This window comes from Shewanella sp. 6_MG-2023 (assembly GCF_030547195.1).
In the GTDB taxonomy this organism is placed as follows: Bacteria; Pseudomonadota; Gammaproteobacteria; order Enterobacterales; family Shewanellaceae; genus Shewanella.
On sequence record NZ_JAUOQU010000030.1, the window covers coordinates 1 to 57,671 of the forward strand.

The 57,671-nt window shown below is 40.6% G+C and carries 43 protein-coding genes, 3 tRNA genes and 1 riboswitch (1 of these 47 running past the window's edge); of the genes, 19 read left to right on the forward strand and 27 right to left on the reverse strand.

Annotated features, from left to right (window positions below):
• Positions 1-2 precede the first annotated feature (2 nt).
• From Q4533_RS15885 to Q4533_RS15950, 14 genes are all read right to left on the reverse strand, one after another.
• A tRNA-Cys gene (locus tag Q4533_RS15885) sits at positions 3-76 on the reverse strand.
• 15 nt (positions 77-91) lie between these two features.
• A tRNA-Gly gene (locus Q4533_RS15890) sits at positions 92-167 on the reverse strand.
• A gap of 183 nt (positions 168-350) precedes the next feature.
• Positions 351-899, reverse strand: a complete 549-nt coding sequence (pgsA, locus tag Q4533_RS15895) for a CDP-diacylglycerol--glycerol-3-phosphate 3-phosphatidyltransferase (protein ID WP_076539933.1) — start codon at positions 897-899, stop codon at positions 351-353.
• 45 nt (positions 900-944) lie between these two features.
• A complete protein-coding gene (uvrC, locus tag Q4533_RS15900; RefSeq protein WP_303503282.1) occupies positions 945-2,777 on the reverse strand; it encodes an excinuclease ABC subunit UvrC in 1,833 nt (610 codons plus the stop codon).
• A gap of 51 nt (positions 2,778-2,828) precedes the next feature.
• The gene (uvrY, locus tag Q4533_RS15905; protein ID WP_102440278.1) at positions 2,829-3,473 is read right to left on the reverse strand and encodes a UvrY/SirA/GacA family response regulator transcription factor; all 645 of its coding nucleotides are present in this window, start codon (positions 3,471-3,473) and stop codon (positions 2,829-2,831) included.
• Between the two features lie 264 nt (positions 3,474-3,737).
• A complete protein-coding gene (locus Q4533_RS15910) occupies positions 3,738-4,334 on the reverse strand; it encodes a hypothetical protein (RefSeq protein WP_102440279.1) in 597 nt (198 codons plus the stop codon).
• Between the two features lie 276 nt (positions 4,335-4,610).
• Positions 4,611-5,633, reverse strand: a complete 1,023-nt coding sequence (locus Q4533_RS15915; RefSeq protein ID WP_303503284.1) for a two-component system response regulator — start codon at positions 5,631-5,633, stop codon at positions 4,611-4,613.
• A 45-nt stretch (positions 5,634-5,678) separates the two neighbouring features.
• Positions 5,679-10,469: a response regulator gene (locus Q4533_RS15920; protein WP_303503287.1), complete on the reverse strand. Its 4,791-nt coding sequence runs from the start codon at positions 10,467-10,469 to the stop codon at positions 5,679-5,681.
• A 155-nt stretch (positions 10,470-10,624) separates the two neighbouring features.
• Positions 10,625-11,275, reverse strand: a complete 651-nt coding sequence (locus Q4533_RS15925) for an ion channel (RefSeq protein ID WP_157936096.1) — start codon at positions 11,273-11,275, stop codon at positions 10,625-10,627.
• Positions 11,276-11,295: 20 nt separating this feature from the next.
• Positions 11,296-12,414 carry an AI-2E family transporter gene (locus tag Q4533_RS15930; protein ID WP_102440283.1) on the reverse strand — a complete coding sequence of 373 codons (1,119 nt, stop codon included), beginning with the start codon at positions 12,412-12,414 and terminating at the stop codon, positions 11,296-11,298.
• A gap of 223 nt (positions 12,415-12,637) precedes the next feature.
• Entirely contained in the window at positions 12,638-13,690 is a 1,053-nt protein-coding gene (locus Q4533_RS15935) for a DUF2955 domain-containing protein (protein ID WP_102440284.1), read from the reverse strand.
• Entirely contained in the window at positions 13,680-14,861 is a 1,182-nt protein-coding gene (locus Q4533_RS15940; protein ID WP_102440285.1) for an HlyD family secretion protein, read from the reverse strand. Before Q4533_RS15940 ends, Q4533_RS15935 begins: the two co-directional genes overlap by 11 nt.
• Positions 14,862-15,382: 521 nt before the next feature.
• Positions 15,383-16,354 carry a phosphoribosyltransferase family protein gene (locus Q4533_RS15945; RefSeq protein WP_303503292.1) on the reverse strand — a complete coding sequence of 324 codons (972 nt, stop codon included), beginning with the start codon at positions 16,352-16,354 and terminating at the stop codon, positions 15,383-15,385.
• A 982-nt stretch (positions 16,355-17,336) separates the two neighbouring features.
• The gene (locus Q4533_RS15950) at positions 17,337-17,615 is read right to left on the reverse strand and encodes a hypothetical protein (protein ID WP_102531542.1); all 279 of its coding nucleotides are present in this window, start codon (positions 17,613-17,615) and stop codon (positions 17,337-17,339) included.
• Between the two features lie 846 nt (positions 17,616-18,461).
• On the opposite strand from Q4533_RS15950, the gene cobS reads away from it, so the two are divergent.
• The 13 genes from cobS (at position 18,462) to Q4533_RS16015 (ending at position 31,454) form a co-directional block, all read left to right on the forward strand.
• Positions 18,462-19,235: an adenosylcobinamide-GDP ribazoletransferase gene (cobS, locus tag Q4533_RS15955; RefSeq protein ID WP_102475834.1), complete on the forward strand. Its 774-nt coding sequence runs from the start codon at positions 18,462-18,464 to the stop codon at positions 19,233-19,235.
• A 908-nt stretch (positions 19,236-20,143) separates the two neighbouring features.
• Positions 20,144-20,310, forward strand: a riboswitch (cobalamin riboswitch).
• A 118-nt stretch (positions 20,311-20,428) separates the two neighbouring features.
• Complete coding sequence (locus Q4533_RS15960; protein WP_303503294.1) at positions 20,429-22,252, forward strand: TonB-dependent receptor; 1,824 nt, start codon at positions 20,429-20,431, stop codon at positions 22,250-22,252.
• Positions 22,253-22,308: 56 nt separating this feature from the next.
• The gene (locus Q4533_RS15965; RefSeq protein ID WP_102475831.1) at positions 22,309-23,121 is read left to right on the forward strand and encodes an ABC transporter ATP-binding protein; all 813 of its coding nucleotides are present in this window, start codon (positions 22,309-22,311) and stop codon (positions 23,119-23,121) included.
• A complete protein-coding gene (locus tag Q4533_RS15970) occupies positions 23,108-24,121 on the forward strand; it encodes an iron ABC transporter permease (protein WP_102530697.1) in 1,014 nt (337 codons plus the stop codon). The genes Q4533_RS15965 and Q4533_RS15970 overlap by 14 nt, the downstream gene beginning before the upstream one ends.
• Positions 24,118-24,657, forward strand: a complete 540-nt coding sequence (gene cobU, locus Q4533_RS15975; RefSeq protein ID WP_303503297.1) for a bifunctional adenosylcobinamide kinase/adenosylcobinamide-phosphate guanylyltransferase — start codon at positions 24,118-24,120, stop codon at positions 24,655-24,657. The genes Q4533_RS15970 and cobU (Q4533_RS15975) overlap by 4 nt, the downstream gene beginning before the upstream one ends.
• Before the next feature lie 2 nt (positions 24,658-24,659).
• A complete protein-coding gene (locus tag Q4533_RS15980) occupies positions 24,660-25,517 on the forward strand; it encodes a helical backbone metal receptor (RefSeq protein ID WP_102475828.1) in 858 nt (285 codons plus the stop codon).
• Positions 25,514-26,038: a bifunctional adenosylcobinamide kinase/adenosylcobinamide-phosphate guanylyltransferase gene (gene cobU / locus Q4533_RS15985; protein ID WP_102475827.1), complete on the forward strand. Its 525-nt coding sequence runs from the start codon at positions 25,514-25,516 to the stop codon at positions 26,036-26,038. The genes Q4533_RS15980 and cobU (Q4533_RS15985) overlap by 4 nt, the downstream gene beginning before the upstream one ends.
• On the forward strand, positions 26,031-26,720 hold the full coding sequence (locus tag Q4533_RS15990) for a histidine phosphatase family protein (protein WP_102475826.1): 690 nt from the start codon (positions 26,031-26,033) through the stop codon (positions 26,718-26,720). Before cobU (Q4533_RS15985) ends, Q4533_RS15990 begins: the two co-directional genes overlap by 8 nt.
• A gap of 1 nt (position 26,721) precedes the next feature.
• Entirely contained in the window at positions 26,722-27,798 is a 1,077-nt protein-coding gene (locus Q4533_RS15995) for a hypothetical protein (protein WP_102475825.1), read from the forward strand.
• Between the two features lie 86 nt (positions 27,799-27,884).
• Positions 27,885-28,469, forward strand: coding sequence for a cob(I)yrinic acid a,c-diamide adenosyltransferase (gene cobO / locus Q4533_RS16000; RefSeq protein ID WP_102475824.1), 585 nt, complete (start codon positions 27,885-27,887; stop codon positions 28,467-28,469).
• Positions 28,470-28,595: 126 nt separating this feature from the next.
• A complete protein-coding gene (locus Q4533_RS16005) occupies positions 28,596-30,065 on the forward strand; it encodes a cobyric acid synthase (RefSeq protein ID WP_102475823.1) in 1,470 nt (489 codons plus the stop codon).
• Positions 30,065-30,439, forward strand: a complete 375-nt coding sequence (locus Q4533_RS16010) for a hypothetical protein (protein ID WP_241904959.1) — start codon at positions 30,065-30,067, stop codon at positions 30,437-30,439. Before Q4533_RS16005 ends, Q4533_RS16010 begins: the two co-directional genes overlap by 1 nt.
• 37 nt (positions 30,440-30,476) lie before the next feature.
• Positions 30,477-31,454: a TIM barrel protein gene (locus Q4533_RS16015; protein WP_102475822.1), complete on the forward strand. Its 978-nt coding sequence runs from the start codon at positions 30,477-30,479 to the stop codon at positions 31,452-31,454.
• A gap of 281 nt (positions 31,455-31,735) precedes the next feature.
• On the opposite strand, the gene Q4533_RS16020 is transcribed toward Q4533_RS16015, so the two are convergent.
• The 4 genes from Q4533_RS16020 to Q4533_RS16035 form a co-directional block, all read right to left on the reverse strand.
• On the reverse strand, positions 31,736-33,745 hold the full coding sequence (locus Q4533_RS16020; protein ID WP_303503299.1) for an MtrB/PioB family decaheme-associated outer membrane protein: 2,010 nt from the start codon (positions 33,743-33,745) through the stop codon (positions 31,736-31,738).
• 12 nt (positions 33,746-33,757) lie between these two features.
• Positions 33,758-34,672 (reverse strand): DmsE family decaheme c-type cytochrome, encoded by a 915-nt coding sequence (locus Q4533_RS16025; RefSeq protein WP_102475820.1) that lies wholly within the window; start codon positions 34,670-34,672, stop codon positions 33,758-33,760.
• A gap of 397 nt (positions 34,673-35,069) precedes the next feature.
• Complete coding sequence (locus tag Q4533_RS16030; RefSeq protein WP_303503301.1) at positions 35,070-36,053, reverse strand: ABC transporter permease; 984 nt, start codon at positions 36,051-36,053, stop codon at positions 35,070-35,072.
• Positions 36,050-36,931: an ABC transporter ATP-binding protein gene (locus Q4533_RS16035; RefSeq protein WP_102475818.1), complete on the reverse strand. Its 882-nt coding sequence runs from the start codon at positions 36,929-36,931 to the stop codon at positions 36,050-36,052. The genes Q4533_RS16030 and Q4533_RS16035 overlap by 4 nt, the downstream gene beginning before the upstream one ends.
• A gap of 281 nt (positions 36,932-37,212) precedes the next feature.
• Here Q4533_RS16035 and Q4533_RS16040 point away from each other — a divergent pair, with 281 nt between their 5' ends.
• Complete coding sequence (locus tag Q4533_RS16040; RefSeq protein WP_157936254.1) at positions 37,213-38,010, forward strand: ABC transporter substrate-binding protein; 798 nt, start codon at positions 37,213-37,215, stop codon at positions 38,008-38,010.
• 839 nt (positions 38,011-38,849) lie between these two features.
• On the opposite strand, the gene Q4533_RS16045 is transcribed toward Q4533_RS16040, so the two are convergent.
• A complete protein-coding gene (locus Q4533_RS16045; RefSeq protein WP_303503304.1) occupies positions 38,850-40,844 on the reverse strand; it encodes a hypothetical protein in 1,995 nt (664 codons plus the stop codon).
• A gap of 495 nt (positions 40,845-41,339) precedes the next feature.
• The gene (locus Q4533_RS16050; protein WP_303503307.1) at positions 41,340-43,337 is read right to left on the reverse strand and encodes a hypothetical protein; all 1,998 of its coding nucleotides are present in this window, start codon (positions 43,335-43,337) and stop codon (positions 41,340-41,342) included.
• 910 nt (positions 43,338-44,247) lie between these two features.
• On the opposite strand from Q4533_RS16050, the gene Q4533_RS16055 reads away from it, so the two are divergent.
• Both Q4533_RS16055 and Q4533_RS16060 read left to right on the forward strand, forming a co-directional pair.
• On the forward strand, positions 44,248-44,934 hold the full coding sequence (locus Q4533_RS16055) for a hypothetical protein (RefSeq protein WP_102476977.1): 687 nt from the start codon (positions 44,248-44,250) through the stop codon (positions 44,932-44,934).
• Positions 44,921-45,616 carry a hypothetical protein gene (locus Q4533_RS16060; RefSeq protein ID WP_102530705.1) on the forward strand — a complete coding sequence of 232 codons (696 nt, stop codon included), beginning with the start codon at positions 44,921-44,923 and terminating at the stop codon, positions 45,614-45,616. The genes Q4533_RS16055 and Q4533_RS16060 overlap by 14 nt, the downstream gene beginning before the upstream one ends.
• Positions 45,617-45,687: 71 nt before the next feature.
• On the opposite strand, the gene Q4533_RS16065 is transcribed toward Q4533_RS16060, so the two are convergent.
• A complete protein-coding gene (locus Q4533_RS16065; RefSeq protein WP_347230774.1) occupies positions 45,688-46,005 on the reverse strand; it encodes an ATP-binding cassette domain-containing protein in 318 nt (105 codons plus the stop codon).
• Between the two features lie 612 nt (positions 46,006-46,617).
• Here Q4533_RS16065 and Q4533_RS16070 point away from each other — a divergent pair.
• The gene (locus tag Q4533_RS16070; protein WP_303503312.1) at positions 46,618-48,486 is read left to right on the forward strand and encodes a hypothetical protein; all 1,869 of its coding nucleotides are present in this window, start codon (positions 46,618-46,620) and stop codon (positions 48,484-48,486) included.
• Between the two features lie 382 nt (positions 48,487-48,868).
• On the opposite strand, the gene Q4533_RS16075 is transcribed toward Q4533_RS16070, so the two are convergent.
• The 3 genes from Q4533_RS16075 to Q4533_RS16085 form a co-directional block, all read right to left on the reverse strand.
• On the reverse strand, positions 48,869-49,654 hold the full coding sequence (locus tag Q4533_RS16075) for a helix-turn-helix transcriptional regulator (RefSeq protein WP_303462493.1): 786 nt from the start codon (positions 49,652-49,654) through the stop codon (positions 48,869-48,871).
• A gap of 876 nt (positions 49,655-50,530) precedes the next feature.
• A complete protein-coding gene (locus Q4533_RS16080; RefSeq protein ID WP_303503314.1) occupies positions 50,531-51,850 on the reverse strand; it encodes a tyrosine-type recombinase/integrase in 1,320 nt (439 codons plus the stop codon).
• 87 nt (positions 51,851-51,937) lie between these two features.
• Positions 51,938-52,028, reverse strand: a tRNA-Ser gene (locus tag Q4533_RS16085).
• A gap of 379 nt (positions 52,029-52,407) precedes the next feature.
• Between Q4533_RS16085 and Q4533_RS16090 the strand changes: the two genes are divergently transcribed.
• The gene (locus tag Q4533_RS16090) at positions 52,408-54,147 is read left to right on the forward strand and encodes a S16 family serine protease (RefSeq protein WP_102437653.1); all 1,740 of its coding nucleotides are present in this window, start codon (positions 52,408-52,410) and stop codon (positions 54,145-54,147) included.
• A 73-nt stretch (positions 54,148-54,220) separates the two neighbouring features.
• Positions 54,221-54,736, forward strand: a complete 516-nt coding sequence (fabA, locus tag Q4533_RS16095; protein ID WP_102437655.1) for a bifunctional 3-hydroxydecanoyl-ACP dehydratase/trans-2-decenoyl-ACP isomerase — start codon at positions 54,221-54,223, stop codon at positions 54,734-54,736.
• 128 nt (positions 54,737-54,864) lie between these two features.
• Here the strand turns inward: fabA and rmf are convergent, their stop codons facing one another.
• From rmf to Q4533_RS16110, 3 genes are all read right to left on the reverse strand, one after another.
• Positions 54,865-55,041: a ribosome modulation factor gene (gene rmf, locus Q4533_RS16100; protein WP_076539913.1), complete on the reverse strand. Its 177-nt coding sequence runs from the start codon at positions 55,039-55,041 to the stop codon at positions 54,865-54,867.
• Between the two features lie 179 nt (positions 55,042-55,220).
• Positions 55,221-57,122, reverse strand: a complete 1,902-nt coding sequence (locus tag Q4533_RS16105; RefSeq protein WP_102437657.1) for a DUF3466 family protein — start codon at positions 57,120-57,122, stop codon at positions 55,221-55,223.
• Positions 57,123-57,147: 25 nt separating this feature from the next.
• Positions 57,148-57,671, reverse strand: partial view of an ABC transporter ATP-binding protein gene (locus Q4533_RS16110; protein ID WP_102476871.1) — the 3' end only. It continues 1,402 nt past the right edge of the window; the window shows 524 of its 1,926 coding nt (coding positions 1,403-1,926); its start codon lies beyond the right edge, outside the window; the stop codon is at positions 57,148-57,150.

Below are 57,671 nucleotides of genomic sequence, written 5' to 3' on the forward strand. Positions count from 1 at the left end.
TGTGGAGGCGCGACCCGGAGTCGAACCGAGGTCGACGGATTTGCAATCCGCAGCATAGCCATTCTGCCATCGCGCCGATATAAACATGATTTGGAGCGACATATCGGGTTCGAACCGATGACCTATACCTTGGCAAGGTATCGCTCTACCAACTGAGCTAATGTCGCGTAAATCATTTGTTTATCTTTTCAAATAAACCTGATGTCTTGTAGCTAAAACCTTTTGGTTATAAGCCGAAGCATCCTTGTCTACGGGGGTGCATTCTACCGATTTCAGTGTCGGTGTCAATTGCTGTTTTCAACAAAATTAACTGAGTGAACACTAAGTAAACGTATTGAAGTTTTATTGCGCTACTCAGCCGTTAAGTCTTTCCATGCTGCAGAAATATAGCTCATCATCGACCAGAAAGTCAGCACTGCAGCAATATAAAACAAGCCATAAGCCACATCGGTCAAAAATTCATTCGGCTGCCAGATCAAACCAACAATCGCCGCCATTTGCGCCGCCGTTTTGTATTTACCAATCCATGATACTGCGACAACACCGCGTTTACCGATTTCTGCCATCCATTCACGTAGCGCAGAAATCACAATTTCTCGGCCGATCATGAATAATGCCGCTAAGGTTAGATAAATATTATCATTTTGCTGCACTAGTAATACTAACGCCGTGGTCACCATTATTTTATCGGCAACCGGGTCAAGAAAAGCACCAAAGCGAGTCGACTGCTTTAATTTTCGCGCCGCATAACCGTCTAACGCATCAGTTACCGCAGCAAGCCAAAAGATAAATGCCGAAGCAAAAGGGGCCCACGAATAGGGAAGATAAAACACAACAACAAATACCGGCAATAAAACAAGCCGAAATAAAGTTAATGCTATAGGTAAATTAAAAGGCATGAACGAAACCAAATAGTCAGAAGCAGCGCCAATCTTGCCTTAATTTTATCCCCCTCGCAATGCATCATGGATTGTTTGTGCCATTTCTAGGCTAATTCCAGGAACTTTTGTTAATTCAGCGACACTTGCGCCCTTCACTTCTTGAATACCGCCCAAATGTTGTAACAATAGTTTGCGCCGTTTAGGCCCCACACCAGCAATGGATTCTAGCGTCGATGTATTTCGGGTTTTCTGGCGCTTATTTCTATGGCCTGTAATTGCAAAGCGGTGGGACTCATCACGGATATGCAAAATTAAATGAAATGCTGGTGAATCACTGGGTAATTCAAAGGTATCTTCCGAGCCACCAAACACAAAGGTTTCAAGCCCTGCTTTACGACCTTCGCCTTTCGTTACCCCGATCAGTAAAGGCGCATTATCTAAATGCACACATTTTTCATCAACTATTTGCTGTGCAATACGTAACTGGCCTAAACCACCATCAATAAATACAATATCTGGCACCTTACCCTTGCTATCAATTTTATCAAATCGGCGACTTAAGGCTTGTTCCATGGCAGCATAGTCATCACCATCGGTAATGCCATTAATATTGTAGCGGCGATAATCGGACTTGTGAGGACCCTCACGGTTAAACACCACACAAGAGGCAACGGTACTTTCGCCCATGGTATGGCTGATATCAAAACATTCCATCCGCTGGATTGGGTGACCTAGCTCTAATGCTTCTTCTAATAATTGAAAGCGCTGCTCAACGGTATTTTTGTGGGACAGGCGCGTATTAACCGCATTGGTGGCATTGGTTAGTGCTAGGCGTAAAAAGTTTGCTCGCTCACCTCTGACATGTGTTTTGATTTCAAACTTTCGTTCTAATGCCGCAGATATAGTTTGTTGTAATCTAGTTAGTTCTTCAAAGGAGTGACTTAATAATACTTCTTTAGGAATTGTGCGCTGGATGTCGGCATTTAAATAAAACTGCCCCATAAAAGAGACGAGTACTTCTTCAAGCTCAGTTTGTGCTGGCACGGTTGGATAATAGCTGCGACTGCCAAAGATTTTACCATCTCGTATAAATAATAAATGAAAACAAACGATACCTGATGCGTAATGTACCCCTATCACGTCCATATCGCCTTTGTGATTAGACACTTCTTGCTGCTCAGCCACTCGCCTTAGGGCGGTGATTTGATCGCGAAATTGCGCTGCATGTTCGTACTCTAGCTCATTGGCAGCCTTATCCATCTTCACCACTAGCTCACTGATCACTTGCTGATCTTTGCCTTTTAAAAACAGGCTGGCTAATTTCACTTGCTCGGAATATTCATCATCGCTTACGCGACCAACACAGGGTGCACTGCAGCGATCTAATTGATACTGCAAGCAAGGTCGAGAGCGCGACTTATAATAAAGATCATCACACTGACGAATAGGAAACAGCTTTTGCATCAGATGTAAGCTTTCTCTAACTGCACCGCCATTTGGATATGGGCCAAAATAATGGCCTTTTTCACGCTTAGGGCCACGGTGATAAGCAAGTCGTGGATGCTTATGGCCACTGAGCAAAATGTAAGGATAGGATTTGTCATCACGCAGCAATACATTGTATTTGGGCATGTATTGCTTGATGTAATCATTTTCGAGCAATAACGCATCGGTTTCACTGTGGGTCAGTGTGACATCAATATTGGCAATACGCGCCACTAATGCTTGAGTTTTTACATGGGGAATATTGGCTCTGAAATAAGATGATAAGCGCTTTTTAAGATCTTTTGCTTTACCAACATAAATGACTTCGCCCTTGTCATCGTACATCCGATAAACACCTGGCGAAGAAGAAACATTCTTGAGAAATAACTTTGGATTAAAACGAGATGGCATCAACTATCCTAAAATAGGTGTGAAATACCAGTTTGACTCAACACCTATTAACTAAAAAGAACTGGCATCAAGCATTTTGTAGCGAATCGCCAAACGGGTCAACTCTACATCACCACCAATATTCAACTTGGCAAATAAACGATAGCGATAACTGTTAACGGTTTTCGGGCTTAAATTGAGCTTTTCAGAAATGTCGTTGACTTTTTCACCATTGGTGATCATCAACATAATTTGAAGCTCACGTTCTGACAGGCTGCTAAAAGGGTTTTCGTCTGTTTGACTAAACTGACTCAAGGCCATTTGCTGGGCAATCTCTGGAGATAAATAACGTTGCCCCCGAGATACCTGCTGAATGGCTCTTAATACCTCAGGCTGTGTTGCCCCTTTGGTTAAATAACCAGAGGCGCCAGCTTGCATGACTTTGGTAGGAAAAGGGTCTTCAGTTTGTACGGTTAATACGATGATTTTAGCTTCAGGTTGATAACGTAAAATTTTACGGGTCGCTTCTAAACCGCCCATACCGGGCATGTTCATATCCATCAAAATAACATCAGCTTCATTTTGACGTGACCACTGCACGGCGGTTTCGCCATCCGGCGCTTCGCCAACCACTTTTATACCACGCTCATCTTCCAATAAACGTCGAATACCGGTTCTCACTAGCTCATGATCATCAACTAAATATACTGAAATCAACTTCAACCCACCTTAAGCGTATTCTTCCTGAATTTTTATCATATCCTTACCGTTGTAATTTAGCCTATTGAACGAGTATCGCAAAGCAATATTAACCACAATAATGGCATAATTGTTCACTCCTTATGCAACCACTAACAACTAGCCCCTGTTGGCGGTTAATTATTAGACTGTTGCGATATACAAATATAACAACCAACAAAAAACCGTAGCAGTTGCCTACTACGGCTTTTAATTTTTTGTGCTTCAAGTCATTAGAAAAAATTAGTCTTCACTATTTTCCATGAAATCATCAGAAAAATCGGTTTCCCAATACTTATAACCTTGTACGGTTGCCTGAGCTGCGGCGCCCATTAAGTTAACTTGATAGGTTTTTACACCTGTTACATCAACTGATTGGTTAGCTGAAGCTTGATCGCCACTGTCTTCATATTTAGCGCTCGCTTCTGCTTGAGCTTGGCCTTCATAGCCTGACTCTTTAAAACGTGTCATAGCATTATTATTCATAAATGCTTGCACGAATGCCATTTGCTTCCAGCCAATGCCAGCACCGACGCCTCCGGTTGCAAAACGGTAATAGGAGTTTTGGCCTTTAGAGGTGAGTACGCAAACACCGCCACCGGTTGATAATGCAAATAAGTAACTATTGCTGCCAGTGCACACGACATATCCCACAGAGCTCGCTACCGCAGCTTTAGCTTCATTGTGCTCAGCATAAATTTCTTGCAATGCGGCTTGGGTTTCTTTGCGGGCATTGGCTTTTTTAGCCTCTGGTGTATCACCTGTAGCACAGCCGGTTAACAGTGCTGGAAGCATAACCGCAGCCAGCAGCATTTTTTTACTGAAAAGCGTATTAGACATTGATATTTCCTCTGTTGAACAAGTATTGCGATATGTATTTAGCCATAGCAATTATCGAGTGTATTTAATGACGGCATTTAACGGCACATCAAGAATATGAGCCGCTTATATTCGGATCATACTCGCTATTCATCGTTTAAAATCACAAATGGCTTATTTAGCCAATAACTGCTTGTGAATCCAACAATAACTGACGATAACAGCACCTAATTCATAGCAAAATTTTGACAAACACTCCCAACACCTCAACTTTTATTACAAGCTTTTAAACTGCTACTATGTATAGCTTTCATTAAATTTAGCCTTTATTTCAAGAATTTGATCTAATTTTTCAACAAAAAGTGGCACAAGCTGCGGATCAAAGTGTGTTCCAGCTTCTTTTTTAAGTAATTCAAGCGCCTTTTCAACGGGCCAGGCTTCCTTATAAGGACGCTTACTGGTGAGTGCATCAAACACATCTGCCACTGCCACAATACGGCCATAAAGCGGTATATCCTCTCCGCTTAAACCATTGGGGTAGCCACTGCCGTCCCACTTTTCGTGATGGGTTAAGGCTATAGTTTGCGCAACATCCATTAATTCAGAGTCTTGCTCGCCTAAAATTTCAGCGCCGATTTCACAGTGCTTTTTCATTTGTTCAAATTCGTCAAAATCTAATTTGTCGGTTTTTTTTAAGATGGCATCCGATATGCCGATTTTACCCACATCATGCATGGGGGCGGCGTGCATTAATAGCTCGGCATCGTCTTCGCTTAACCCTGCTGCAAGGGCCAATATATGGGTGTAATAACTCATACGGATAACATGCATGCCGGTTTCGTTATCTTTATATTCAGCAGCGCGCCCAAGGCGGCGGATCACGTTCAATTGATTTTGGGCAATTTCAGCTGTTTTTTGCCTTACCTGTAAGGCCAACAAGCGGCTTTGACTGGTTAAGGCTAACTGGGTTTGCACTCGCCTAAGCACTATGGGGGGATTAAAGGGTTTGGTGATGTAATCTGCTGCCCCTAACTCGAGCCCTTTTAATTCATCTGCCGCAGATATTTTTGCGGTAACAAATATAATCGGAATGTGCTGGGTGCGTTTATCTTGTTTCAATTGCCTGCAAACTTCAAAACCGTCAATACCGGGCATCATAATGTCGAGCAAAATGAGGTCTAATGTCATTGCCTTAGCAATTTTTAACGCGAGTTTGCCGTTCTTGGCAATTTTAATCTGATAGTCAGATTTTAATACACTGGCTAACACATCGATATTTTCAGCGGTATCATCGACCACTAAAATGGTTTGCCTTTCCATTTGAACTCCTATTAAACGCAAAAATTTTTAGTGAATAAGCCTCAATTACATGGCTGTTACTTTCTCAAGCATTTGGTTGGCAATTTCGAGACCACGATCCAACTCGTATTCCGACAATTGATAATCAAGCTGTTGATACTCATGTATTAATGGTTTTAAGTTTAAGCATTGTCCGTGGCTAATAAAATACTCTGTGGCTTCCATATCAAAATTCGATAGCATTGAAATGAGGACTTCTAAGGTTTCAATTGCTAATGACTTATTCAAAGTTTGATTTTCTAATGCAGTTTGGGCGAAATCAGCACCTATTGGTTGTAGCTTTGATAATTGCAATGGCTCTGATATTTGTAGTCGCTTAGGCAATAGCCGTTCAATGTCATGACATACTCCTTGTAACTCTATTGATAGTTTTGTAAAAACCCGCTCATAGTGTGCTTCAGATAGACTATCAAGCGTTTGTTCAAACTTTGCTGCCAATGTGGCAAGCATTTGTGCGCCAATGCTGCCAGCAACCCCTTTTAAGGTATGTACCAACCGCTGAGTCAGTTCGGTATCATTATCTATAACAGCTTGTTCAACATACTGCGGAAAAGCTTTTTGCCCTCGGATAAATCTTACTAATAATTTGTGATACAAGCTTATATCACCTTGAATTCGGCTCAAGCCTAGGGCTACGTCAATATGATCACAGGCAATTGAATTGAGGTTTAGGGCAAACTTAACGACATCGGCATCTGTCGTTTCTATTGCCGATTTCGCTGGCTTAGTAGTGTTAGTGGCAACCGTTGGGCTTATCCATTTGGCCATAGTGATAAACATCGACTCAACGTCAATAGGTTTAGAGATATGATCATTCATCCCAGCGGCTAACGCTTTTTCACGGTCACCAGCCATGGCATTCGCTGTCATGGCAATAATGGGCAAGTGTTGAAATTGTGGCTGCAGCCTGAGTAACGAGGTCGCAGTGTAGCCATCCATCACCGGCATCTGGCAGTCCATTAACACCCCATCAAAATCTTGCTGCGCTAAACACTCAATGGCTTGTTGACCATTCTCAGCCAAAACAGTATCAATTTGCTTATTAATTAATAACTCTTCAATTAACTCTTGGTTGAGATCATTATCTTCAACAACAAGCACCTTTGCTCCTACCAAAGAGGTGATCGCCTTATCGAATGGGCTTTGAACCTTAGTTCGAGGATCTGCTAAAGATTTCCCAGACACTAATGAAGATAGGCTTTGGGTTAATGTTGTTAACGTTATAGGTTTAGTTAAAATATGGTCGATGTGAACAGACATTACACTCATGAGTAGCTCTTCTCTACCAAAAGCGGTAATCATGATGAGTTTAGGTTTAAGCTCGGGCGCAAGCTCACTAATAAACCTCGCAACATCAATACCATCGACCTCTGGCATTTGCCAATCAATTAAGGCGAAATCAGGCTTATTACCTGCCGCAATATATTGTATAGCCTCACGGCCACTGGCAACGGCTACTACTTGTAAACCTATTGAGCCCAATAGGTTAGTCAGTATCGAGCGAGCGATATCATTATCATCAGCCAGCAACACTGATTGCCCATCAAAGCGACGTTTTTCCAAGGTATCGAGAGTCACTGACGTTGAACGACTTAACTCAAAAGGACAATACAAACTAAACGTACTTCCCTGCTCAAGCTCACTTGTTACCGTTATGCTGCCCTGCATTAATTCGGCTAAATTCTTACAAATGGCTAAACCTAAGCCTGTGCCGCCGTATTTTCGGGTAGTTGAAGCATCAGCTTGGGAAAAGGCTTTAAACAATCTTGATTGTTGTTCTTGACTCATTCCGATACCGGAATCTGTTACTGAAAAGCGAATGAAAGCCTGTTGGCTGGTTAACCTTTCGAGTTTGACTGCAATAATAATATTGCCACGTTCAGTAAACTTTACCGCGTTATTGGCGAGGTTAATGAGCACTTGCCCTAGGCGAAGTGGGTCTCCTAATAGGTTTTTAGGGATAGTATTATCAATATCAAATAGCAGCTCTAAACCTTTATCTGCGACCTTGATCCCAATGAGGTTATTAACATTGTTTAACACTGCTTCGATATCTAATTCGATATGTTCTAAAGCTAGCTTACCCGCTTCAATTTTAGAAAAATCGAGAATGTCATTAATAATCCCTAATAAGGATTGTGCCGAGCGATGGGTTTTTTCAATATAATTGCGTTGCTGAGGGGTCAGCTGGGTGTCTAATGCTAAATGGGACATGCCAATTATGGCATTCATCGGTGTACGAATTTCATGACTCATATTGGCTAAGAAATCACTTTTTGCTTGATTTGCACTATCAGCGGCTGAAATAGCGGCGGCAAGTTTAGTTTGTAATGCTCGCGCTTCATTAATGTTGATATGAACCCCACTGATCCGATCGGGAACCCCATGCTTATCAAAAGAGTAAGGTTGTCCAACGCTTAAAATCCAATCGTAACTGCCGTCTTTTCTGCGCATTCTCAGTTCATGGCGAAGAATTTTATTGTCACTTGCAGCCAATGCTTGTTGCGGATTGGAGATCAAGTTTTGCTCATCGGGGTGGACTAAATCAATAAAGGTTTGCGCGCCATTGATTAATGGCGACCACTTGTCATCCTCTTGACATAAATCAGTTGGTTCATAACCTAGCATCTTTGAATACATGCGGTTAACCACGACTTGTTGCTCATTAGGATAAAAGTCCCACATTCCCATTTGCGCACTTTCTGAGGCCACTTCTAACTTTTCTTCTGATGCGAGTAACCGATTGGCAGCAATTTTTTGTTCGGTAATATCAAACACAATGCCATCAAAAAAACCTGACATGTTATTGCCATTACCGTCAAACTGAGCATTCATTTGTAAATAGCGTAGCTCACCTGAGCGATTAATAATTCTAAACTCCGCGACAATTTTATCTTGCGCTTTGATGGTTTGTTCAACCATGACTTTTAAATGCTCTATATCATTTTCAAAAGCAATATCAGCAAGTCTTCTAACTGGATGTTCACCGATAAAGTCTGCCATTTTATAGCCAGTTATTGGTTCTATGTTGGGGCTAATGTACTGTAAATGGTAATGGTTTATGTCAAAATCAGTGACTTTATATCTAAATACTGCGCCTTGAATATTCTCAACCAATGTTTGATATTGATGTTGATTTTGTAGCATCTCAGCACGGACAGTTTCTTGCTCATTAATATCTAATAGAGATAAACGGATTTCACTAAATTCACCCGCAACATCGGTTTCAACACGGGTCGATAATGAAACAATTAAGGTATGACCTGAATGATTAACAAGCTCTACACGTGCATCAGACGTATCAATGCCTTGCAACGCTTGGCTAAAGATTTGTTCGCCTTTAGCGTGCTTAGTGGCGAGTACGTCATGCCAAGTTAACGACGAGAAGTCTTTGCGGTCATAACCAGTAATCTGTGCAAATTGTTTATTGTGTTTAGTGAAGCGGCCTTGAAGATCTAATGTGGCATAAGCTACAGCAGAGTTTTCATATAAATCCCATAAACGCTCTTCACGCTCTTGTAAATCTTGGGTTCGTATTGAAATAGTTTTTTCTAACCTTTCATTGTCAGCTTTAAAGCGCCGATGTACATGACGACTTAGCCACCAACCACCAAATGTCAGAAGCAAGCAAGAAATGGCAATAATACCAATCAGCATCACGACAATATTTCGAAAAAATAAATAGTTTCGGCTGGCTTCTTCAAGGGTCATTTCCGTCACAATACCAAAACCGTAGCGCTCATCCCATTTCCAGACACCGATAACATATTGCCCCAAGTAATTACGATAAGGCTGATAACTATAACCATCGTGTTTAAGGCTAATTTCTTTTGCTGCTAGGGTTAACGCTCCCTTGCCCCGACGGCCGTTAGCAGGTTGCTTTTCTGATAATAATCTCTGCGGATTAGTCACAGTCAAATTAAGTACTGATACCTGACCTGCTTTTAATAAACCCAGTGACACCAAGTCATTTTCATAGCGACTGTGAGACTGCATTCTTCCTTGGGCATCGACAAAGTATGATTCACCAGTGTCACCCACCGCGCCACTTTGAGTCAGCTTGGCAAATTCAATGTAAGGGTCAATACGAAGTGACAAAATGCCACTGATACTGCCATCATCTTGAGTAATGGGGCTTAAGGCAAACATGGTGAGTGTTTCAGCTTGCTTCAACCCAAATGGGTTTGATAACGCCACTTCTGATGGCATAGGTGGAGTAATGACAATATTACCGGCCAAGACTTGATTAAATAGCATCGGATACTGTTGTTTAACGATATTGATTTGACCTAAATTGCTGTCACGACTTGAAGATATATTGACTCCATCAACTGAGATAACAAAAAATCCTAAGGTGCCAAAGGCCTGACTATAACGCCCGTAAGCTTCGCGAGACCAAAGCACATGTTGATTTCCGACAAGTGGCGCTTTTTTCGAGTCTAACTTAGCTAACATTGCAGTGCGCTTAAGTAATAAAGGATTTGTAGCCACTGCACTCACTCGGTTTTGCCAGCCCAAAAACCAAGATGCCAAGGCTGCATCAGTGGTTTTAGACACCGACTCCAAGGCTAAGCCACTTTTTTGCAAGTCATGCTTATAAGCAACATTCAAACTAATTGCAGCGATAGATGAGATGAGCAGTAAGAAAGAAACAATGATGAGGCTAAAGTAAATCCTATTTTTATCGCCTTCAAAATAGCGGGCAATATCATGATTAACTTGCGCCTTTAGACGCCAAAAACACCAACCTAGTAATAGCAATAACCCAACAATGACGAGGCTTAATAATAGATTCATGTTTATTGTTCCCCATACTGTTGTGCGAGACGGTTGACCTTGAATATCACGTCGCAATGAGTGCTTTTTGAGTAATAGTTAGTTGCGTAATCTCTCAGCTTTATTGCAGTTATCGCTATAAATATTGCGTACAGTTGATGATAAGTCACTCCAGGTTATTTCGGTTCGTGGTTGGACATTTTGGCTCCAACTAAACTGGCAACAATGATCGCCATATAAAACTGACCTGTAATCGCTTCAGAAAAAGCGAAAAAACGCGCCATTGGCACTGCTGGTGATATTTCACCATAACCGACTGTAGTCAAAGTGATGTAACTGTAATAAATCACAGTCGTTAAATTATCGGTCCAATTTTGGGCTTCAATACCATTGAAAGCCACACCAAAAATCTCAATCAGCAATAGATAAATAAATGCCCAAATAAGCCCTAGTAACAGAAATATACAAATAGATCCGATAATTTGATTAGTGGAAATAACCCCGCTAAACAAGACCTGCTTAGCGGCGCGCCAGGTGGCCAAAATAAAAAAAGTTAAAATGGTAAATAGCGCGATAATATCAAGGTTCAACAATTCAAAAACTGAGCCGATACTGGCTACCACTAAGATAGTAAACATCACCCCGAAACTTGAGCGAAACCAGTGTTTATTCGCGCCTAATCCAATCACTGAAATAGACAAACTCATCACAGTTGTCGAAACAACAATGAGCTGGCCCTGTTCAAAAAACTGTTCCACAAAAGCTGAACTTAACAGCACTAACACCAACGACCCCAGTAGGTAGCTGAAGTTATCTTCTTCAGACATAGGTTTAACCATTGCAACAACTACCCTTGTGAGTTCTCTGAGTTCGGTAACACTTCATCACCATCAACTTCAGCCGTTTCAACCACTAGCCATGCTGAAAATAATTTATAACTTAAAGCTAAAATCACCGCGCCAACAAACAAGCCAACAATACCCGAGAGGATCATCCCACCGATAGCACCTAACAAAATCACCAACATAGGTATATCAACGCCACGGCCCATCAACATCGGTTTTAAAAATGCATCACTGGCACTCACTAAAATGCTCCAAATCATAAAAATAATCGCGGTGGTTGATGATTCAACAGAAAATACATACGCAATAATAGGACCTAAAACCAAAATCGGTGGCAATTGAATAATCGCGAGTATTAGCACCAATAACATCCAAATCCCGGTTCCTGGCACCCCGACTAAAGCAAGCCCAACACCTGCTAATATTGATTGAATAAAGGCTACCCCAATCACCCCCTGAACCACACTTCTGACGGTTGCAACGGCCAATTCAGAAAACTCTTCACCATGTTTGCCAGCTAGCCTGACTGAGACTTTATGGAACATTTGGCTTGAGCCAGATGCTTTACCCATAAACACCCCTGCGATAATGATTGAAATTAAAAATTGCAAAATTGTCATACCAAAACTACCAAAAGCACTGGCAGCCTTAGTCGAAAAGCTTTTTATTTCATCGGCATAGGTTTTTACCACATGCTCGAGATCTGCAGAGACGTCTGACCAGAATTCATATAGTTTCTCACCAACAATCGGGAGTTCAGCTACAGAGCTTTTCGGCGCGGGGATAACTAAAGTGCCGTCATGTATTTCTGCGACAAAGTCCTGCGTGCTTGAAACTATCGCACCTGAAAATAAGTAGGTAGGTACCAATAATATGGCTAAGGCCAGCAAGGTAATTAACAGGCTAGATTTACTCACCGACAATCGCAACTTGCTACTGATAAATAACACCACTGGATACAGTGCAATGGCGATAATACCGCCCCATAAAATGGGCATAATGAAAGGCTGAATAATCTTAAAACACCATATGACCATGATAAAAATCAGGGCTATTTTAATCGCGGCATCCACTGCCGCATGAGTAAACTCTTTCGAGCTTGATATTGGTTTATCACTCATAACTTATCTATCCCTAATTAAATGCTGTTGCGTTTTAAAATTAAACCTTAGTTAATGTATTAACACCTTTATGAACATCGAACTTATTGCAGTGAAAAGCCATCACAACAATAGGTTATTTTTCAATAAACCTAGTATTGATAAACGAGAAAATTTGATTTCCGCCATTAAATCAACACTTAGCGTTCAATAAAATATAGCCTAGCGGCTACAATAAAACCGCCTAATCATGATTAGTTTGTAAGAACTTCCAATTTCTGGTTTCTAAAAAAAATGAAGCCACAACCATATAAACACCGACAATAAATAACTGCGCAATACGAATATAGAAGTTGGTTGCGACATCGGCATCTGTTGACGAAGCCGTAGAGCCGACAACCACTAGCAAGGCTGAAAATATCCCCGCAAAAATAGGCGCTTTAGCAGGATCATCATAAATTTTTTGTGCAAAAAATAACGCAGCTATCATAGTGAGCCCGATATAAAACGCTAACTCAGGCACGACAACTAACATGTTATAAAAAATAATCGCCAGCACACCACCTATGCCATTAGTGAGTAATAAAAACAAACTCACTTTAACGCTCTTAGTGCCGGCCGTTTGCAAAGATAAAATTGCAATAAATATCATGGTCAGTAATGCGCCGGTCACCTCAAATAAAAAGAAAAAGGTGATCACCGGAAATGAAATAATTAATGCCCTAACTGACTCGTAAAGCCGCTCGTCATTAGATAATTCTGACTCAGAATGAGTTTCTTTTTCTGGTGCTAAATCAGGCAACAAAATATGCAATAAAGTAAAAATGATGACCGCCACCACGCCTGAAAAGCTTAAGCCGACACCAAAAAAAATCGCCGCACCTGGATGTAAAATCCCTAAATAGGGTAATACTAATGTCGAGACAATTAATATAGTGGCGAAAAAATTCCACTTGGGATCAGAAAACAGGTAATAGGCCCATAGCATCATTAATGCGAGTAATGGCAACAGTACAAATGGATATTGAACCGGCCCAAAACTCACCATCCAAGCAATGGCAATAGTGACCACCATTGAAATAAGCAATTCGTAAATGGTTTGCACTGTCGGCACCACTCTATCAACTAAAAACTTAGCGACAAACACCGGTAGTATAAAAGCTAATTGCCAATCAAACACCGCAGCTATGGCCACTGCAATGCCTATCCCCAAAGTGAAGCGTAATACTCGACGGGTAAATATCGCCTCAGCAAATTGAGCATTAATGGCTTTAAAGGCTAGCTCGCTATCTGACATAGGAGAACCAGCTAACGACTCGGATCCAAAACTTACCAAATAAGTTCATCAGTGAACTTTCTTCGGTATACACCATGACATCCGCTTGACCGCCGACACGTCGCAACCCTTTAGCCTCTTCGTCATCAAAATGAATGGTTACAGGAAATCGCTGAGATTGTCTTAACCAACCTGTTTGGCCTGTTGTTTGAGCCAGCTTTCCCGTTTGTTCACTTTGTCCCCAATCAACACCATAATCGATATAGGCTACTTTCCCAGTAAAAACCTCACCCGGAGCATAATCCAGTGCAAACTCGACTTTATCGCCCGCTTGCATATTGCCTAAGCTATTTTCTCTAAAGTTCGCTTCAATCCACACATCTTCAGATGAAATAAAGGTCATTACCGGTTGACCAGCGTTAGCATAAAAACCTTCTTTTAAACGAAAGTTTGATGCCACGCCATCGGTGGGCGCTTTAATTTCGCTGCGTGCCAGGTTAAGTTCAGCTTGCTCTAAGGCCAATAACGCTGATTTTACCGCGGTATTGTTTTCACCTTCTGAGCCCAACCTTTCTTCTGCTTTGGCTAAATCTGCTTTAGCACTAGCGACACCCGCTTCTGCGCTAGCAAGTTCCGCTCTAGCATTGTCGGCATCAGCCTCTGACATCACCTGCTGCTCAACCATGGTAAAAATACGCTTAGATTGTACTTTTGCATTAGTAAAGTTTGCCTCCGCATTAACAACCTTTGCTTTTGCAGCGGTGACATTAGCGGTTAAAGCTCCCATATTTTGCCCAGCCTGCGTCACATTTTGCTCAGCGGTAAATAATGCAATCTCATAATCTCTTGGGTTAATTCTCGCAAGCACCTGCCCTTTACGGATCAAGGTATTTGGCGTGGTTAAAATTTCAATTACCTCCCCTGAGACTTGCGGGGTAATGGGGACCACAAAACCGCGAACTCGACCTAAATCAGTTGAAGGAATATAACGATCAGCAATAAGATGGAATACAAACAAAAAAGCGACCACTATCAGTATGATATTGGTCGCTTTTCTTATTTTCTGATTTTTGGACTTATCCGCTGCGCCATTAGCAACATGAATGTCATCTGTAGGCGTTGATAAAACGGCTTGCTCCGGTGTATTTGCCGGTAATTCAGTGGATGAAATATCGTTATGCTTATCTGCCATACCCTTCCCTTGCATTGAAATCAATTGCATTACTTTTTTAAATTAACGGCTTGCATGAGCCAATAATGTTAATAAATAGTAGAGTTGTTACATTAACGTCAGTATAGGATTATTTTTGCTCAAAACTCAACACTCTAGCTCAATGAACAAGCAAGAAAGCTGTGTTTAAGCCCTTTACTTAAGTTATTGATTTAACATTTTGATTTTAACTAATGATTTGAACGGCCGTTTGAGAAGGCCCTTGCCGGGGGAATTGCATTAAATTGCGATGTATATTGTTACTATTACTACTTAAGAATCTATTTTAAATTAAGTGTATTCTTTAAAAGCTGCTTGGCTTTAATTGCCTAATATTAAAAAAGCAAAGCAAGTATAAAGATCAACTCAAAAGGCATTCCTACAGAATGAAAAATCCTAATTAGACAAATCAAGACCTTAATTTCACCACTAAAAATCTAACATCTGCAGCTGGTAATAATCTGCCTATTTTTCACGCCAGATAAAGGTTTAGAGCTTATAGATTAAGCCCTAGCCAGATTTTTAACTTTTTTGTATATCGCTCTTAATGGCTTAATTTTTGAAAATTGCATTCTAATCGTCTCAGCAAGGTATTTTTTATTTTTAAACCGCTTAAGACCATTAGGCGCAATCATTTGGTTTGTATCAACACAATAAACAAACTTGTTAGACCGATTAGCAATTTCAATTGCTTGCTGATAATCACTTTCGATAAATAACACATTTGGGCTACGCTTAAAGTAGTCTGCCTTATGGGAAAAATAATCTACTTGGGCCCGTCTTGCGGCTTTTGAAGGCAAATCTAACATTTCTAGTTTGTTATAATTAACGCCATGTTTTGCCAGCCATTGCTCAGTATGCGGTCGAAATTTTTCTAACCTATTAGTTATCAGCACATCAACTTTCATGGTTGGGATAAATCGAGGAGTCGCATCAGCGAGAAACTGAATATATTTCTCCCCATCATCATTTTGTTCCTCAGTTGGATCCTGGCACAGGACACCATCAATATCGACACAAGCCTCAGTCACGATAGGATGATGAAATAAGTTCCATTCAAAAACCCGTGGAAAGTCCACATACTCAAAAAAGATATCAACTTTGTCACTGACAAGCGCAGTGGTGTAAATCGCAGCTGTGGTCACCTTGCCTTGGAAGCTGCTAGGTATTTTGGCTAGCGCATCTATCATCGAACCACCAGTTAGAATGCTGTCATCGACAATTAAAATGTTGCTTGCTTCATGGGGGAAGTTTAAGGCTTTTTTGGCATCACGAGTAATGCCTTTACCTAACTTATCATTGCGAATAAAAGCAGGTAAATCGATACAGTTAGCATTGAGCAATAACGCCACCATATATGCAGGTACCATTCCACTTCTTGGAATACCTACAATTAAATCAAAGTTTTGTTGATTGATTTTGTGAATATTATTTTTAATATCATCACTCAAATCACAAAAGGACTTATAATTCATAGCAAACTCCAATGTTCATAGATTACAGCCTGATGCTTCAAAGCAGACGCTGTTAAGCTTAAATTCTACTAAATACTCATAGAGTATTGGTCCGTAGCCGCAACTACTATGCCGCCCAATACATACCGAATCATTAACCTATGTTGTTTGAGTAAAGTTCAGATTCGATCCCTCAAGACTCGACTCTAACTAATGCAATTTATTGAATTTAGCCATAACAGCAAGCTTTATCAATTGTAGCTTGGTCTAATAAAATACAAATAACCCTTTAACAGCCTAAATTAAAAATACGCCATAAAAATGACAGTTTTAAGTCTAAATCAGATTAGTAAATTATCAAATCTACAAATATCAACAAACAGGATAAACATCAACCTTGCCTGTAGCACTACACAGTTTCAGCCAATGAACAATTAAGCGGATAAAAAAAATGCCACAGATAAAAACAGATATTATCTCATATAATCAATAAGTAAGTGACTCATTCAAAAATAGACACACTATATATATTTTATTAAAGCAAATTAACGACTCAAGATGATAATTATTTCAACCATAAGTCGTAGCTAAGAGTTGAGTTCAATTCACTTCAATATGAGTAAATCGCGACAAGCTTCGAAATTACCAATTAAAGCTGATCTTAATCATAAAATTAATTAATTTCAGTTTTAAAATCTAACCTCTAGAACTTCTTATTTTTTATTGTCTATCTTGAGTTTTATTACCCTGTGGAACTTCAAATTGACTATCATGATTTTGTTTTTCAGAAACTGAAATTACTTCATATATATAACGTGCTAATGCCTCTTTTTCCACTCAATTACTATGTCATCGACCATACGAATTAAAACTGAAATACGCTAGCTAAGTATTCTTTATAGCGTTAACCCTGCATGAGTAGCTCATCACGATACTTCATGGCATCAGCCGAAGTAATATCGTTAACGCAAATAGCTTAGGTATCTTTTTGATGATCGATTTCCTATTTTGGGCAGCAACTCAACGAAGTGACGGGGTCTTTGCGCAAGCTGGTTAATAGATGCAGGTTAATAAGTAGTGGACTAAAACCTGATTTCTCTTTTGAGGTAACAAATGCTGCCAATGCATTATTCAAGCTCATAACTGGCAGTGGTTTGGCTACTGAGTAAGTTTCACTGTGTTGTGGCAGCTTAGTGTCTCTGATGGGGATACTAAAACTTGCTGGCTTTGTACTGATGGCCGACTTGTTTTTCTCAAACTCACTGCGAAGACTGTTAATCACTTCATCAACATAACGAATAAAGTCATTAATACAGATTTGATGATCTATGGCATTGATGATTTTTTTGAGTGTACTTGCTACATCGATATAGCGCCTATATTGCTAATATGGCTTCAGCAAAGCCTAGGGTTAACAAAGATACTTTTACATCAAAAGGAAAGCCTTTATCACGTAAATATGTGGCTAAACAGATACGTGTGAGCTACACGTTAATAGGAGCTCTGCTGATGCGAAAAGCAGGGATATTGACTGAGTCAATCCTCTCAAGGAAGATAAGTGACTATAAAACAGGCACTTCAAACACTAGACAATAAAGTAGTTTTGAATTGATAGTATTAATCTTCAATATTTTTAGTAAGTTAAACGAAAAAAGGCTCATCATTTCTGATGAGCCTTTCGTCTTAAATATGGCGGAGAGATAGGGATTTGAACGCAAGGCTTCCTATTATATATAAAATGATGTGTTCAGCCGTGCCTGCTGTGGAGAACTTAGCTCAACCTGCTATGCTGGAAGCAATGGACGCTGTTAAAAAGTTCCAATTGAAATTTTATGTTGTTGACAGTATTCAATATTAGTTCACCTCAATTACATTGCAGTTGAAAGCTGTGAAAAAGCACAGTCTTTCTTCCTTAAAAAGAAACTTGTGATCTATTACTCATACCTAATTTGAGTTAATCACTATATTAAATATCCATTCAATCAAAAAAATTTAATGATATTGAAAAAGTGGTTACTCTCCCCCACTTTTGCCCTAACAAGTTCTCAGTAACATTATGCAAACCATAAATAGTAATCTTAAAATACTCTATCACTAACCCCACAAGATTAAAGAGAAAAAACAAGTTATGAGTAACTTAGACATAAAAAAAAACAATATATTTAATGAAGTTCTTGCAGCCATTAGTTTTCTAACACGCTTTCCTTTTACAAATCACATGATGTTTCATGAAAAGACTGTGGCGGCTGCTAGTCGTTGGTTTTCATTGGTTGGTCTTTTTATAGGTTTTTTTGGCGCAGCTGTATACTTTGCACTTAGCTTAGTAGTTCCTCATTCCCTTGCGTGCGTTGTGACTTTGGTAATACTCATCCTTGCAACCGGTGCCTTTCATGAAGATGGCTTGGCCGATCTCGCTGATGGCTTTGGTGGAGGTTGGGATAAAAGCAGAAAGTTAGCAATAATGAAAGATAGCCAGATTGGCACCTATGGGGTACTTGCATTAATATCAACCTTTGCAATAAAACTGAGTAGCCTGCAGCTACTCAGTATGCAGCAAGTCATGCTCGCATTAATAACTGCACATGGTGCTAGCAGAGCTATCTCTGGCATGGTGCCATTCTTTCTTGAATATGCACGTATAGGGGAAAACAAAACACCACAAAAATCAAATACTATCAACTACAACACATTATTGATACTAACTGCATGTGGTTTCCCTGGATTGCTTTTACTGCCAAGCAGCTTAACTTTATTATTACTAGCAACTTGGTTGATAGCTTTTGTTTTATTACTCAAGTTAATGAAAAAACAAATAAATGGATATACAGGTGACACCCTTGGCGCAACGCAGCAAGTAATAGAGTTATTAACTTATATTTGCTTTGTTATTTGGACATATTAGTATATTAATACTTATTGAAACTAGTGATTACAAATCAAAACCAGACAGGATTAGTGCACTTAACATGTTAAAGTAAAAAATATTAAGGTGATGGAAAACCCTTTAGTTTAAAAGTGATAACACTTAATATTTTTATTTCAGCCAGTTGCTGATTAATTCATAGAGAGTCTTTATTTAAAAAATAAAAACACGTTCCTCAGCAACTAACTTTCCTATCTAGTTTAAAAGTCTCACTGCTAACATTTGCATTCTAGCAATCACACTTAAGCGTAAACAACCTATCATGTATAAAATTACACATAGGTTCCGTGATGAAAATTTAGCCTCAAAAAAAATGAGGTTAGATGCCTCTAACCTCATAATGCAGGGTTACCAAGTAAGAGTGATGAAGTTATTACTCAGTTTTACCATATACTTTGGGTGGAAGTATATATTAAAAAATATCAAAAAAGCCACAATATAAAAATATGACTTCAAATAACATTTAACTTGCAGAAAAAAACGATATCAAAATAAGAATAAACCAAACAATTATGGTTACATTCAAATGTTGTGAATATTGTTTTAAACATCTCTATTACGATATGCGTAAAACAACTCTCACAACAAATAATAGCAATGCTTAATAATTTTTAATATGTTACTTTTAACAGTAATTTAAACATATTATAAAATTAATTTTCAACCTAAATCTTATTACAAGTAAAAATAGCTCATATTTAAAGCAAGAAAAACCGCCCCATAAAGTCTCACCACAAAAGTACTGTTAAAAGTCACACACTTTAGTCCATATAAATAAACCTGTGACCATTTTCACATTCCAACTACCAATAATTGATTATATTCCACCACATCATCGATGGGTAAAGTAACAGTTCACAACAATGAGTTGTGCGAACAAGCTTTATCACTATCAATACAATTAGGGTGTTATTTTTGGGAATGTGGTGAGACCCCACAGCTGTACCTGCAACTGTAAACAGAGCGAAATACTTTTTACCACTGACTTTATATCGGGAAGGTGTATTTCTAGATGCTGTGAGCCAGGAGACCGACCTAATTGTTCGATGTACTCAAGCGGGTTTCTTGAGACATAGAAAGATTGGATTTTTTCTATTCGCTACTAGTTACTCAATTATTAACAAGCAGCGCATCTCCCGCTATTTTAAACTCAGCATAACAAGGCAACAATAATGAGTTTTAAACTGCGTTTATCAGCTATCACATTAGCTATTTTTCAAACTTACAGTGTAAATGCTGCAGCACCTGCAGTCCCAGTGCATGAAACAATCGTGGTCACTGGAACACGTTTTGAGAGCACACCAGACTCACAACTTACGGTAATTAATACCATTGAACGTGAAGAAATTGATGTGCTTAATCCCAAATCAGTAGTTGATGTTCTAGAAGCATTACCAGGTTTAAGTGTGACTCGAAATGGTGGGGCTGGACAAACGGCTTCAGTGAGTATACGAGGCACCAGCTCTGGGCATTCATTGGTGCTTATTGATGGTTTAAGGGTTGGATCTGCCCCCCTAAACGCTGTCAATTTTGGCTCCCTTTCTCCACAAAATATTGAGCGGATAGAAGTCATAAAAGGCCCTAGAGCTTCTATTTGGGGCAGTGATGCTATTGGCGGCGTAATACAAATATTTACTCGCCAACTTAATGGTGGTGAATGGTTTGCCAGTACCGAGTTAGGTAGTAATAACTATCTACGAGGCACTGTAGGTGCGGGAGTGGCACATGGTGATGGTCAAAGTACTATCACAGTAAACAGTGAACGTTCAGATGGATATAATATCCATAATGGCGCTCCAGAAGAAGCTGATGATGATGGCTATGACCGCATAGGATTAACTGTAGCGGGTTTGCAAAATATCTCTGACCAATGGGATATTAGCTGGAGTCTACAATATGACACTGGTAATAGCGAACACGATGATATTTACGCCAGTGGCGGCACTGACCAAGCTGATTTTGACAATTATTTGTGGAATGTTGGCACCCAATATCAGGGCGAGCAACTCACGAGTAAATTAAATATTGGTCAATCTCAAGATTCAAATGTCAATTTTCGCGGTGATAACCCGGATGTCGCGAGACAAAAATACGAAACAACTCGCGATCAAATAAATTGGACAAACCAATTTAAAGCATCTAATGAACTGACTGTTATCGGCGGAGTGGATTGGTATAACGAGTCCGTAAATGGGGATTATGCTGTCAATGAACGAGAAGTTTGGGGAATTTATGCGCTGGCTCAATACCAATGGCATAACGTTCTATTTGAAGGGGCTGTCCGATATGATGACGTTGAAAATATCGACAATGAAACTTCTTATAATTTAAGTGCAGCCTATAACTTTTCTGATCAATGGCGCTTAACGGCAAGCACAGGCACAGGCTTTAAAGCACCTACTTTTAATGACTTATACTGGCCTGGAACAGGAAACCCAGATTTATCCTCCGAAACCTCTGAAAGCTATGAATTAACCCTTAATTATAGGGGCTCTGCTATTCAAGGTTATATCAGTTTATTCCAAAACGATATTAATAACCTCATTGCTTGGGCACCGATTGATGAAGATGGTTACATATGGAAACCTGCCAACATCAATGAAGCCAAGATAAAAGGCTTAGAGTTATCGTTAAATACCAAGCTGTGGCAATTAGACCACCGGATTTCGTACACCTATTTAGATGCCAAAGACACTAAAAATGATGAAGAACTTGTTGGCCGTAGTGAGCACGAGTTTGATTATAGTGTGGGCTATCAATGGGAACACTTTGACCTACTCGTAAGCTATCACTATCAAGGCAAACGCTATTCAGGTTACGGCCAACACCTTGATGCTTACCATAGGGTCGATGTCAGCATGGGATATTGGTTTAACGACAAATGGCAACTACGTGTGAAAACCAACAACATACTTGATGATGACTATATGACCGTCAGCAACTACAACAATCCAGGGATGGAATATTTTGTGAGCTTGAGTTACCAAGCTTTCTAATTATGTCCTAACTAAGACTTAGGCGTCAGCGCTATTGACGCCTAAGTGGAATACTAATGACAGTAAATAACCACACAATAGAACACCTATCAGTTAATAACTTAAGTTGGAGTTGCGCTGATAAAAATGTATTGCAACAACTGAACTTCAAGGTAAATAAAGGAGAGACTATTGGTATTTTAGGCCCTAATGGTGTTGGTAAATCCACATTACTGCGCTGTATTTATAAATACCTAAAGCCATCAACTGGCGAAATCTATCTTGACGGGGTCAATATTAATGACATCTCTCGTCGTCAATTTTCAGCAAAAGTTGCTGTCGTGCTGCAACACCCTCCATCAGGGTTTTCTGTCACCTGCCGCCAATTACTGGCAACGGGCTTAGTTAGCCAGCATAAATGGTGGCAAGCTATTGACTATAAAAAAGAGCAACGGATCATTGATGAAGTGCTTGAGCAAGTTAACTTGTCAGATAAAGGCGAGCATATTTTCGAGCACTTATCTGGTGGAGAAAAACAACGCTTACTGATTGGCAGAGCCCTATTACAAAAGCCAGAAATTTTATTGCTTGATGAGCCTACCAATCACCTTGATATCCGTTACCAACTCGAAGTACTCACATTAATTAAATCGTTAAATATTACTGTTATCGCCACAATTCATGACCTTAATTTAGCCAGCGCCTTTTGCGATCAAATGCTATTTCTCAAAGAAGGTCGTTTAGTCAAAAATGGCCCGCCTTCAGCAGTGATGTCTGAAGATAATATTCGCCATATCTATGGCGTAAATGCCCATATTGATCGTCATCCAACTAATGAGAACCCTCGGATCACATACCATTATTCTGAGGCTTTATATGCGGCTGTTTAATGCAAAAAAATTGCTATTTATTCTTACTCCGTTAGTGCTCATTAGTCCAGTATTTGCCATTGTTATTGGTACCGCAAATATTGAGTTTAATGATGTTATAGGCGCGATTCTTCGGGCCGCTGACATATCAGAGGCTGCAACAGGTTCTTTAGCTATTTCTGACCGTATTATTATTGAGTTACGTATGCCAAGGGCAATTATGGCGATGCTCTGCGGCGCAGGACTAGCCATATCAGGCTCGGTATTACAATGTGTCACTCGTAATCCACTTGCCGACCCATACCTGTTTGGTATTAGTTCAGGGGCAGCATTAGGCGCTATTTTGGCGTTAACTGGCGGAATAATGTTTCTACCATTGCCTGTTTGCGCCTTTTTAGGTTCATTAATTGCAGTAGCAGTCGTCATGGTCATGTCCCGTGATGGGCAAGTTGAAACCCTTGTATTGTCTGGGGTTGCAATCTCATTTTTGCTCTCATCTATCGCCAACCTCATTCTTTATTTTAGCGATCAACAAGCCATACAAGCTGTTTTGTTTTGGTCTTTAGGCAGCTTTGCTAATGCTACTTGGTCCACCTTATTGTACCCCAGCATCATTGTAGTGCTTGGTAGCATTATTGTTTTCCAATTTCAGCGACCTTTGCATGCATTAATGGCAGGCAATGAAAGCGCCCACACCCAAGGGGTGGCAGTACTGCCATTACGGTTAGGCATGCTAATGCTAACCGCATTAATTACCTCATCTTTGGTGGCAACTTGTGGAGGAATAGGCTTTGTTGGCTTGATGGTGCCTCACATTTCAAGAATGTTAGTCGGTGCAGCTCACCCAGCTAGCCTCATTATTACCGCCATGATGGGCGCCATTTTAATGGTCTCTGTCGATATTCTTTCGCGGGTAATTTTACCTAGCCAAGAGCTCCCTGTTGGCGTTATGACCGCCATGATGGGGAGTGCTTTCTTTATTTTTCTTCTTATTAAACGCCAAAAAGGTCGTACTAGATGAAGCAGTTAATTATTGGTGGAGCCCGTTCTGGCAAAAGTAAAATGGCGCAAAACTATGCCTCCCAATGGCAAAGCAATACGCAAGGTGAAGTCATTGTTATTGTTACAGCGCAAAATAAGGATGGTGCGATGGCAAAGCGCATCGCTCATCATCAGGCTAACCGTCCGCCCAATTGGCAAACGGTTGAATCCCATTTAGCACTAGCTAGCACCCTACAGCGCCACAGCCAAGCGGACAACCTCATAATGGTTGATTGCTTAACCCTATGGTTATCTAATGTTTTACTACACGATGCTGAGCAATCTACGAATCAATACCCTGTAATGAAGCGTCAACTCATCGATACCATAAAAGCGCTTTCTGGAGAAATAGTACTTATTGGTAATGAAGTTGGTCAAGGTGTTGTCCCTATGGGGGCATTGTGTCGAGAATTTGTCGACCAATCAGGTTGGTTACACCAATCAATCGCTGAGTGTGTCGATAAGGTCACAGTATCAATTGCAGGCCTACCTATGGTTATTAAGGAAAGGGCTTAATTATGTCTATTTTCGTTAAACCCATAAGCTTAATTGTCGCGGGATTTCTTGTCTGCTTGACTACTTCATATGCCCACAGCGCACAGCAAAGATTCGTTGTGCTATCACCCCATGCGGTAGAAATGATGTTCAGTATTGACGCAGGCGATAGAATTATTGGCACAGTGGAATATGCCGACTACCCTGCTGCTGCAAATGATATAAAACGTATTGGTCGCTACGACTTTGTTAATTACGAAGCCCTAATGATGCTTAATCCCGACGCCATCATAGTGAACAGTGAAAGCACGTCATCGGGAATGCTTAGCCGCATTAAAAGCCTCGGGTTTACTGTTATTGATACCAGTGTCACAGAGCTTGCTGATATACCGAAAAGGTTAATTGAATTAGGTCAACTAACCGGACAACAACAGCTTGCCCAGCAACAAGCTGCGCAATTCAGTCAGCAGCTAAACGAGATTCGTCAACAATATCAGCATCAAGATCCCATCAGCATTTTTTATCAGGTGTGGCCTCACCCTTTAACGACAACCTCCAGTTCATGGATGGATGAGATTTTTGCAGGATGCGGAGGGGTAAACATATTTGAAAATGCCCACTCAGATTACCCTCAAGTCAACATGGAACAAGTCGTTTCATTAATGCCTGAAATGATCTTTAAACCTATTTATCACGGCAACAGTAATCAAGAGTTAATCCGCTGGGAAACTTGGAGTGAGCTACCCGCAGTAAAGCATGGACAAGTGATCGCCTTAGAAGGTGATCTCATTCACCGTACAGGCCCCCGTGTACTTCAAGGAATGATAAACATTTGCCAGAAAATCGACTTAGCACGTCATCAAAGAGCGGCAACATTATGATTAGTTTTTATTTAGGTGGTGCTCGCAGTGGCAAGTCGTCCCTTGCAGAGTTAGAAGTCAGCCAAACTCGATTACCCGTGCTCTATATCGCTACCTCTCGCCCGAGTGCATCTATGCAAGAGCGGATCCGCTTACATAAACAACAGCGCCCTGACAGTTGGCAAACTCTCGAAGTGCCAGTAGATTTAGTCACTAGCTTAATTAAACACGACAAGCCAGAGCAAACCATCATAATTGATTGTTTAACCCTGTGGTTAACCAACCAACTGTTGGCACAACATTGCCTAAAACAAGCTATCGAGGAGCTTGCGAAAACACTGGCCAATATGCAATCGCATTGCGTTCTGGTTAGCACTGAATGTGGCCAAAGCTTGATTCCAGAAGATAAAATGAGCCAACTGTTCGTTAATGCCAGTGGCGAAATGCACCAAATCATCGCCGAAATCGCTGACAAGGTGACTTTCTGCCAAAGCAAAATTGCTAACACGTTAAAAATGCCAAAAGAACTCAGTTATGAATAACACTAAGTTCACTTTATTACGCCATGGTCAGCCGCAACTCAGCGACTGCTTACTGGGTCGCACCAATGCACCATTAACCGCCCTTGGCTGGCAACAACTACGTCAAAGTAGTATAGGTTTAGGCTTTGATAGAATTATTAGTTCACCATTAGAGCGCTGTAGCGCATTTGCCCAGCAACTCGCTCACGAAAGCGCCGTACCAATAACTATCTGTGCTGACTGGCAAGAAATGGACTTCGGTTTATGGGACGGTCTGCCGCTTAAACAGCTGTGGGCGGCTACTGATATTGACTACCCTAAATTTTGGCAAAACCCCTTTTTAAGCCAGCCTCCTCAAGGTGAATCAAGCATTCAATTAATGCAACGAGTAGTAAAGCAAATTCAGTTACTCAGTCGACAATATCAAGGCCAACACTTATTAATTGTGACTCATTCAGGGGTTATTCGCATCATTATGCATTGGCTATTATGTCATTCAAATTCGATAGACAAGTTCTCTGAAGCGTTTCTATCCTCTCATAGCCACAGCCATCAATATTGCAATGCCCACCTTAGCAATCTTATGGTTTCCTACGCAGCTCGACTACAAATCAATACCTTTATTGATGATGACAAGGTGCTATGGCCGCAATTGACAGGACTGCATAACTACCACGCTGACACTCAGCCAAAGGAAGCCTAAAATGAAAACTATCTGTTTTAACATTTTGAACTGCGCAGCAACTCAATTGCCGAGCTTACATCAACTTTCTGATGCTGGGGCAGGTTCCGATTTAATGCATTTCACCCCAACCAGAGACAGTGAAATTATCGCCAATGGGCAAGCCAACACGGTATTACCTCTGAAAAAGTTGCAGTCCAAAGAGGCTGATAAATATGATGGGCTGTTAAGTAATGGTGGTATTAGTCCGGCAGTATTATCTCGAGGGCTACTAAAGTTATTAGCCAGCAATGGTTATAACATTGAATTTCATAGCTATAACTTTAATGTCAGTCAGCCGCACACCATGCAAGAAGATTGGCTAGTACAATCACACCATGGTGGCAGAAATATTGATAGCACTGAGTTAATTGAAACGACATTAATTCCCTCGTTAGTGGATCAAGCCCAAAGAGGCTGCATCAGTATTTTGTCTGAGTGCGGAGTTGGCGGCACCACCTTTTCTACCCTGTGGTTACGCTTACTTACTGGTATGGATTTGTCTCCCGCGGGAAGCACTATCGACCCTAAAAAATTAGCTATAAAGCAGCAACTACTCAATGAGCTTGAATGCCAATATCGTGTTGATGGCGAAAATTTTGATGAAACGCGCTTATTAGCTAACCCACGGTTTCACGATCCAATTCAACTGGCCGTCAGCCAACTAATTAAACAGTGGCCAACACAGCTACCAATGCCAACTTTTGCTGGTGGCATGATGTTCGTAGCGCCGCTATTGGCGGCAAGAAAAACCAACTCTCTAGCCATCCCTGTGCTAATCCACACCACTCGGTGGGTACTTAATGGCGATGGCAAACAAGTATTATCCCATCTTGGGGACAAAGATGTCATCACCACCCACACAACCAATTTTTCACGCTCTGATATGAGCTGCCTTCAGTGCTATGAGCAAGGGCTAGTAGTAGAGGGCTGCGGCTTAGGTGGCCTGCTGGTTTTAGCTGAGACATTAGGGATAAACGAACCTGCGATAATTAAGGCGCTTGAACTGGCCGTAAATGAATACCAGCGACCATTTCTTGAAAACGAATCGGTGGCCTAATGTGGGAAATAGGATTTGAGTCATAACTTGTGATAACAGGCTAGCAAACGCTATCAATATACCAGAATAAAGTATCAGGAATAATAATGAGCTATAACCCTAAAAAACAAGCACAACACAAAGAGCATGTTGACCAGGCCATCGAAAAAGCCCAAGAAGAGCGTGGTCAAGTATTAGTGATAACAGGTAATGGTAAAGGTAAAACCACTGGTGGATTTGGCACCTTATTTAGAGCCCTAGGCCACCAACAAAAAGTCGCGGCAGTGCAGTTTGTTAAAGGCGATCTTGAATGCGGTGAGCGTAACTTACTTGAACAACTCAATGTACCAGTTCATACCATGAATACAGGATTTAGCTGGAATAGTGAAGATAAAGAAGTTGATAAGCAAGCAGCACAAATTGCATGGCAAGCAGCAAAATCATTCATTACCGATCCTAGCTTAGATTTGGTGCTATTAGACGAACTCACTTACATGATCACTTGGGGCTTTATTGAACTGGACGACATCATTACCACACTGAAACAAAGACCAACTGAAATGTCAGTGGTTATCACTGGTCGAGCAGCCCATCGTGAGCTCAAAGAGTACGCTGATACGGTCAGTGAAGTAAGACCTGAAAAACATGCGTTCCATCAAGGCTTAAAAGCGCGTCAAGGGCTGGACTGGTAATTAAAAGGTACGCAAATTGCGGGCGACTTTAATAGCGATATTTCCCGAAGTGCCCAGCTTATTTATCAATTCAATTTTTGACGCTTAAAAACAAGCCCAAAATAATTTTTTAATGGAACAACTCCCATGAGCGGATTCAAATTAATGGTGCAAGGCACTACCAGCGACGCTGGTAAAAGCTTGATGGTTGCAGGGCTTTGTCGAGTTCTGGCACGTAAAGGAATTAAAGTCGCCCCTTTCAAACCACAAAATATGGCACTTAACAGCGCAGTCACGCCAGACGGCGGCGAAATAGGTCGCGCACAAGCTGTGCAGGCACAAGCGTGTAACCTTCCGTTAAGCGTACACATGAATCCAGTACTGCTAAAACCCAATACCGATACAGGTGCACAGGTGATCATTCGTGGTAAAGCAATTGAAGATATGAATGCCGTCAATTACCACAACTTTAAACCGCAGCTGCTAGAGATAGTGCTGGAAAGTTTTGAAACCCTGGGACAAGGTATGCAGGCTAGACTGGTTGAAGGCGCTGGCAGTCCTGCTGAAGTGAATCTGCGTGAGCAAGACATAGCCAATATGGGCTTTGCCGTTGCGGCCCAAACCCCTGTTGTTATTGTGGCAGATATTGATCGAGGCGGCGTCTTTGCTCATTTATATGGGACTTTTGATCTGCTTTCTGCTGAAGAGAAATTACTGGTTAAGGGTTTTATTATCAATCGCTTCAGAGGCGATATCACCTTATTAGAAAGTGGGCTTACTTGGTTGACGGAGAAAACTGGCGTGCCGGTAATCGGTGTTGTCCCATATTTACACGGACTCTACCTTGAAGCGGAAGATGCTATCAACCAACAGCAACTCGATGACGATAGCCATTTTAAAGTTGTCGTGCCGGGTTTGCCACGCATAAGTAATCATACGGATTTTGATGCCCTCAGGCTTCACCCGGGTGTCGACCTTTGCTTTGTTAAACCTGGCGATAAACTACCAAATGCCGACTTAATTATCTTGCCCGGTTCTAAGAGCGTGCGCGGCGATTTGAAAGCATTGCGAGATCGTGGTTGGGACAAGCAAATCGCCCGTCATTTACGATTTGGCGGCAAGTTAATTGGCATTTGCGGCGGCTATCAAATGCTCGGCCACAGCATTGATGACCCCCATGGTATCGAAGGTCAAGCTGGCAGCAGCGAAGGACTTGGATACCTTAACATCACTACCACCCTTGAGAAAACGAAAACCCTTAAACAGATCCATGGCGAACTCCAGCTTAATGGCAACACTCATCCAGTGAAAGGCTATGAGATCCATGCAGGAGTCAGTAATGTACAGGAGACTCAACCCTTCACATTAGGCACTGAGGATAATCGCTATCCTGATGGTGCAGTCTGTCCACAAAATCAAGTATTAGGCACTTATCTTCATGGCGTATTCGATGAGCCACAAGCCTGTAATGCGCTACTGAACTGGGCAGGCTACCAACAGCAAAAAGCCCAAGATATGTCAGCATTGCGTGAGGAAAACCTCAATCGACTCGCCGATAGCCTTGAAGAGTCGCTCGATCTCGATTCACTATTTAACGGTATTGAGGGGTGGAGCTAATGAATAAGATGCAAGCTCATTGCCCTGCTTTGTTTGTTACAGCTCCAAGTAGTGATAGTGGTAAAACTACATTGGTTGCTGCTATGGCCAGATATTGGAGTAATCAAGGAAACAAAGTCAGAGTGTTTAAAACTGGGCCTGACTTTATCGACCCTATTTTTCATGAATTCGCCAGTGGTCATCCTGCTCACCACCTCGATCTTGGCATATCGCCTTTTCCTCGGGAAATTGAGGACGTCATAAACGTTATCGTCACGCAACGCTATGACATCTTCACGGACAACTTGAATAACCTCCCCTCTGAATATAACGGAGGTTTCTGGCTATTTGGCAGATCAATATGTGACAAACCTACATCACCTCATCTTATGTAGAACATGAGTTTTCGACACATAACAGCAAGGAGCAATAATGAAGCAACTGACGAACCTCACAGTGACCCCAAACCCAGGTCACCTGCTAGATAACTGGCAACAAGCTGAAGATTGGTTAAGCCAAATGAACCTTGATGGTTTCGAAATATATCCGCATGGCACTGTCTCTGCGGATGCTATTCCAGCTCATTTAAGTGGCGGCTTTCATCTGCAATCTTTTCCCATTCTGACTCCGTTACTTTATAACGACAGCAAACGGTTAATGGACATCTTTGGTGATTGGGACACTGTCGCACAATTCTATGGTGGTACTGATGCCGACTACCTCATCAACACCCTCACTCAACAACTGGACTTGGCGCACGCATTAGGCGCACCCTATGCGGTATTTCACCCTATGGATTGTGATATCGACAACCTCATCTCACAACACTTTCCTTGGACTTATGAAGATACAGTTAAAGCCTGCAGCCTGTTATTGAATCAAGTACTAGCCAAGAGTAAATTTAAGGGGAAATTATTATTCGAAAACATGTGGTGGCAGCAAAGCTTTCGCCTCGATAACCGCTGTGAGTATGATCTATTACGACACAGTGTTGATTATCAAAACTGCGGCATTTGCTTCGATACGGGCCATATGATGGCCACCCAAACACAGTTTAGCCATGAGCAGCAGGCTCTGGATTTTATTGAGCAACGCTTGCTGCAGCTGGATTTACACCATGAGATTTGTACCCTTCATTTAAACAGCAATATACTCCCAGCTCACAAGCCTCAGTGGCGAGCTCCACTGTCAGTAAAGAGTCCATTCTGGCAACAGTTTGATTTATCTTTACAACACATCAATAAACTAGACCCACACCAAGCCTTTAGTCAGTGTGACTTATCCAATCTTATTGAGCGTATAAAGCCTGATTTCCTTGTCCATGAAATTAACCAAAAAAGCCTACCACAGTGGCAAACTGATATTTCGACCCAGATGACATTATTAAACCGATGTTTACGTGTAGCATAACGAGTATTGGTTCTATGAAAACATAATAAAGTCAGTATCTAAGCTGTTTACATATAAGCAGCTAAAATATCTTTATAAGAGTGTGACGGTAAGGGCTTTACGGTGTTACAGCTAGTCACAAACCAAGGTTTCCCCGAAATATAATAGATTACGACGACAGTCACAGAGGCGTACTTAAAGCGCTGTTAGTTTACTGTTAGCCGCTATAAAAAGTTGCTATTACCCTCAAAAACAGACTGGTAATAGCAACTAAGACTATTTAGCTAGTATTTTAAAACCAACTAAAAATGATACCTAAAGGTCGCCATCACGAGATGAGCGGTGTAATCATGATTCAATTCCCCTAAGGTTTTAATACCAGTAGGGCCAGTTCCTGGATAGTAATTAACAGGTAATTGCGTATCGTCACTGTCTTTGTAACGTTCAATTTCATAACGTAAGCCGACCGTCATGGCTTTAGACAATGCATAATCTACAAAAACCGAAGCATAATGACTGGTTGATTCAAAATCGCCAAATACATCATTATTGTCAATATCGCTGTCGCTGAAAGACAGTGCATAGCTATAATTACCACCGATACTTATGCCATAGTCAGCTAAACCTGTGTAATCAAATCCAACACCAATAAAGCCAAACTGCTCGTTGGTATTAGCTTGCCAATAATTAGAATAATCATTACGTGCACCAGCCTGATTATTATCAATCCATTGATAACCGCCATCACCATTTAGGTTCAAGGTTTCAGTCACTTGCCAGTTTACACTTAAGTCATAACCGTAGTTTTCTGATTCAATGAGGCCAATATCAGTATTAGTATAATCATCTAGCGAGTAATAGCCGTTGAAGCTAACTGAGACATTATCCAATGGGGTATGAGTGACAAATACCTCAGCTTTTGAGCTTTTCTTATCTGCAAGATAATACTTACGCATTAACTCACTCTCGTCACCTGATACTGCATCGTCATATAAGAACGATGAACCACCTTTGTCCGAGTAACTGCCTTTTAAGCGTAAATCCCACTTTTCAAAATTACTTGCACGCCATTGCGCCCAAAAAATATTGTCATCCGTTTTTTCTCGATCTTGATTTGAACGTTCAGTATCTGTACGGTCAAAACCTGCCTCAATACGCTGACCCGTTGCAAGATTATAACTAGCACTCACTTTGTAAGTCGTTCGAGTCGTGTCATAGATACGATTCTCAACCAATTGTCCGGTCATCGAATTGTAATTATACTGTTCGTACTCGTGGATGTCGGTGGTGTTGTCTCTATCAGAGTAATCCACAGAAGCATTCAAACGTAGCCCTTTAGCAATTAGGCTAGACACTTTAAAGTTAGCATCAAGAATATCAACTTCGACATTACCTTGATTCCCACTGTTTGGGATACCTGTTAAGGTAATAAAGTTACTGTCTTGCTTCATATTTCCGCTAACAAGGCGGCCACTGAGATAGGTTTTATCAAAACGGTAATTACCTAACGCACTCACAAAATGTGCTTGGTTATCTGCCGCCTGTGACACACTAGGATAAGCATCATTGTCAATTGACAAAGCATGGTTATTATTATCAAACCAACTACCTTTGTAGTTAACTTCAGAGAACCAATTATTGCCATTAAAGTTCACTCCCGCAGATAAATTTTGCGTGCGCATATCTACAGGTGCAGCTAAGTTAGTCGCAATGATGCCACCATTACTCATACTGCTAAGCAGCTTACCCGTTTTATCTTCCGTCGCGTATTTAACATAGGTCGCGTAGCGGTCGCGAGTATAGTTTGCTTCTAATTGATACTTTTTGCGCTGTAAAGATAATGACTGAGTCACGAGGTCATCATTTTCTACAAAATGGCCATTATTACTAGTCCAAACGCTTTGTGCATTATCTGCTGTGTATTGATTTTTTTCATCAAAACTTGCCTTGATACCCCAACTACCGAGGCGGCCAGTTTTGATGCTACCGTTACCTTGCTGACTACCTAAATTATCAGCCTTGATTTCGGTACGATAACCTCGACTATTAATCACCAGATCAGAGTTCACTCCAGCGGCTAAACCGTCTGTGTATTTCAGTTTATTCGCGGCGTAGTCATCGTCACTATCTAATGCCCCTAAATCAACTCCAACCTGACCAATAACACTGCTGTTAGAAACGCAGTTCTTACATTTCCAGCTATCAGCACGATTGTTAACATCATTTGCCGCTGTTACACCAAAATCAAATGCCATCGCTCCAGTACTAACACTGGCAAGCGCTATGGCAACTAAATTTAATCTAAATTTCATAAGATAATCCCCTTAAAACTGTAGCGCCTTGCCAGACGTATGATTTGAACCATGTATTTGGCTATGACAATTTAAACATCCCTGGCCTGCTGTTTGGACGCTTTGATTATCACCAGGCATAGTGGAAGCATGGATATCTCCTGCATGACATTGCTTACACAACATAGGCACACGTGATTTAAGAAGATCATTGTTAACGCTGCCATGAGCGTTGTGACAGTTGGCACAGTTCTCCATTACCGGAGCGTGCTCCCAAAGGAAAGGACCACGTTTTTCGGCATGGCACTCAAAACAGGTTTGATTAACATTAAAGGCTTTAAGATCACTCTCGCCCATTGACCCATGCGGGTTATGACAATCAGTACAGACCATTGAGCCATTATTAATTGGATGATGGCTACGTTTATGGGTATCTGCATTTACTTTGATATGACAGTTCGCACACACTTCAGCTTGTGTGTTTTTTACCATAATAGGATCTTTGGCAGCATGCACCTGATGACAGCTGACACAAGCAACGTCTTGATCTGCATGAGCAGAGGTATGCCATGCACTTCGAGCATTGTCATTATGACAAGCAGTACACACAGAGTTTTGCATATCAGCAGTCAAAACTGAGTCTGTACCAAAATCTATCATTGGTTCATTTTTGCCCCTATGCTTACCTTGAGGTCCATGACATGCCTCACATTGCAAACCCGCCATTGGGCTATTGCTTGACATCGCTTGACCGTGAACGCCATCAAAGATGGCCATGACTTTTTCAGAGCGCTTATGGCACATCAAGCAACCATCAGCCCCCTTTTTCGAATAAGCCCCACTTTCAAATTTATCCATCAAAATATCGATTGGCTCAGCATTAATGCTACTGGCAATAAAGCCAGATAGCATAATTAGCAATGCACTCATACGTTTCAATTTTTTCATATCATCTGCCATAATTTATATTAGATTTTTAGTTTTGCTACTCAATATGTTCAATTTACATATCGATTAGAAACAGAGACTAACCACAAAAAATAGAAATTTCTCTGGGGTTTTTAACAGTAAACTTAAAACTGTTAGCTATAACCGAAGATATTTTGGCAGGCTGATAACAAGGTGGGCATAAGAGGGCTTCCCCTCTGGATCACATACTGCAGATAAAAGTGAAACTAAGGTAAAAAACAGTTTAATTGATGTGAAATTACCTTAGCGTGTATAGATAATCTACTGGCAAATAGGTGTATTGAACCTCCCAATGGATTGCAGCGCTAAGATGGAGGTAATTACATTTCCTTTATAGGTAGCTACTATTATTAGTAGCTACCTCGTTATCATTGAATCAATCCCAGCGGAAACTGCGACTAGCTAGCGCTAAACATATCAAAATCGTTGCCACAAGATATAGCAGATGATTGCCAATATCGAATAATCCAGCGCCGTCGATAATAACCGCCCTATTAGCATCATTCATGTGAGTTAACGGTAAGCAATCAGCCAAAAAACGAACCCAGGGTTTACTGCCTTCTAAAGAAAACCAAATCCCCGATAAAAACATCATTGGCCATGAGAGAATATTAAGCAGTCCATTACACAACTCGTCTGAGCGGGTACGACTTGCCACCAGCAAACCGATACTGATCATGGCTGCGCTACCGAGTAATGTATTGAGCACCAAAAGCAGTACATTACCTTGAGAGCTAATATCGAACATCAGCGCGATAACCAAAAAGACTAAGATAGCAGAAACCACTGTCGCTCCAAGTCTTGAAATGAGTTGGGATGCCAAAAACTGCCACGCCGCTAACGGGGTTACTTGCAACCGCTTTAACACCCCGGTTCTGCGATACCGCACCACCACATAACCCACGCCATAAAGCGCAGAAAACATCATGTTCATTCCGATAATACCTGGCAGTAGCCACTCAACATGACGCACGGCATTGCCAACAATTGTTTGCTTTTCTAACTCAGGGGATTTGCTAAAAATAACCTGCTCTAATATATAACCTTTAGCACTGTCTGGGTTGACCCAATAACTATCGCCACTGATCAAACCATCAATTAAATGTCGAGAGACTTTATGCTTTGCTTGCTCTAAGTCATTGTAATAAATAACATCCACATGTTTTAACTCCGACAATGCCTCAAGCTGCGGACTATCACCATAGGCACCAAGCTGATAAAGCGTCGGGTTATCATCATCGAACACCAGTACGAGAACCAGAATAATGATAATTGGAAATAGTAGTGACCAGCCTAGCGCAGACTTGTCACGCACAAACTCAAGGTTTCGGGCGTTGATCAGTGCAAATAATGCATTCATATACGAAGCTCATTACCAGTTAACTTTAGAAAAAGGTCTTCAAGGTGCGGCTTACGCACAGACATGCCGTTAGTAGAGTGACCTGAAGCGAGTGCTGGCAGTAGATCATTAAAGCTATGACACTCTACCCTTGTTTGACCAGAACAATGACTAACTCTTACTGGTAAACCGTCAAAATCCTGAGCGCAATAAACGCCATCGAGTTCAACAATTTGCGGAAAAAAATTATCTTTAAGTAGCGCTTCAGGTGAACCTTCTGCGATAAACTGTCCTTTATCCATGATGGCAATTTGATCGCAAAGCTGCTCTGCTTCATCCATATAATGTGTAGTGAGAATAACTGTTTTCCCTTGTTTTATTATCTCCCTAACCAACTGCCAAAAATGTAACCTAGCCTGGGGGTCTAGCCCGGTGGTGGGCTCATCTAAAAAAAGCAAAGCGGGATCATTAACTAAACTCAACGCCAGCAATAGCCGCTGCTTTTGTCCCCCAGAAAGCGTAAAATGAAGCTGATTAGCAACTTCCTGTAGTTGACATAACTCGATCAAATGGGAAATAGGTGCATGGCTTTGGTAAAAACTTGCGAAAAGTTTCAAGCAATCTTTAACAGTTAAATAATCCGGTAGCGTAGTCGACTGAAATTGAATTCCAATTTCTTGTTTGAAATTCTTTTTGATTGGCAAGCCTCGATAGCGTATGTCACCCTGAGTTGGCTTCAAGACACCTTCAAGGATTTCAAGCGTTGTTGACTTACCGGCGCCATTAGGACCCAGTAAACCAAAACACTGACCAGCCTCAATATCTAAGTTAATGTTATTAACCGCAGTGAAATCACCGTATCGATGAGTTAAGCCGCGAACACTTAATAATACTGACAATACAACCTCAAGAAAAATTATTAGACATATATTATCTGTAGTGCAATGGAAAAAAACACTGGGGGTTTTAACAGTCTTTGATTTAGCAAATCATAATTGTGTACTTGCACACAAAGCTGTTTTAACGTGCTTGTTTTTAGCGAAAATCACCCCATCATGCCTGAACATCATTGATATTGAGATTTAACATGCGCGCGATAAAAATACTATTTGGGCTAGTCCTTTTTTTAGCTATACAGCCAGTTTTTAGCCAAGAGGAACAATCCCTCAGAATTGTGTCTTTGGCCCCCAATTGGAGCCATACTGTTGCTGAAATTGGGGCAATTGATAACCTAGTAGGTGTGACTCGTTACGCTCGATTTCCTGCCGAAGTCCCCTTAAGAGTTGAACAAAGTCGTATCGACATTGTTGGTGGATTTACTGATATCACTATCGACAATATCACTCGCTTGAATCCAGATCTCGTGCTCACAGCTACTGGACTGCAACTGACGTTAAAAGCACAGCTAAAAGCACTGGGAATACCCGTTATTCATATGGAGGAATCCAGCTTAGAAGAGGTATACACCAAAATAATTTTGCTTGGGGAGACAATAAATAATCAAAAACAAGCCATTACCTTGGTCGAATCAATTCAGGGTCAGCTACGAAAGATCGCATCCCAATACAGTAACCATCCATCTCCAAAGGTCTATTACGAAATTAACTATTTATATAAATGCGTGCCCGGAAAGCATTCATACATGACTGAACTAATTGAATTGGTTGGAGCTAAAGCCATTTTGTCAGATCGTGATGGTATCGCGCCCATGGTGACCTGGCCAGAAGTTGTGCAAGAAAACCCCGATGTTATTTTGCTGCCGATGTGGCCGGATGCTACAGGTCCAATCTTCGAAGGACCACAAGCGGGTAGCGGCACCACCACCATCAGTGAGGTCAAGTCCCGTGAAGAGGCTGATCGCGTGAACGCAGTAAATAAAGACGCTGTCAGATTTATTGACTCGGCAGTGACCAAACAGGCTGGGCCGAATATCCCCCAAGCTGCAAGGCTACTCGCGGAAGCTATTTATGGTAATTAAAACACAAATTTTAATGACCGCTAAATGAATAGTGAGGCCTTGTTAAAAGCGCAATAGCCAATTACAAAAAAACGATAAATAAACCAAACAGCAATTTAATCTTTAGTGCAATAAGTTATCAAATATTTGCAACAAAGCGAAAATGTAGCTAATAGCTTTGGTCATTAGCGTGCGTTAAGTACGCTGATTAAGCAACTCATTTATAAACATTAAATTATTAAGGTATCCACCTTAAATAGCTACAACTAAGGTGGTTTAGTTAATCAAATGTAAGACACTGTGCGACCTTTAATGAATTCATGCAAAGATGACTTTTCTAAGCCTGCTTTGGAAAATAAAACGGTACTTGAATGCTGAGGCATTCATCACACACGGCGTACAACCAAAGCAATCAATACGATTCAAATCACAGTAAAGGGATAACCCAATACCTCCTTAAAATGTATTAGTTTTAACTTGAGTTGCATTAAATTGAACACCTCAAACCTCTTAAACTATTTGAAACGCACACCTTGAACATTTACACACCTTAACAACCTAAATAAAGCTAAATAAAGCTAAATAAAGCTAAATAAAGCTAAAACAGCTCAACTTTAACCTAACTACTACACCCATCAATTAAAATGAATGCTTTTTAGACCGTAAAATGACCATGATAAAGAGTTGCAGGGTCCACGCTTTACTACAATATAAAACTGCTTTCCCACAAGCTTAAAATCAGATTTTGCCCACAGCTATGACAAACCTTTGTCAGCTTAGCTCAGGACGGAACATACTCAAAAATAAAAAGGCCACTTGAAATCAAGTGGCCTTTAGCATCGAATTTAGCTTTTTACAGCTTATTTGGGGTTTACATGACAGGTCATACACGAGTATGGATCTGGGTAAACAGGATCTGTGGTCCAGTCACTATTACCCCTAACTTTCATATCATCGCTATATAAGCCGTGCATATAAACAAAGTTTTGATCTTTCAACGCAGGTAATATGTTCAATAAGTGATTTGCATCACCATACATTTCAGCACTAACAACGCTCACAGCATCTCTATCGGTTGATGGCACATCAATGATTGGTTTAGCTGGGTGATAACTCATATCTTCAGGAGAGTTACCACCTTCGTACATTTTCGGGAACAGTTTATTTACTGAACCATGGTTTTTAGGTTGGAACTCATTATCATGGCACCAGAAACATACCCCCATTTCACCGTGACCTGCTGGTGCGCCGTTACTACCATGACACTGAGCACATTGGTAAGGTGCTACGGCGCGATCCGCTTCATCTAATACTTCATAAGACTGTACGCCATTTGCAAGATCCATAACATAAACGGGCGTTGGGTTAACCCCCAAACTACCTTGGTCGCCATCAGAGTGAATACTGCCTAACGAGTGACAAGTACCACAATCGGCAACGCCCCAGCCAAAATGCTCTGCTGATAATGGACGAATTGCCTCGTCAATATCGTAAATTGGATATTGATTATCCCCGCCAACTCGATGGCTTTCTGGTGCAGCAAACATCAACTGTCTAGCCATTACCGCGGTATAATCAACGGGGTAATACATAGGCCAAACATCTGCAAAGGTGTGCATATTTCTGTAGCCATACCAATCAGTAAGGTCAATTTCAATGCCTTTACTTGCAAAGTATTCGCCACATTCTTGATCAATTTGACCGTTTGATGTGCCAGTGGCTGAGCCATCAAGGGCAATGCCATCACAGAATGTTGCCGGTGGCGTGTCTTCAGGCTTAGACATATCTCCAAGGCCGTACTTGTGATTCCAATCTTTAATATAACGGCGCTCATAACCATTAATCGCATATGCGTATCTAGCCTGGTTAGTAGCACCATCAACAGAATTAATAATGAAGTGCTGAATATCTATACCTGTGGATATCTTACCCCAGTATGAAAAACCAACATCAATCAGCCCATCTTCATGCATACTCATATAAATATCCGCCATGGTGATCATGGCATCTTTCTTATATATGTCAGGACGTAAGTTATGTGGTCTAACCTCGACGTTATAAAAATATCTTGGTTCGCCATCAGCAGGATCAAGCATAACTTCAGGAATAATTATACGATTATCAGAGAACTGAGCCTGAGCTTCGTTGCGACGCTCAACCTGTGTTCTTTGCATTTCTTCACGTCGGTAGGTATAAGCCTCACTTCTTGGACGCAGTAATACACCTGAATTTGATTGCAGCACAGTCATTTCTAAACGAGTGCCAACGTTTTCACCCCAATTGTTGTATTGAAATTCGCGCTTAAAGTCTGCAGTATCTGGGATCCAATTGGCATACCAGTTAGGATCGCCTTCTCCAACTGGTTTTCCATCAATATCAAACTCTACAGCACTACCATCCTCATTACGCCATACCGTATAGCGATAAGCACCGATATCTTCGCCCCATTGGTACTCAACATGGAAATCATCACGGGTCTGAGATAGGTATAGCAGCACTTCTGCAAAAGTGATTTGACCATCATTAAACAAATCATCCCGCAGCGGTGTTGGAATAACCCGACGAACCTCTTCTGCTTCAACAGTGAATCCATGTTTAATATCGGCATGTCGTCTTTCAGATTGAGCAACCCAATCAGCTCTGTCCATCCTGTCGAAGTAGATGGTTATTGGTCCTTCTAATTGCCATTTTATATCCGGTCCCCAAACATTATCGAATACCTCGCTACCAGTTTGTGGTGGTTGGCCTGTTTCAGGTAAATCTGGCGGGGTTGGAGCACTGTTGGAGTCATCACTTCCACAGCCTGAAAGTATCGCCAATGCAAGCAAAGCAGCAGTTGTATTTAATTGTTTCATATCATCCATTTCACAACATTTTTCGAATGTGGGCGATACTCGCTCAACCTACCCCTTTTGAGTTAGTGACTTATCACAGTAAAATACATTCAGTTGTAATAAAAATGATATTGAATTCTTAGATTTGAAACGTATCACAAATAGCTTGGGTTGCATTAAATTGAACACCTCAAACCTCTTAAACTATTTGAAACGCACACCTTGAACATTTACACACCTTAACAACCTAAATAAAGCTAAAACAGCTCAACTTTAACCTAACTACTACACCCATCAATTAAAATGAATGCTTTTTAGACCGTAAAATGACCATGATAAAGAGTTGCAGGGTCCACGCTTTACTACAATATAAAACTGCTTTCCAACAAGCTTAAAATCAGATTTTACCCACAGCTATGACAAACCTTTGTCAGCTTAGCTCAGGACGGAACATACTCAAAAAAAAGGCCACTTGAAATCAAGTGGCCTTTAGCATCGAATTTAACTAATTACAGCTTATTTTGGGTTTACGTGACAAGTCATACACGAGTATGGATCTGGGTAAACAGGATCTGTGGTCCAGTCACTATTACCCCTAACTTTCATATCATCGCTATATAAGCCGTGCATATAAACAAAGTTTTGATCTTTCAACTCAGGTAATATGTTCAATAAGTAATTTGGATCACCGTACATTTCACCACTAACAACGCTCACAGCATCTCTATCGGTTGATGGCACATCAATGATTGGTTTAGCTGGATGAAAGGTCATATCTTCAGGAGAGTTACCACCTTCGTACATTTTCGGAAACAGTTTATTTACTGAACCATGGTTTTTAGGTTGAAACTCATTGTCATGGCACCAGAAACAAACACCGACTTCACCATGTCCTTCTGGAGCACCGTTATTACCATGACATTGAGCACATTGGTAAGGTGCCACGGCGCGATCCGCTTCATCTAATACTTCATAAGACTGTACGCCTTTAGCTAGATCCATAACATAAACGGGCGTTGGGTTAACCCCCAAACTACCTTGGTCGCCATCAGAGTGAATACTACCTAACGAGTGACAAGTACCACAATCGGCAACGCCCCAGCCAAAATGCTCTTCAGATAATGGACGAATTGCCTCGTCAATATCGTAAATTGGATACTTATCATCACCACCCACTCGGTGGCTTTCTGGCGCAGCAAATTTCAACTGACGCGCCATAACAAATACGCTATCAGTTGGGTAGTATAATGGCCACACGTCAGGAAATACGTGACGGTTTTTATCGCCATGCCAATCAGTCAAATCGATTTCAATGCCTTTGCTACCAAAGTATTCGGCACATTCCTCGTCAACCAAACCATTTGGAGTGCCTGTCTTTTGACCATCAAGACCAATGCCATCACAAAAAGTTGCAGGTGGCGCTGAGTTCGAATCTGCCATATTCCCTAGACCGTACTTATGGTTCCAATCACTTGTATAGCGTGTTTCATAACCGTCAATTGCGTAGGCAAAACGCGCTTGGTTTACCACGCCATCAACAGAGTTAACTAAAAAGTGTTGAATATTAGCACCGGTGGAAATTTGTCCCCAGTAAGAAAAGCCCATTTCAACTAAGCCTTGCTCATGCAGACTCATGAATACATCAGCCATGGTGATCATGACGTCTTTTTTATAGATATCAGGACGCAGGTTATGTGGACGAACAACCACATCGTTAAAGACCATTTGTTCACCGCCAACAGGCTGTACCATCACTCTTGGGAAGGTTGCACGGTTATCACCAAACTTTTCTTCATCAGCCTTTCTGCGTTCAACTTGGGTGCGCTGCATCTCTTCACGGCGATAGGTGTAAGCTTCACTTCGAGAAGCTAACATCACCCCAGAATTATCTTGAAGTACCGTCATTTCCATGCGAGTTCCAACCGCTTCGCCGAAGTTGGTGTACTTGTTTTCTCTTTTAAATTCACCTGTGTCTGGGATCCAGTTTGCGGCCCAGTTTGGATCGCCTTCACCTACAGGCTTGCCATCAGTATCAAATTCAATGTTGCTGCCATCTTCGTTATGCCAAACCGTAAAGCGGTAAGCACCAATGTCCTCGCCCCACTCGTATTCAACGTGAAAGTCATCACGTGTCGCTGAAACGTAAAGCAATACTTCAGCAAAGGTAATTTGACCATCATTGAAAATATCATCACGTAATGGCTTAGGGATCAACTTACGAACATCTGCAGCCTGAACGGTATAACCGTGCTTTATATCACCATGTCGCCTTTCAGACTGTGCCACCCAGTCTGTTCTAGCCATTTCTTTACCGATATAAATAGTGATCGGCCCTTCTAACTGCCACTTAATATCTGGCCCCCAAACATTATCGAATACTTGACTACCTGTTTGAGGCGGCTCGACAATCTCAGGTATATCTGGATTTTCAGGAGAACTTTTGGCGTCATCACTTCCACAAGCGGCAAGCATTGCAAGCATTAATAATGTTGCTGATGTTTTTATATGTTTCATCTCATCCCTTTTACAATGTAAATATTGAAGCGGCATATTGACTTACCCAACGCCTTAAGGGACAGTGACTTCTCACAGTAACAATCACACCATTTGTAAATAAAATGATTTTGTTTATTTAGATTTGAACCCCATCACAATTACATTTAAATTCACTAACTTAATCAACTTTAACTCATAAATAAAATCAAAAAAATCACCATAAACATTACGCTAACAACTGCAACAAAATGCATATTGAACATATAAAACGTTAGAAACAGTGCCTAATTTGAAAAGGTAACATCAAAAAGGAGTGCGTTTTTTACACCACACAGCATGTCCATATTGATTCTATATAAAGGGGAAACTTGATTAACTAATGATGTTGTTCAGCAGCCTGTTTTACGCAAGGTAACACATGTTTTGCGAATAAATGATTAATTGTTGTTTTGAAGAATTATCAACATCATAAGCTCTCAAGATCCATTTATATTAAGGTTTTAATGATAATAATTGAGTAGACACTAGCTCTGAGAGTGATGTTTCGGTATTTACATAGTTAATTACAACCTTGTCAGCCTTTAGCCGTAATTACATTTGTAAATCAACGGGTCCTGCACAAAGCAACTTAAATAGCCAATCCAGCCAAATATCAACAAGCTTAATGGCCTCTTTCTCACATCATCAATGCTGTAACACTTATCCCTGTTAGTGGTTTTTCACAGAAAACAAAGAAAGCTTGTTAGATTTTTTGAATCCAGCACTATTGTCTTGAACCATGTCGCATATCTAAAAGTAGGTATTGCCCACTGTCGCATTTATTCACAATCGCTATTGCTGGAAACAAGGAAATGCATAAAATTCGCAATCACTTAATTACGGTATTTACAAAGGGTAGCTTCGGCTCACTATACAAAGGAGGAGCACTATGATGAAAGCAATAATAGACTCTGATTTGTCTACTCTGTCTAATGAACTAGGCGTTAATGCTTGCGTGCTCTATATTTTTTTGAATAACCCAATTAATCTACGCACAACTCGTGAAGCTGCTAGCCTTGTCGTTGCTAGCGATAAGCATGTTGTCAAACAATTCAAAGCACAACATTGCCAATGGGTCAGTTTGGAAGCTGATAAAACAAGTGCACCTAGCCGTTCTGCTACTCCAACGCTTGATGTTGCAAACCTCATGTATAAAGAGAACATGAGCATTGATATCACTTTTTTATTCGCGCCTAAATTAACAGCAAAATTTGTTTTTTATTCTAACAAGCTCTGTATTACAGCTCTAAGTGACAAGCTTGAGTTGATTAAATCAAAGCTTTTGCAAGTAGCGATTAAAATCAATAATAGCCATAAACTTATCAAACAATCATTAATAAATATGGGCGTAATTAATCGTAAAACAATCGATATATTACAGTTTACGGCCGTGGGTTACTCTAGAAAGGATATCGCGCCAAAATTAAATTTATCGGTACGTGGCATCGATTATTATATAGAAATCGCCAAAATAACGTTTGAAGCAGACAGTTTACCCGCGTTAATTTATAACGTAAATCAATATGGTCTACTAAAGGACTTTTCAGAAATGGAGGCTAAGCATGAAAGTCAGTAGCATTCTGAACGAGTTCTCACGAACTCATAATATTACAGACACCATGTTTGTCTTAGACATAAATAGTAATATGCTACCTTCAGGGTTCTCTAAACTTAATCAAGTAGCTGGTAGAACTCATATTCTCGCTAGCTCAGTTAATGCGATAAAATACAGCAAAGTATCTCGAAAAAAGTGGGCAAAAAAAGACCACAACACAGAGGTCTCTTTAAAGCGTAAATACCATACTTGGGATTACAGTGACTGGCCACAGTTTAAAGTTGGACCTAATGACGATATTGTTAAATTTGGCTACCAGCAAAAAGTAACCGTAGAAGTCCCCTGTATGATGAACCCCAATTGGGTGGGGCGCTTCTACTTCATGGTGCAAACTAATAATAAACTTGCTGACCCCAATGCATTTAGCCGTTTATATAAAGACCTAACCGATATTCATTACATGTTACTGCAAAGTAGTATGGAGAACCTGAATCCGTTTTTAGACTATGGTTTAATAAAAAGCGCTGATATTGCGATATTATATATGATGGCAAATGGACACGACCGTGAATCAATTGCCAAAGCAGCACATTTGTCCGCACGAGGTGTCGACTATCGCATACTTAAACTCAAGAAGTTACTAGGTGCTAGCAACTGCTCTAGCTTAATACATTCAGCATACAATAACTTTTTAATTCAGTAATATCATTGCCCCTACTTGATAGGGGCGCAACACTTACTGCAGGTCCGCAAAATCAAGAATAATTTAAAGCCTCATTTGCGTGTATCCATGATGGCAATTTGATCGCAAAGCTGCTCTGCTTCATCCATATAATGTGTAGTGAGAATAACTGGTTTCCCTTGTTTTATTATCTCCCTAACCAACTGCCAAAAATGTAACCTTGCTTGGGGGTCTAGCCCTGTGGTGGGCTCATCTAAAAAAAGCAAAGCGGGATCATTAACTAAACTCAACGCCAGCAATAGCCGCTGCTTTTGTCCCCCAGAAAGCGTAAAATGAAGCTGATTGGCAACTTGCTGTAGTTGACATTTGACTCGGCAGTTACCAAATAGGCTGGGCCGAATATCCCCCAAGCTGCAAGGCTACTCGCGGAAGCTATTTATGGTAATTAAAACACAAATTTTAATGACCGCTAAATGAATAGTGAGGCCTTGTTAAAAGCGCAATAGCCAATATTGTGCGTTTTCATACAATCTATTCAACCAAAAGACAGAATCACTTTTAACTAACCTCAAATAAAGATTTAGTAAGCAGAATCAGGATTTAAAAGAGCACTATAAATAGTCCTGAAAACGTTCGCGATCTCGCCCTGCACCTTATACTGAGGGATATCACAAAGTTGGTCTGTTACTAAGGTGATAGATATGCAGAATCTACCAATCACACTATATCTGTAATAGGATTAACGAATATCAAAGAGTATTAGCCTTAAATATACACAGGGCAATGTAACTCTTTAGCAGCATTGTTAACATCTGCCCGGCACGGTTGCTTAACTGTTTATTTTATGTGACCCACCTCCGATTTTACTCAACAAATCTTTATTTCTATGAGTACTGATAGCGTTTTTATTGCGGCTCGAATTCATACTCGACTGAGTGATTAATGGATAAAAATAATATCCAATCATGAATTTAGCAGTAAATAAATATTGCTATAGATTCAGAATATACTGGAGATGAGTAATGAAACTTAATGTAATAACAACCACTTTGGCTTTGTCTTTTTTGCTTGTAGGTTGTGGCAGTGACAGTAATGATAAGGTTGACCTAACAGAGCCAGAACAGGGCTATAAAAATGATAAATATGTGGTAATGGATGTTAATCATCAACCTGTGGCTGACAAAATTCATTATGTCGCTTTAGGCCGCTTTGACGACAAAATTAAAACTTGGATGAACAGCGATCAGGCAGAAGATCTTGATGGTGACGGCCGAATTAGTTTTTATGATGCGCAAAAAGCAGGGGTAGAAAACCCACCGATTGACTACCTTGAAGTTAACTATTCTGATGTTGTCGCTTTTCTTACCGAAAACCCTGATGGTTACGGTCAGCATACCTCTCGACCAGATATTTTTGTTGAAGGACAATACAGTGTATTCGATGTATTACGATATGTAGTGCATAGCGATCCTCAACTTAAATTTGACTCTGTTACACCTGCAGAAGAGTCTCCTTATAACACTTTCGAGTTTTCCATCTCCTATGACAAAAATAATGATGGTGACTTTACCAATGATGGTGATGAATTCGTTAACTCGCCTAATTGGTTCTTCCGCTTTAAAACTAGTGCCGGAGATTTCCAACGTGCGACTGGTGAACCAGATGGTGAGGCGACTTACAACCGTATGGATGAAATGTGGGCGCAGCATGATTTAGCTATCAGATTCCAGCCTTTCCATGAAGTTACCACTGTTAGACGCCAACACCTGTGGGAAAAAGAAATGGCACGTCTGGATGAAAATGGTCAAGTCATTAGTGAAATTTTGGTCCGTGATGGTGATACGCCATATCCTTACCCTTATGTACAAAATTTAAAAGTAACTGCCCATAACCTGCGTCCAGACGTCTTTCAGCCAGGCGTTATTACAGGTATAGATTGGTTTATGTCTGCAATCGATGAAGGATATGACTTTAAACTGAGCTACTGGCCAACAGTGGATACAGGGGCTTCAGTCAATTCGTATTCAGTTAACCATGTAAATGGTATCACATCGTCAGTAGGTGAAGGTTGGGTTAACATGATGGGCGAAAAAGAAGTAGCCACCGACTATGGACCACTGCCTGCATGTTTGTGGGATAAAGAAGGTAAAACAGCTTCTGTTAGTGCTTTTCCAGCTGAAGATTGTATAGACGACTTCCAATATGCTTTTGGTGGCAATAAGTTACACTTAATGACTGATGTGTGGGTGATGAGCTATCCAAAAGAATACGGAATGCTGGTTTATGCAAATCATTATAATGCATGGGGTATGGAAGAATATAATGGCAATGATCTAGGCAAAGAATACGAGTTTAGCAATGGCCTAGTGGCAAATTTAGAAACCCTAAATTCTGCAAAAGATGCAAATTCTGATGCTATGCTAACAGAATCTCACTATGGCTGGGGCAAAGCTGACTGTATGTTGTGTCACAACCCAGAAGATGGACACATGAATGGCGCACCACTGCCAGTTAACACCAACGATGGGTTTGACATTCCACAGCCTTACTTCTGTTCAACTTGTCACGGGACTAATGGTGCAAGTGAAGGTCATGGTGCAACCGCTCGCTGTTTCTGGTGTCACTCTAGCTCTAAAACACCTGAATTCCATGGTGATGCGTTCAGCAAGCGTACTGTACCGAGTATCATTGACGCTATTAATGAAGAAAAAGATATCTTCTTCTACAATAGTGGAAGCCCGGTGATGCCTAGAGATTCAGCAGGTAACCCAAACTCTTACCCTGATAAAGGTATTATTAGTGGCGCGAATTCAGACTGGAGCATGTCACAAACATTCCCAGATCCATATTCATGCATGACGTGTCACGATAACGGTTCATTTGATAAATAATCCCCAAATTCAACTGTGAAGTGCGACACTCGCCTATATCAAGCAGCCAATGTCATATTTTTAAATATTACAGCTGGCTGCTTGAACCCTAAACACTTTTTGGGTCAGTAATTTATTCCCGACAACGCAAACTCAATATCACTATCTGACACGGTTCTTAAGTCCGTTCCTTTTTTACATATTGCCTTGTTCTGGTCAACTCCAACCGGACACTTTTCTAAAAGAGATTTCAAAATCTATCGGTGACTGATCAGTCGAACGCCACTTGAAACATTATTGGATGGGAAACAGATTTGGGTGGATAAAAATCTAGCTCAAATCTAAGCTGACAGACACCATAAAAAAAGAGGTAACGGTCAGATCAAATCTGAGCTACTAGACCTTATGACAAAATTTTATATTTAAATGCAACAGCTACCAGTTGCGAATTGTTTTTAACTTCAAATAAGGCTTTCATTTTATTGACATGGTAGTCGACACCACGCTCAGTCAAGTGCAGCGTTTCTGAAATTGAAATTCTTGAATGACCTTCTGCAAGCATTTTTAACACATTATGACTTTTACGCGAAATAAGCCCCAAACCAGTGAAAGGATTAATCTCTGATGTTGCTTCACTTCCCAGTACCATATTATGAAAATTAGAAATAAATTGCTGCATTTGTTCCCTATTTTGCTCCGCAAACGTCTTTAATACTGTTGGTTCAAATTCACTCATGAAAAAAAATCGCCCATGAAGATAAGGACAGTTTTCACTCTGGTAACGATAATAGACGCGGCTTCTTACGTTATACTTACTTAAAACATCACGACACAGTCGTGAAGCCTCCGTATCCTCTTCGTAACTAAAAATCTGAATGCCACTAGCATTCAATTTGCTCATATTTGGCTCAACTTTAATGGCTTTTTTGGTAAAGTCCGCTCTCATCTTACGCATTGCTGAGTTAGAATATAAAAAATTATGTCGTTTCTCACGTTTACTAATCGACACTTCAGCATCAACATCAATATGAGAGTTTTGCATCTTCACCGATCTTGCCAAATCGAGAATATAAGTGCCCCCAATAAAACCTAAACGACTTACCTCGTTATTTAGTGTTAATTCTAGTCTCTCTCGCCGTTCAATTGCAGAATCAATGGTAACTTTATTACTTATTATTGATTGTTTCATCCCCAAAACTTCCAATGATTTTACTTATATATGTAAGTGTTAATATTACTTATCTACAACGATAACTTCAGTGATAAACCTCATAACGTAAACAACCAGAAATTTAAATTTGTGACAAACTACTAATAAACATCAAACATCTATATAAAAATATGTCTTTCAATGCATTCTGATATTCGCCAGTTTTGAAGAACATAACGTTATGCGCACACGACAACGATCAGCAATTGTCGTGAGTTTGCGAATCATAAAGTGATAGCCGCAGCCTTAGACACAAAGCTTTACTTAGCCCCCTGTACTGGTCGAACGCCACTTGAAACATTATTGGATGGGAAACAGATTTGGGCAGATAAAAACCTAGCTCAAATCTAAGCTGACAGACACCATAAAAAATGGGTAACTGTCAGATCAAGTCTGAGCTACTACAACATATCAAAGATTACAGCATTTACTACATTGAGGAGTCTGGGCACTTTCCGATGCTAGAAAAACCGAATGAGTTCAACAAGATCCTTTTTGAAGCTGTCAAGTCTGTTAAGTAGTTTGATCGATTAGGTTCGTTCCTACCGACTTCAAGTTACTTTTCTTTACCTGAACTGCATGAGTTAGAGTGAATTCTCTAACTCATTTTTTCTATTTCTGGCATATGACTTCAAGCAGTTTTGCATAACCATGCACTCTAAACATTTGGATACGAAGATACCCTTTCTGCACAGTTCTGGGAGTTTTTAAACAAAGCTCTTTAGCTGCCAGTTATGAGGAAAAGTACTATGATTTCAGCGGCACGATCTTCTACTGAGTAATTACTTTAACTCGAAAAGGGGCAGAAATGAGCTACACACTCCTCTATCACTTTCGAATAAACACACCCGATCATCAAATATTATATTCAAGTCGCTCAATGTATTTGAGTAATGCCCTAGCCTGCATATCCTTCCCATAGCGGCCGTAGGTGATGTTTGGGTTTGCGTGGCCAACTATCTGCGCCACAATATGCTCGCTGATATCCAAACGCTTAAACTCATCGATAAAAGTGTGTCGTAGACTATAAGCCGTTGGTCGTTGACTCGCTTTCATGCCAATGCAGGTTTGTAATATCGATAGGTGCTTACAATAGGTTTTTGACCAATCTTCCACTAACCCCACTGGTTTATAATTAAACAACTGGGGATGTTTTTTACGTGTTTTTACAAATTCAATAAAGCCCTGCTCTATCAAGGTTTGGTGTATTGGAATACTGCGTCTTGCATTAGCATTCTTAATACGTTGCCCTTTGCCGCTGTCATCAACGTTAATGCAATGAATACCTTCGATTACGACGATGTCACTGGGCTTTAACTGACACGCCTCTGATGGCCTTAGGCCGCCATAAAGCATCAATCGGGTAACCCACTTAAAGTCCACTGTTGAAGCTTTAAATTCGGCTGAATGTATTAGCCTTTTTAAATCACTCGTATCCCAACGGTCTCTTTCTTGGTTGGTTTTAACTTTGGGCTTTTGCCCTACTGTCACATTTTCAAAAGGGTTATGGCTGCAGTAGTTCATTAACTTGCACCACTTAAAAAACTGAAATACGGCCGCTAAGTATTCTTTATTACTTTTATAGCTTCTGCCCTGTGTAAGCAGTTCATCACGGTACTTCATCGCATCGGCCGAGGTAATATCGTTAGTGCAAATAGCTTGAGTGCTTTTTGGTGACCGGTTACCGATTGTTGGCAGTAATTTAATGAAGTGAAAGGTTCGCTGTCCAAGTTGTTTAATAGAGAGTGGTCTAATGCCTGACTTCTCTTTTGAAGTAACAAAACCTGCTAGAGCATCATGTAACGTCACCACGGGCATTGCTTGGGCTACAGCCGTGCTTTCACGGTGTTGTGACAGCTTAGTGTCTCTGATGGGGATGCTATAACTTGCTGGCTTTGTACTGATGGTTGACTTGTTTTTCTCAAATTCACTGCGAAGACTGTTAATCACTTCATCAACATAACGAATAAAGTCATTGATACAGGTTTGATGGTCTATGGTATTGATGATTTTTTTCAGCGTGCCTGCGACATCGATATTGCGAATAACCGCTTGTGCTCTGTCACGAGTCAACAAAGAAACTTTAATATCAAAAGGAAAGCCTTTATCGCGTAACGATTTGGCTAAACAGATACGTGTGAAGTACACGTTATTAGGAACTCTATAAAGGTACATTGTCTGAGTCAATCCTCTCAGAAAGCCCCTCAAACGCCAGAAACAAAAAAAGCCGTTGATAATCAACGGCTTTTCTCGTATTTAATATGGCGGAGAGATAGGGATTTGAACCCTAGATGGGCTACAAACCCATGCCGGTTTTCAAGACCGGTGCATTCGACCACTCTGCCATCTCTCCGAACGCCGAGAATAATATAAGTATCAGACCTCGTTGTAAACCGGAATTTATAAAAAAACATTCAAATGCTCATCAAATAAGCTTTTAAGACATTTTTCCACCTTTGTTGGCTCATTTGCTAATCAGGTGAGTAAAAATCACCTTCTACACCACTGGATTCCCTCACCTTTTCTATCAACAAACACGCTTTTAGCGATTACATTTTGTTTAAAGAATTACGCTAACCCCCAAATAAGAAGCAGCAATGGCCTTGAATATAGCAATCCAGTGTCATATTTTTCCAGCAAGCCCATAGATAATCCGCAAAGCATCGAACATTTCAATGATATGACGATAATATATGCTAAAATCGCTTTAACTATTTCTGATACTTAAAGCTATGACCACAACTTTAATTTCTATACCCAAACTTGCTCCTCAGTTTACGTTACCTCAATCTTTACCTTCTACTGCTTATCTAAGCCATTTATTGTTGGGACAAGAGCGTTGTTTAGATGCATTTAATTTAATGACTAAACTTGCACACCAACATTTATTTGTCGCTGATTTTGCGGGTATTGAGCGTGAACTGTTTATTAAAGCCCTTGTGAGTCAGGCTAATACGCCATCAGATTCCTTTTTGGTTGCGACTAAAAGCCAAGATGAAAATCACAATTTTAATTTCCGCTGGCAGGCTGAGTTACCGGCAGAGAATGTTGGCACTGTTGCGCATCAAAATACCCTTTACAGCTATGTTAGTGGCTCTATTCGCCGCGCTGATCTAGTCGGTAAAATGCATAAGACTGATAAGTCTAGCCAGTATAAAGCTGGCATTTTAGCCTCCAACCATTTCGTTTTTATTGATGCTAACTCTTTATGGAAACGTGAAGGCCTGTGGGATTTTGTCATGCAGATCCTCGAGCATAAACAATATAAAATTAGCAACGATATCGCGCCAATCCCACTCAATTGTAAAATTGTGCTAATGGGCTCAGCTAACTTGTTTACTCATTTAAGAACTGAAGACAGAGTTTTTTATAAAAACTTTCCACTGCTTGGCGAGGTTAACTCAGAAATTGATTTAACTAAATATAATGAAACTCAGTACCTGCAATGGCTAAATAGTTTAGCTGATGCCTATAACATTCAATTAGAGCCATCAAGCTTGATACCGCTATTTAATTACAGCGCCAAACTTACTGAGCATCAGCAACGCTTAAGTTTATCAATGCTGCAAATAGTTCAGGTACTGACTCAAGCTAAAGCATACTCTAATAGTGCTTCGCTCAATTCAACTGCCATAGCAAAAGCTCTTAGACAGTCAAAGTCACGCCATGACAGTTCTGAGGTTTATTCAGCACAAAACTTTGATGATAATTTCATTAATCTGCAAACGAGCGGTGAAATAATCGGCCAGATTAATGGCTTAACTGTGATTGACACTGATGATTCAAGTTATGGCGAGCCGGCAAGGATCACTACCTCTGTCCATTATGGTGACGGTGAAGTGATTGATATTGAGAGGAAATCAGAGTTGGGCGGTAATATTCATACTAAAGGTATGATGATCCTTTCAGCTTCCTTGTACCGTATTTTTGGTCGCGATGTACCTTTGCATTTAAATGCCAATATAGTGTTTGAGCAGTCTTATCAAGAGATTGATGGCGATAGTGCCTCTTTAGCTGAGTACTGTTGCTTAATGTCTGCCATTGCCGAGCAGCCGATTAACCAAGCATTTGCCATTACGGGCGCACTAGATCAATTCGGCGCGGTGCAAGCCATTGGTGGTGTGAATGAAAAGATCGAAGGCTTCTATCATTTATGTAAGCGACGTGGCTTAACAGGTGAGCACAGCGTTATTATTCCTAAATCGAATGTGCTACAACTAAACCTTGAAACCGAAGTTATTGAGGCCGTTGAAAAAGGCTTGTTTCATATTCATGCAATTGAGCATATGGATCAAGCTATCGATTTATTAATGAAAGCTCCAGCAGGGGTAAGAAACGAAGACAATGATTTTCCTGCTGAATCAATTTATGGCCAGGTCCAAACACGTTTAGAAAAAATGGCTGGCCACGATGATGAAGAGCTCGAATTAAGCTTTTTACAAAAAATATTAATGAAATTAAAGATATTATAGTGATCGGAGTTGTTTAGCTTACACGTGTTCGCTATCTTGTCAGCCTATTCGTAATAAAGTGGTAAATATTTAAATGAAAAGAGCTAACAGTTTCACTAAAGAAGAGCTGATCGCATGTGGTAATGGCAACCTTTTTGAGCCTAACTCACCACGTCTGCCTGTCGATAATATGTTGATGATAGATAGGATCACAACCATTAATGCTGACGGTGGTGAATATGGTAAAGGCGAAATAGTCGCTGAACTCGATATCACCCCTGATTTATGGTTTTTTGACTGCCACTTTAATGGCGATCCTGTGATGCCAGGTTGCTTAGGTTTAGATGCCATGTGGCAATTGGTTGGCTTTTATTTAGGCTGGGAAGGCGCAGAAGGTAAAGGGCGCGCACTTGGGGTTGGCGAAGTAAAGTTCACCGGGCAAGTATTACCGGAAGCGAAAAAAGTCACCTATAAGCTCACTTTAAAACGAAAGATTCACCGTAAGCTGGTTATGGGGATTGCTGATGCCACTATGGAAGTGGATGGCCGTGAGATTTACTCGGCTACTGATTTGAAAGTCGGTATTTTTAAGGATACCTCGACCTTTTAAGCATTTCACTGAATATGAATAGTAATCACTGTTAGCTAATGTTGCTTCGGGTTAACTTAGCTAAACGGCATTATTTTGCCCTCAATCAACACCCTGAGGGCAAAGATATTAATATGATGCCTTTTCATTTATTTATTAAACAAACCACTCATACGTCCATCTACGCCTTCTCTCCAACCACCTAACCATTGAGATTTAGAATCTAAAGTTCCGTAAGGGCAAAGCTCCTTAGAGCGCCCTGCAATACCTGCTTGGAATCCCTTAGAAAAAGCTCTATCTAACTTATCTCTTTTTTGTCTTTTCATTAACACATCCTCATTTTGTTAATCAAGAAGCGTTCGCTTCAGCATTACAAATAGGTGAAATTTCACACAAGATCAATGCAAAAATATGACAAAATTATGTGTTTTTGATTAAAGTATTGAGATAAAAAGCAAAAAAAAATCGAGGAATAATCCTCGACTTTTAGTTCAAAAAATGCTCTCTACTTAAGCTTGCGACGACGTAACCAAAGTAACGGCAGAGCGAATAACCAAGCAAAGCTAGCCGCCCCTTTTCTTACATAGGGCTCATCTTCTACGTCATCACTTTCAGTACAGGCTTGTTCGTTACCTGATACCGGTTTCATTACCACCATACGCGGTAAATAAGACGTTACAGGGTCGCCATTACCATTTATTTCAAATAACGGTAGGTTAGTGTCTTCATCAAGAATCAAATTACCATCGGTATCAAATTGGTATAAAGGTTTACGAATAAATGCTGTACCTACAATGGTGCCGTCTTCATTGATGTCATTGGCCTCAACCACATATATTTCACTGTCATAGCTTAAAATTGAGCCGTCACCATCAATAACCTCAACCGGATAACGAGTCCATTTGCCATCAGCATCTTGCTCATAGCCTTTTGACTCACACGTTAAAGTCGCATTAAGGTTCACAAATTCATCATCACCGATGTTATAAAGAAAACCTGCTTTTGGTCGCGGCTTATCTTTATCATAAGTGACCTCAATATTACCAACCACTTGACCTGCATTATTAATGGCTTTTGGGTAACTACTTAGCTCTGAAATACCTGAATCTTGAAAGTCACTAGGTACTACGATTTCAGCAGATGGGTTGTTAATATCGTAATAGAAGAACTTATCTCGTAAAATTCCACTGACATATTTATAAAAAGTACCAATGACAATACCATTATCATTAATATCACGTGCTATTGAGTTATAAACATCGTCACTGAAAATATCAGTATCAATCCACTGATACTCATATTCACCTGCGGCATTTTTCACCCAATAGGCAGCGTCTTGATAAAGATCATCCGTTTTACCATTACGGTAAACGTGTGAGCGCCCTACGACGACATCATTGTTGTTAACACCTAAAGCTTGAGCGGTATACACCAAGGTTGAATCTTCATCAGGGGTTAAACCTAACTCCAACTCAATGACGTTTTCTGCAGGAATCGTATTATCATCAGCAATTTGCCATACATGGGCACGGGTTTGATACTGAATGTTACGACGACCATTTGCAGGGAACTGATCGGCCTGCACGCAAATTTCAACTGGCGCTGGCGAGTCTTCATCTGCGTCTAAATCTGCGTCAATACAACTATCGATACGATCTGAGCTGAATTCAATAATGTCAGTACTGGCATAACCTGCCACCAAATTATTATCGTTAATTGCCGCAGCCGCTGACCAGCCACCTAACTCAACTTCAAAACCATCATCTTCACGAATATAAGTTTCGTAAGATGGTACTAATTCAAGTTCTTCTCCGTCAGGCGTGACAGCGACACCACGAAGCTCAAAATCGCGATAGTACCAAAACTCTTGGTCTTCATCACTACCAACATAGTCGATAGTTTTTTCAGGCGCAGTATATGAACCAACTTTGTAATTGTTGTCATTCATGCCATAGAAAAAGGTATCAACCGAATTGATAATTAACTCGCCTTCATCATCAACATCGGTTGGTGCTGTAGTGCCATTAACGCTATAGAAGTTTGGATACCAAGCTGACTCAGCATCGTTTTCTTCCGCTGTGAAAGTAAAGTTATTTGCCACCAGAGGCAAAAATACTGAATAAATAATGGTTTCTTCAGGTGCGATACCATCTTCTACATCAATAACGTCATTGTCATCTTCGTCATCATCGACAGATAGTTTTTTCTTACCTTTAGAAACACCTACAAGTTCATTGTTGGCATTAACAGCCATGGCGTAACCACTTCGGGTACCGTCTACTGTGCCTTTAAGATCAAAATCTTCAATGTTTACAATTTCATATACTGGAGCGGCATGTACACTTCCGATAGCGCCAAGCACACTCAAGGCAACGACAGATAATGCCTTATCAAACTTCGACTTCATTATAATTCCTATTATTATTATACGCTTACTTCAGTGATTCGAGTTCTTCCCAACGCTCGAAGCAAGTGTCCAATTCCTGTTCTTTTGTCGCCAATGCTTTAAGCACTGAGTTGACGGTATCTTGTGGTTGGCTATAAAAATCAGCTGAAGCCACAGTATTTTGTATTTCTTCTACTTCTTGTTCTAACTTTTCCATTTTACTCGGTAGTTGTTCGAGTTCACGTTGAAGTTTGAACGATAATTTTTTAGGTGCTGTACTGGCAGCTTTAGTCTGCTTTACAGGCTTAGTTTCTACTGGCGCAGGAGTTTGGACAACAGATGTTGCTGCTTGTTCCTCAGAATAAAATTTAGCGCCCTGAGAGACGGCATCATTGTATCCGCCAACATACTCATGCCAGTTACCATTACCGGCAAACCACCAACTACTGGTCACGGTATTATCAATAAATTCCCTGTCGTGACTAACAATCAATAAGGTCCCTTTAAAATCAGTTAGTAAGGACTCTAACAATTCTAGGGTCTCAATATCAAGGTCATTGGTTGGTTCAT

Bases quoted from the DNA above. Each gene is read 5' to 3' on its own strand.
- pgsA (WP_076539933.1), bottom strand. From the start codon at position 899: ATGCCTTTTAATTTACCTATAGCATTAACTTTATTTCGGCTTGTTTTA.
- uvrC (WP_303503282.1), bottom strand. From the start codon at position 2,777: ATGCCATCTCGTTTTAATCCAAAGTTATTTCTCAAGAATGTTTCTTCT.
- Q4533_RS15910 (WP_102440279.1), bottom strand. From the start codon at position 4,334: ATGTCTAATACGCTTTTCAGTAAAAAAATGCTGCTGGCTGCGGTTATG.
- Q4533_RS15915 (WP_303503284.1), bottom strand. From the start codon at position 5,633: ATGGAAAGGCAAACCATTTTAGTGGTCGATGATACCGCTGAAAATATC.
- Q4533_RS15920 (WP_303503287.1), bottom strand. From the start codon at position 10,469: ATGAATCTATTATTAAGCCTCGTCATTGTTGGGTTATTGCTATTACTA.
- Q4533_RS15925 (WP_157936096.1), bottom strand. From the start codon at position 11,275: ATGTCTGAAGAAGATAACTTCAGCTACCTACTGGGGTCGTTGGTGTTA.
- Q4533_RS15930 (WP_102440283.1), bottom strand. From the start codon at position 12,414: ATGAGTGATAAACCAATATCAAGCTCGAAAGAGTTTACTCATGCGGCA.
- Q4533_RS15935 (WP_102440284.1), bottom strand. From the start codon at position 13,690: ATGTCAGATAGCGAGCTAGCCTTTAAAGCCATTAATGCTCAATTTGCT.
- Q4533_RS15940 (WP_102440285.1), bottom strand. From the start codon at position 14,861: ATGGCAGATAAGCATAACGATATTTCATCCACTGAATTACCGGCAAAT.
- Q4533_RS15945 (WP_303503292.1), bottom strand. From the start codon at position 16,354: ATGAATTATAAGTCCTTTTGTGATTTGAGTGATGATATTAAAAATAAT.
- cobS (WP_102475834.1), top strand. From the start codon at position 18,462: ATGAGTAACTTAGACATAAAAAAAAACAATATATTTAATGAAGTTCTT.
- Q4533_RS15960 (WP_303503294.1), top strand. From the start codon at position 20,429: ATGAGTTTTAAACTGCGTTTATCAGCTATCACATTAGCTATTTTTCAA.
- Q4533_RS15965 (WP_102475831.1), top strand. From the start codon at position 22,309: ATGACAGTAAATAACCACACAATAGAACACCTATCAGTTAATAACTTA.
- Q4533_RS15970 (WP_102530697.1), top strand. From the start codon at position 23,108: ATGCGGCTGTTTAATGCAAAAAAATTGCTATTTATTCTTACTCCGTTA.
- cobU (WP_303503297.1), top strand. From the start codon at position 24,118: ATGAAGCAGTTAATTATTGGTGGAGCCCGTTCTGGCAAAAGTAAAATG.
- Q4533_RS15980 (WP_102475828.1), top strand. From the start codon at position 24,660: ATGTCTATTTTCGTTAAACCCATAAGCTTAATTGTCGCGGGATTTCTT.
- cobU (WP_102475827.1), top strand. From the start codon at position 25,514: ATGATTAGTTTTTATTTAGGTGGTGCTCGCAGTGGCAAGTCGTCCCTT.
- Q4533_RS15990 (WP_102475826.1), top strand. From the start codon at position 26,031: ATGAATAACACTAAGTTCACTTTATTACGCCATGGTCAGCCGCAACTC.
- Q4533_RS15995 (WP_102475825.1), top strand. From the start codon at position 26,722: ATGAAAACTATCTGTTTTAACATTTTGAACTGCGCAGCAACTCAATTG.
- cobO (WP_102475824.1), top strand. From the start codon at position 27,885: ATGAGCTATAACCCTAAAAAACAAGCACAACACAAAGAGCATGTTGAC.
- Q4533_RS16005 (WP_102475823.1), top strand. From the start codon at position 28,596: ATGAGCGGATTCAAATTAATGGTGCAAGGCACTACCAGCGACGCTGGT.
- Q4533_RS16010 (WP_241904959.1), top strand. From the start codon at position 30,065: ATGAATAAGATGCAAGCTCATTGCCCTGCTTTGTTTGTTACAGCTCCA.
- Q4533_RS16015 (WP_102475822.1), top strand. From the start codon at position 30,477: ATGAAGCAACTGACGAACCTCACAGTGACCCCAAACCCAGGTCACCTG.
- Q4533_RS16020 (WP_303503299.1), bottom strand. From the start codon at position 33,745: ATGAAATTTAGATTAAATTTAGTTGCCATAGCGCTTGCCAGTGTTAGT.
- Q4533_RS16025 (WP_102475820.1), bottom strand. From the start codon at position 34,672: ATGAAAAAATTGAAACGTATGAGTGCATTGCTAATTATGCTATCTGGC.
- Q4533_RS16030 (WP_303503301.1), bottom strand. From the start codon at position 36,053: ATGAATGCATTATTTGCACTGATCAACGCCCGAAACCTTGAGTTTGTG.
- Q4533_RS16045 (WP_303503304.1), bottom strand. From the start codon at position 40,844: ATGAAACAATTAAATACAACTGCTGCTTTGCTTGCATTGGCGATACTT.
- Q4533_RS16050 (WP_303503307.1), bottom strand. From the start codon at position 43,337: ATGAAACATATAAAAACATCAGCAACATTATTAATGCTTGCAATGCTT.
- Q4533_RS16055 (WP_102476977.1), top strand. From the start codon at position 44,248: ATGATGAAAGCAATAATAGACTCTGATTTGTCTACTCTGTCTAATGAA.
- Q4533_RS16060 (WP_102530705.1), top strand. From the start codon at position 44,921: ATGAAAGTCAGTAGCATTCTGAACGAGTTCTCACGAACTCATAATATT.
- Q4533_RS16070 (WP_303503312.1), top strand. From the start codon at position 46,618: ATGAAACTTAATGTAATAACAACCACTTTGGCTTTGTCTTTTTTGCTT.
- Q4533_RS16075 (WP_303462493.1), bottom strand. From the start codon at position 49,654: ATGAAACAATCAATAATAAGTAATAAAGTTACCATTGATTCTGCAATT.
- Q4533_RS16080 (WP_303503314.1), bottom strand. From the start codon at position 51,850: ATGTACCTTTATAGAGTTCCTAATAACGTGTACTTCACACGTATCTGT.
- Q4533_RS16090 (WP_102437653.1), top strand. From the start codon at position 52,408: ATGACCACAACTTTAATTTCTATACCCAAACTTGCTCCTCAGTTTACG.
- fabA (WP_102437655.1), top strand. From the start codon at position 54,221: ATGAAAAGAGCTAACAGTTTCACTAAAGAAGAGCTGATCGCATGTGGT.
- rmf (WP_076539913.1), bottom strand. From the start codon at position 55,041: ATGAAAAGACAAAAAAGAGATAAGTTAGATAGAGCTTTTTCTAAGGGA.
- Q4533_RS16105 (WP_102437657.1), bottom strand. From the start codon at position 57,122: ATGAAGTCGAAGTTTGATAAGGCATTATCTGTCGTTGCCTTGAGTGTG.